The 55,534-nt window shown below is 63.6% G+C and carries 59 protein-coding genes, 2 tRNA genes and 1 riboswitch (2 of these 62 cut by a window edge); of the genes, 18 read left to right on the top strand and 43 right to left on the bottom strand.

What is annotated here, in order from left to right; all coding sequences use genetic code 11:
- The 9 genes from E3T39_RS02070 to gabT form a co-directional block, all read right to left on the bottom strand.
- Window positions 1-916, bottom strand: partial view of an NAD-dependent epimerase/dehydratase family protein gene (locus E3T39_RS02070; RefSeq protein ID WP_134513091.1) — the 5' portion only. The gene continues 107 nt to the left of window position 1, outside the view; the window shows 916 of its 1,023 coding nt (coding positions 1-916); its start codon is at window positions 914-916; its stop codon lies beyond the left edge, outside the window.
- 88 nt (window positions 917-1,004) lie between these two features.
- Complete coding sequence (locus tag E3T39_RS02065; RefSeq protein ID WP_134513090.1) at window positions 1,005-1,553, bottom strand: GNAT family N-acetyltransferase; 549 nt, start codon at window positions 1,551-1,553, stop codon at window positions 1,005-1,007.
- A gap of 46 nt (window positions 1,554-1,599) precedes the next feature.
- Window positions 1,600-1,872, bottom strand: coding sequence for a hypothetical protein (locus tag E3T39_RS02060; protein ID WP_134513089.1), 273 nt, complete (start codon window positions 1,870-1,872; stop codon window positions 1,600-1,602).
- A 60-nt stretch (window positions 1,873-1,932) separates the two neighbouring features.
- Window positions 1,933-2,580: an FMN-dependent NADH-azoreductase gene (locus E3T39_RS02055; protein WP_134513088.1), complete on the bottom strand. Its 648-nt coding sequence runs from the start codon at window positions 2,578-2,580 to the stop codon at window positions 1,933-1,935.
- 172 nt (window positions 2,581-2,752) lie between these two features.
- Complete coding sequence (locus E3T39_RS02050) at window positions 2,753-4,303, bottom strand: APC family permease (protein WP_134513087.1); 1,551 nt, start codon at window positions 4,301-4,303, stop codon at window positions 2,753-2,755.
- A 6-nt stretch (window positions 4,304-4,309) separates the two neighbouring features.
- Window positions 4,310-5,200: a universal stress protein gene (locus tag E3T39_RS02045; RefSeq protein WP_134513086.1), complete on the bottom strand. Its 891-nt coding sequence runs from the start codon at window positions 5,198-5,200 to the stop codon at window positions 4,310-4,312.
- The gene (locus E3T39_RS02040) at window positions 5,197-6,564 is read right to left on the bottom strand and encodes a flavin monoamine oxidase family protein (RefSeq protein ID WP_166784009.1); all 1,368 of its coding nucleotides are present in this window, start codon (window positions 6,562-6,564) and stop codon (window positions 5,197-5,199) included. Before E3T39_RS02040 ends, E3T39_RS02045 begins: the two co-directional genes overlap by 4 nt.
- A gap of 26 nt (window positions 6,565-6,590) precedes the next feature.
- Window positions 6,591-8,087, bottom strand: a complete 1,497-nt coding sequence (locus E3T39_RS02035; protein ID WP_241979458.1) for an NAD-dependent succinate-semialdehyde dehydrogenase — start codon at window positions 8,085-8,087, stop codon at window positions 6,591-6,593.
- Window positions 8,084-9,463 (bottom strand): 4-aminobutyrate--2-oxoglutarate transaminase, encoded by a 1,380-nt coding sequence (gene gabT / locus E3T39_RS02030; RefSeq protein ID WP_134513084.1) that lies wholly within the window; start codon window positions 9,461-9,463, stop codon window positions 8,084-8,086. The genes E3T39_RS02035 and gabT overlap by 4 nt, the downstream gene beginning before the upstream one ends.
- A 139-nt stretch (window positions 9,464-9,602) precedes the next feature.
- Between gabT and E3T39_RS02025 the strand changes: the two genes are divergently transcribed.
- Window positions 9,603-11,162 carry a PucR family transcriptional regulator gene (locus E3T39_RS02025; RefSeq protein WP_134513083.1) on the top strand — a complete coding sequence of 520 codons (1,560 nt, stop codon included), beginning with the start codon at window positions 9,603-9,605 and terminating at the stop codon, window positions 11,160-11,162.
- A gap of 4 nt (window positions 11,163-11,166) precedes the next feature.
- On the opposite strand, the gene E3T39_RS02020 is transcribed toward E3T39_RS02025, so the two are convergent.
- Window positions 11,167-11,844, bottom strand: a complete 678-nt coding sequence (locus E3T39_RS02020) for a DUF8185 domain-containing protein (protein WP_134513276.1) — start codon at window positions 11,842-11,844, stop codon at window positions 11,167-11,169.
- A 68-nt stretch (window positions 11,845-11,912) separates the two neighbouring features.
- Between E3T39_RS02020 and E3T39_RS02015 the strand changes: the two genes are divergently transcribed.
- The gene (locus E3T39_RS02015; protein ID WP_134513082.1) at window positions 11,913-12,788 is read left to right on the top strand and encodes an acyl-CoA thioesterase; all 876 of its coding nucleotides are present in this window, start codon (window positions 11,913-11,915) and stop codon (window positions 12,786-12,788) included.
- Between the two features lie 9 nt (window positions 12,789-12,797).
- On the opposite strand, the gene E3T39_RS02010 is transcribed toward E3T39_RS02015, so the two are convergent.
- Window positions 12,798-13,508 (bottom strand): zf-HC2 domain-containing protein, encoded by a 711-nt coding sequence (locus E3T39_RS02010; protein ID WP_134513081.1) that lies wholly within the window; start codon window positions 13,506-13,508, stop codon window positions 12,798-12,800.
- The gene (locus tag E3T39_RS02005; protein WP_134513080.1) at window positions 13,505-14,014 is read right to left on the bottom strand and encodes a sigma-70 family RNA polymerase sigma factor; all 510 of its coding nucleotides are present in this window, start codon (window positions 14,012-14,014) and stop codon (window positions 13,505-13,507) included. The genes E3T39_RS02010 and E3T39_RS02005 overlap by 4 nt, the downstream gene beginning before the upstream one ends.
- A gap of 110 nt (window positions 14,015-14,124) precedes the next feature.
- On the opposite strand from E3T39_RS02005, the gene E3T39_RS02000 reads away from it, so the two are divergent.
- A complete protein-coding gene (locus E3T39_RS02000; protein WP_134513079.1) occupies window positions 14,125-14,598 on the top strand; it encodes a QcrA and Rieske domain-containing protein in 474 nt (157 codons plus the stop codon).
- A 21-nt stretch (window positions 14,599-14,619) separates the two neighbouring features.
- Here the strand turns inward: E3T39_RS02000 and E3T39_RS01995 are convergent, their stop codons facing one another.
- The 5 genes from E3T39_RS01995 to msrA form a co-directional block, all read right to left on the bottom strand.
- Entirely contained in the window at window positions 14,620-15,084 is a 465-nt protein-coding gene (locus tag E3T39_RS01995) for an acyl-CoA thioesterase (protein WP_134513078.1), read from the bottom strand.
- Between the two features lie 19 nt (window positions 15,085-15,103).
- Window positions 15,104-16,786, bottom strand: coding sequence for an energy-dependent translational throttle protein EttA (ettA, locus tag E3T39_RS01990; RefSeq protein ID WP_134513077.1), 1,683 nt, complete (start codon window positions 16,784-16,786; stop codon window positions 15,104-15,106).
- Window positions 16,787-16,794: 8 nt separating this feature from the next.
- A complete protein-coding gene (locus E3T39_RS01985) occupies window positions 16,795-17,310 on the bottom strand; it encodes a DUF6993 domain-containing protein (RefSeq protein WP_241979457.1) in 516 nt (171 codons plus the stop codon).
- A 64-nt stretch (window positions 17,311-17,374) separates the two neighbouring features.
- Window positions 17,375-17,905 (bottom strand): single-stranded DNA-binding protein, encoded by a 531-nt coding sequence (locus tag E3T39_RS01980; RefSeq protein ID WP_134513076.1) that lies wholly within the window; start codon window positions 17,903-17,905, stop codon window positions 17,375-17,377.
- A 208-nt stretch (window positions 17,906-18,113) separates the two neighbouring features.
- On the bottom strand, window positions 18,114-18,638 hold the full coding sequence (gene msrA, locus E3T39_RS01975) for a peptide-methionine (S)-S-oxide reductase MsrA (protein ID WP_134513075.1): 525 nt from the start codon (window positions 18,636-18,638) through the stop codon (window positions 18,114-18,116).
- A gap of 155 nt (window positions 18,639-18,793) precedes the next feature.
- Here msrA and E3T39_RS01970 point away from each other — a divergent pair, with 155 nt between their 5' ends.
- Window positions 18,794-19,084: a DNA mismatch repair protein gene (locus E3T39_RS01970; protein WP_241979456.1), complete on the top strand. Its 291-nt coding sequence runs from the start codon at window positions 18,794-18,796 to the stop codon at window positions 19,082-19,084.
- An 84-nt stretch (window positions 19,085-19,168) separates the two neighbouring features.
- A complete protein-coding gene (locus tag E3T39_RS01965; RefSeq protein ID WP_134513074.1) occupies window positions 19,169-19,927 on the top strand; it encodes a hypothetical protein in 759 nt (252 codons plus the stop codon).
- 81 nt (window positions 19,928-20,008) lie between these two features.
- Here the strand turns inward: E3T39_RS01965 and nadE are convergent, their stop codons facing one another.
- The 3 genes from nadE to E3T39_RS01950 all read right to left on the bottom strand — a co-directional run bounded on the left by nadE (window position 20,009) and on the right by E3T39_RS01950 (window position 22,313).
- Complete coding sequence (gene nadE / locus E3T39_RS01960; protein ID WP_134513073.1) at window positions 20,009-20,830, bottom strand: ammonia-dependent NAD(+) synthetase; 822 nt, start codon at window positions 20,828-20,830, stop codon at window positions 20,009-20,011.
- A gap of 168 nt (window positions 20,831-20,998) precedes the next feature.
- Complete coding sequence (locus tag E3T39_RS01955) at window positions 20,999-21,517, bottom strand: carbohydrate kinase family protein (RefSeq protein ID WP_134513072.1); 519 nt, start codon at window positions 21,515-21,517, stop codon at window positions 20,999-21,001.
- A 301-nt stretch (window positions 21,518-21,818) separates the two neighbouring features.
- Window positions 21,819-22,313, bottom strand: coding sequence for a hypothetical protein (locus tag E3T39_RS01950; RefSeq protein ID WP_134513071.1), 495 nt, complete (start codon window positions 22,311-22,313; stop codon window positions 21,819-21,821).
- Window positions 22,314-23,389: 1,076 nt separating this feature from the next.
- Here E3T39_RS01950 and E3T39_RS01940 point away from each other — a divergent pair.
- On the top strand, window positions 23,390-24,112 hold the full coding sequence (locus tag E3T39_RS01940) for a hypothetical protein (protein ID WP_134513070.1): 723 nt from the start codon (window positions 23,390-23,392) through the stop codon (window positions 24,110-24,112).
- Between the two features lie 709 nt (window positions 24,113-24,821).
- Here E3T39_RS01940 and E3T39_RS01935 read toward each other — a convergent pair.
- A complete protein-coding gene (locus E3T39_RS01935) occupies window positions 24,822-25,037 on the bottom strand; it encodes a hypothetical protein (protein WP_134513069.1) in 216 nt (71 codons plus the stop codon).
- A gap of 183 nt (window positions 25,038-25,220) precedes the next feature.
- On the opposite strand from E3T39_RS01935, the gene E3T39_RS01930 reads away from it, so the two are divergent.
- Window positions 25,221-26,000 carry a hypothetical protein gene (locus tag E3T39_RS01930; protein WP_134513068.1) on the top strand — a complete coding sequence of 260 codons (780 nt, stop codon included), beginning with the start codon at window positions 25,221-25,223 and terminating at the stop codon, window positions 25,998-26,000.
- Window positions 26,001-26,407: 407 nt separating this feature from the next.
- Here E3T39_RS01930 and E3T39_RS01925 read toward each other — a convergent pair whose 3' ends face one another.
- The 4 genes from E3T39_RS01925 to E3T39_RS01910 form a co-directional block, all read right to left on the bottom strand.
- Entirely contained in the window at window positions 26,408-26,785 is a 378-nt protein-coding gene (locus tag E3T39_RS01925) for a hypothetical protein (protein ID WP_134513067.1), read from the bottom strand.
- An 88-nt stretch (window positions 26,786-26,873) separates the two neighbouring features.
- Complete coding sequence (locus tag E3T39_RS01920; RefSeq protein WP_134513066.1) at window positions 26,874-27,854, bottom strand: helicase-related protein; 981 nt, start codon at window positions 27,852-27,854, stop codon at window positions 26,874-26,876.
- Window positions 27,791-27,973, bottom strand: coding sequence for a hypothetical protein (locus tag E3T39_RS16650; protein ID WP_420898127.1), 183 nt, complete (start codon window positions 27,971-27,973; stop codon window positions 27,791-27,793). The genes E3T39_RS01920 and E3T39_RS16650 overlap by 64 nt, the downstream gene beginning before the upstream one ends.
- A 26-nt stretch (window positions 27,974-27,999) precedes the next feature.
- Window positions 28,000-28,575, bottom strand: coding sequence for a DEAD/DEAH box helicase family protein (locus E3T39_RS01910; protein ID WP_134513065.1), 576 nt, complete (start codon window positions 28,573-28,575; stop codon window positions 28,000-28,002).
- 525 nt (window positions 28,576-29,100) lie between these two features.
- Between E3T39_RS01910 and E3T39_RS01905 the strand changes: the two genes are divergently transcribed.
- The 4 genes from E3T39_RS01905 (at window position 29,101) to E3T39_RS01885 (ending at window position 33,151) form a co-directional block, all read left to right on the top strand.
- Window positions 29,101-29,835: a hypothetical protein gene (locus tag E3T39_RS01905; protein WP_134513064.1), complete on the top strand. Its 735-nt coding sequence runs from the start codon at window positions 29,101-29,103 to the stop codon at window positions 29,833-29,835.
- Window positions 29,836-30,306: 471 nt separating this feature from the next.
- Window positions 30,307-31,875 carry an IS21 family transposase gene (istA, locus tag E3T39_RS01895; protein ID WP_134513062.1) on the top strand — a complete coding sequence of 523 codons (1,569 nt, stop codon included), beginning with the start codon at window positions 30,307-30,309 and terminating at the stop codon, window positions 31,873-31,875.
- Window positions 31,872-32,624 carry an ATP-binding protein gene (locus E3T39_RS01890; protein WP_134513061.1) on the top strand — a complete coding sequence of 251 codons (753 nt, stop codon included), beginning with the start codon at window positions 31,872-31,874 and terminating at the stop codon, window positions 32,622-32,624. The genes istA and E3T39_RS01890 overlap by 4 nt, the downstream gene beginning before the upstream one ends.
- Window positions 32,625-32,953: 329 nt before the next feature.
- Window positions 32,954-33,151, top strand: coding sequence for a hypothetical protein (locus E3T39_RS01885; RefSeq protein WP_134513060.1), 198 nt, complete (start codon window positions 32,954-32,956; stop codon window positions 33,149-33,151).
- On the opposite strand, the gene E3T39_RS01880 is transcribed toward E3T39_RS01885, so the two are convergent.
- The 7 genes from E3T39_RS01880 to E3T39_RS01850 form a co-directional block, all read right to left on the bottom strand.
- Window positions 33,148-34,017: a toll/interleukin-1 receptor domain-containing protein gene (locus tag E3T39_RS01880; RefSeq protein WP_166784008.1), complete on the bottom strand. Its 870-nt coding sequence runs from the start codon at window positions 34,015-34,017 to the stop codon at window positions 33,148-33,150. The genes E3T39_RS01885 and E3T39_RS01880 overlap by 4 nt on opposite strands.
- 75 nt (window positions 34,018-34,092) lie before the next feature.
- Window positions 34,093-34,659 carry a hypothetical protein gene (locus E3T39_RS01875; RefSeq protein ID WP_134513058.1) on the bottom strand — a complete coding sequence of 189 codons (567 nt, stop codon included), beginning with the start codon at window positions 34,657-34,659 and terminating at the stop codon, window positions 34,093-34,095.
- A complete protein-coding gene (locus E3T39_RS01870) occupies window positions 34,646-35,437 on the bottom strand; it encodes a hypothetical protein (protein WP_134513057.1) in 792 nt (263 codons plus the stop codon). The genes E3T39_RS01875 and E3T39_RS01870 overlap by 14 nt, the downstream gene beginning before the upstream one ends.
- A gap of 372 nt (window positions 35,438-35,809) precedes the next feature.
- The gene (locus E3T39_RS01865) at window positions 35,810-36,037 is read right to left on the bottom strand and encodes a hypothetical protein (protein ID WP_134513056.1); all 228 of its coding nucleotides are present in this window, start codon (window positions 36,035-36,037) and stop codon (window positions 35,810-35,812) included.
- A 384-nt stretch (window positions 36,038-36,421) separates the two neighbouring features.
- Window positions 36,422-36,913 (bottom strand): hypothetical protein, encoded by a 492-nt coding sequence (locus E3T39_RS01860; RefSeq protein ID WP_134513055.1) that lies wholly within the window; start codon window positions 36,911-36,913, stop codon window positions 36,422-36,424.
- Between the two features lie 448 nt (window positions 36,914-37,361).
- Window positions 37,362-37,437 (bottom strand) — tRNA-Arg (locus E3T39_RS01855).
- Window positions 37,400-38,638 carry a 3-isopropylmalate dehydrogenase gene (locus tag E3T39_RS01850; RefSeq protein WP_134513272.1) on the bottom strand — a complete coding sequence of 413 codons (1,239 nt, stop codon included), beginning with the start codon at window positions 38,636-38,638 and terminating at the stop codon, window positions 37,400-37,402. The genes E3T39_RS01855 and E3T39_RS01850 overlap by 38 nt, the downstream gene beginning before the upstream one ends.
- Before the next feature lie 144 nt (window positions 38,639-38,782).
- On the opposite strand from E3T39_RS01850, the gene E3T39_RS01845 reads away from it, so the two are divergent.
- Window positions 38,783-40,231: an aldehyde dehydrogenase family protein gene (locus E3T39_RS01845; protein WP_241979455.1), complete on the top strand. Its 1,449-nt coding sequence runs from the start codon at window positions 38,783-38,785 to the stop codon at window positions 40,229-40,231.
- 20 nt (window positions 40,232-40,251) lie between these two features.
- Complete coding sequence (locus tag E3T39_RS01840; protein WP_134513054.1) at window positions 40,252-41,025, top strand: SDR family NAD(P)-dependent oxidoreductase; 774 nt, start codon at window positions 40,252-40,254, stop codon at window positions 41,023-41,025.
- A gap of 12 nt (window positions 41,026-41,037) precedes the next feature.
- Here the strand turns inward: E3T39_RS01840 and E3T39_RS01835 are convergent, their stop codons facing one another.
- The 5 genes from E3T39_RS01835 to E3T39_RS01815 all read right to left on the bottom strand — a co-directional run bounded on the left by E3T39_RS01835 (window position 41,038) and on the right by E3T39_RS01815 (window position 47,669).
- Window positions 41,038-42,471, bottom strand: coding sequence for an amidase (locus E3T39_RS01835; protein ID WP_134513053.1), 1,434 nt, complete (start codon window positions 42,469-42,471; stop codon window positions 41,038-41,040).
- A gap of 34 nt (window positions 42,472-42,505) precedes the next feature.
- Window positions 42,506-44,278, bottom strand: coding sequence for a dipeptide ABC transporter ATP-binding protein (locus E3T39_RS01830; RefSeq protein ID WP_134513052.1), 1,773 nt, complete (start codon window positions 44,276-44,278; stop codon window positions 42,506-42,508).
- A complete protein-coding gene (locus tag E3T39_RS01825) occupies window positions 44,275-45,135 on the bottom strand; it encodes an ABC transporter permease (protein WP_134513051.1) in 861 nt (286 codons plus the stop codon). The genes E3T39_RS01830 and E3T39_RS01825 overlap by 4 nt, the downstream gene beginning before the upstream one ends.
- On the bottom strand, window positions 45,132-46,079 hold the full coding sequence (locus tag E3T39_RS01820; protein WP_134513050.1) for an ABC transporter permease: 948 nt from the start codon (window positions 46,077-46,079) through the stop codon (window positions 45,132-45,134). Before E3T39_RS01820 ends, E3T39_RS01825 begins: the two co-directional genes overlap by 4 nt.
- Window positions 46,080-46,181: 102 nt before the next feature.
- On the bottom strand, window positions 46,182-47,669 hold the full coding sequence (locus E3T39_RS01815) for an ABC transporter substrate-binding protein (RefSeq protein WP_241979454.1): 1,488 nt from the start codon (window positions 47,667-47,669) through the stop codon (window positions 46,182-46,184).
- Between the two features lie 229 nt (window positions 47,670-47,898).
- Here E3T39_RS01815 and E3T39_RS01810 point away from each other — a divergent pair, with 229 nt between their 5' ends.
- Entirely contained in the window at window positions 47,899-48,666 is a 768-nt protein-coding gene (locus E3T39_RS01810) for a FadR/GntR family transcriptional regulator (RefSeq protein ID WP_134513049.1), read from the top strand.
- Window positions 48,667-48,673: 7 nt separating this feature from the next.
- Here E3T39_RS01810 and E3T39_RS01805 read toward each other — a convergent pair whose 3' ends face one another.
- Window positions 48,674-48,892, bottom strand: coding sequence for a thioredoxin domain-containing protein (locus E3T39_RS01805; protein ID WP_241979453.1), 219 nt, complete (start codon window positions 48,890-48,892; stop codon window positions 48,674-48,676).
- A 123-nt stretch (window positions 48,893-49,015) separates the two neighbouring features.
- Here E3T39_RS01805 and orn point away from each other — a divergent pair, with 123 nt between their 5' ends.
- From orn to E3T39_RS01785, 4 genes are all read left to right on the top strand, one after another.
- Complete coding sequence (orn, locus tag E3T39_RS01800) at window positions 49,016-49,690, top strand: oligoribonuclease (protein WP_134513047.1); 675 nt, start codon at window positions 49,016-49,018, stop codon at window positions 49,688-49,690.
- 43 nt (window positions 49,691-49,733) lie between these two features.
- Window positions 49,734-49,809, top strand: a tRNA-His gene (locus E3T39_RS01795).
- A gap of 71 nt (window positions 49,810-49,880) precedes the next feature.
- Complete coding sequence (locus E3T39_RS01790) at window positions 49,881-50,231, top strand: metallopeptidase family protein (protein WP_134513046.1); 351 nt, start codon at window positions 49,881-49,883, stop codon at window positions 50,229-50,231.
- 24 nt (window positions 50,232-50,255) lie between these two features.
- Window positions 50,256-51,551 carry a D-alanyl-D-alanine carboxypeptidase family protein gene (locus E3T39_RS01785; protein WP_134513045.1) on the top strand — a complete coding sequence of 432 codons (1,296 nt, stop codon included), beginning with the start codon at window positions 50,256-50,258 and terminating at the stop codon, window positions 51,549-51,551.
- On the opposite strand, the gene E3T39_RS01780 is transcribed toward E3T39_RS01785, so the two are convergent.
- The 5 genes from E3T39_RS01780 to E3T39_RS01760 are packed head-to-tail and all read right to left on the bottom strand — an operon-like array spanning window position 51,552 to window position 55,399.
- Window positions 51,552-51,815: a hypothetical protein gene (locus E3T39_RS01780; protein ID WP_134513044.1), complete on the bottom strand. Its 264-nt coding sequence runs from the start codon at window positions 51,813-51,815 to the stop codon at window positions 51,552-51,554. It lies immediately after the preceding gene.
- Entirely contained in the window at window positions 51,812-52,423 is a 612-nt protein-coding gene (locus E3T39_RS01775) for an AAA family ATPase (protein WP_241979452.1), read from the bottom strand. The genes E3T39_RS01780 and E3T39_RS01775 overlap by 4 nt, the downstream gene beginning before the upstream one ends.
- On the bottom strand, window positions 52,416-53,210 hold the full coding sequence (locus E3T39_RS01770) for an energy-coupling factor transporter transmembrane component T family protein (RefSeq protein ID WP_134513043.1): 795 nt from the start codon (window positions 53,208-53,210) through the stop codon (window positions 52,416-52,418). Before E3T39_RS01770 ends, E3T39_RS01775 begins: the two co-directional genes overlap by 8 nt.
- Window positions 53,207-54,736 (bottom strand): ABC transporter ATP-binding protein, encoded by a 1,530-nt coding sequence (locus tag E3T39_RS01765; protein ID WP_134513042.1) that lies wholly within the window; start codon window positions 54,734-54,736, stop codon window positions 53,207-53,209. Before E3T39_RS01765 ends, E3T39_RS01770 begins: the two co-directional genes overlap by 4 nt.
- Window positions 54,737-54,739: 3 nt before the next feature.
- Complete coding sequence (locus E3T39_RS01760; RefSeq protein WP_134513041.1) at window positions 54,740-55,399, bottom strand: ECF transporter S component; 660 nt, start codon at window positions 55,397-55,399, stop codon at window positions 54,740-54,742.
- Between the two features lie 32 nt (window positions 55,400-55,431).
- Window positions 55,432-55,534: riboswitch (TPP riboswitch) on the bottom strand; it runs 7 nt beyond the window's last position.

The raw sequence follows: 55,534 nt of genomic DNA, 5'->3' as shown, positions 1-55,534 counted from the left end.
GCTCCCTGCCGAGTCCGCGTGATCGTTCGTCCGCAAGAACATCGTCGAGAATATCCTTTAGGTTTCGCTCGGTTCCGCCAGCGGCGACGAATCGGCTGCGGCTGCGCCTCGCAAAGGCGGAGTCACTACGGGGAAGCCATAAGGGCAGCGAGCGGGGTCCGGCCCAATAGTTGACGTTGTGTTCGATCAGCCAGTCATCGTCGACCGAAATGAGGTTGCCAGTATGACCGGCCACCCGTGCGGCGGCCAGCAGAATCGTGGAGAGATCGCGTTCGCGGCCAACGGCGTTGTAACTGCCAGTGAGGCCGCGATGCGCGGCACCGATTAGCCACGCCGCCAAGTCTCGAACATCGATGAACTGTACGGAACGATCATGGACGTCCGGCACGAGAACGGCTTCGTGTGCGGCCAGGGCGAGTCGCGAGACCCAATAGCCAAAACGGTCGCTCGTGTCACCTGGCCCCGCGATGAGACCCGGTCTCGCGATGAGCAGGCGGTCGCCAACTGCCTCGGCTGTGACGTGCTCGGCGGCGACTTTGGCCTGCGCATAGTCATCAAGGTCGAATGCATCGACAAGGACGGCGTCTTCATCGGCTCCCGGATCAGCGTTACTGGCATACACCGAGACGGAGGAGACCAGCGTCCAATGCTGCGTGCTGCCGGCCAAGGCTTCGAGCGCACCGGTGATGAGGTCAGGCTCGTAGGCGAGCTCGATGATTTCATCCCAGGCGACGCCTGCGACCAGGTCGTAGGCTCCCGGTGTTTGCCGGTCAGATCTAATAAACGTCACACCGCCGGGGGTCGATCCAGACTTACCTCGAGCAAGGCACGTTACGTCCTCGCCAAGGGCAACCAACTGCTCAGCTATCTCGCGACCGAGCCAGCCCGTCCCGCCAAGAATGAGTGTGCGCGTCATAGCGCCCATTCAATCGCACCAGCCACTCAAATGGCGCTGGTTTCGCCCTGAGCGCAGTGAGAAACAGCGGATGCCGCCGCCCCGCCGTTCACAGTCCGGCGGGATCATCCCACTCAAGCGGCGTGGTCGTCCCAGATTCCCAATCACGACGCAAGATCGCATAGGCGACGGAGGCCATCGGGGCGGCGCCGGAGACGGGCCATCCGTCTCGGTAGCAGGCCTCTTGAATGAACCCTGCACGACGGAACGACTTCCGCATGGCGATATTGTCCGATCGAGTGTTTCCTTCAAACCGGCTTGCCTCAGGAATGTGCGTGAATACATAGTTCGTCAAGGCCCTGAGTACCGGGACACCGAGTCCTTGCCCGCGATACTGCGTGGCCAGGCGCAAATCAAAAAGTGGGGCGTTGTCGGCCAGATCGTCCAGCACCGCGTAGCCGACGCGGCCGGCCGTACCGGCATCAATCCAGAAACCCGCATGATCCGGCCCCTCGAAGCGTCCGCCAGCGATCCGTTCCTGAGCGTCCTGCACGGTCAGCCGAGTGCCTACATGAAACGGAAAATCGTTCTCCGTGAGAAAGCGAATCAGTGCGTCCCGGTCCCGCGCGGAACTGATCGGCACCAGAGTGACATCCATTACCCGAGCCTAGCGGTGCCCGTCGAACCGTCCGCCTGCGGCGCCTTCACTTGTAGCGTATTCCTGCGTCCACACCGTGTTCCGTCGTGAAGGCCTTGATCTCCCGCCGGTAGCGCCGCAAATTGAACAGACCGAGGATGACCCAGCCGGCCGCGATCGCAACGTTCAGGATGATGATCATTCGCCGTTCCCCCGATCCAAACGAGGCCGCTACTTGACTGATTGCAAGCAGGGTGCTCACGCCGCCGAACACCAGCCACAACACCGCGGACGTGCGAATACGCTCAATTGCCATTCTCTGCTGAATTTGCGACGACATTGCTGGACTTTACACCGACTCAGCGCCACATTGGTGATCGCCCACTCCAGGCAGCGCGGGTCAGCCGAGGCGACGAGCGGCCTGGGCAGCGGACTCGTGGGCGGCGGCCAGTTCCCGGTGTTGCTTGGCGACCTCGTCAGCGGGGGCGCCGAATCGTTCGCTGAGCGTGCGGGTGGCCACGATTGTCTCGAGCGTCATTCCGAGGGCGTTGGCCAAAATGAGAGTTAGAGCGGGAAGCGCGTGATCGTCAAACTCGGTGGAAGTTCCCGAGTCATAGACCCCGCCTCGAGTCGACACGAGCACGGCCGGGCGACCGGCCAGCGGCTGCTGGGTGGTGGGATCGTCAAACGGAGCAGTCACCGCCGGCAGGTGGATGTAGTCGATCCACGCCTTCAAGGTCGACGGCATCGAGTAGTTGTAGAGCGGAACACCGATCAGCAGCACGTCGGCCGCGACCAATTCCGCGATGAGTTGTAGCTGCAGCGCCTCCTGCTCCGTGCTCGGGCTGGCACCCTTCGGGCGCAGCCGGGGCGGAAAATGTAGCGCGGCATCCGTCAGGTGCGGCAGCGGTTCGCGGTGCAAGTCACGATAAACGACGGTGTGATCTGCGCCGAGACTGCGCCAGGTATCCGCGAAGGTAGCGGTAATCGCGCGCGAACGGGATGTCGTGAGGTCTGCGGACGAATCAAGATGCAACAGTGTGGGCATGCCCACAGCTTAAAGGACTCGAGCCCGCCGCCCTGGAGTTGCCGTACCGGACGCGACGGGCTCGCTGCACCCATTACCGTTCGGGGCACCCCTACCAACGAGTGCCGCGAGCGCTAATGGGTGCCGCGAACCCCGCGGCATCCGCTTTCAATAAGCGGATGCCGCAGCTCGGCTACTCCTCGGGCTCGCCGTAGCGCGGCGCGGCCAGGCTGAGCGTCTCGCCGCGGAAAAACGCCGGGCGCACCCGGGACTGCACGATCATGATGACGACGCCGATCAGCAGAATCGCCATGCCGAGCACGAAGACCAGGCCCAAACCGAAGATCTCGGAGCCGCTGCCGTAGTTCGGATCCATGCTGTCAACGAGGGTCGTGCAGAACAGCACCGAGAGAATGATGCCGCCGATCAGCGGAAACACGAAGGTGAAGAAGGCGTTCCGCACGGTGGCGAACCACTGGCGGCGAAAGTACCAGACGCAGGCGAAAGCGGTCAGGCCGTAGTAGAAGCAGATCATCATGCCGAGGGTCGTGATGGTGTCCCAGAGCACGTCTTCGCTGACGAAGCGCATGATCGTGTAGAAACCGGCAGCTACGACAGCGGAGGCGATGGTGGCATACCCGGGGGTGAAGAATCGCGGGCTCACCTTGGCGTAGGCCGGCGGCAGGGCGCCGTAGTGGCCCATTGCGAGCAGGGTGCGTGCTGGCGACACGAAGGTGGACTGCAACGAAGCGGCCGAGCTGGACAGCACGGCGATGGACATGAGTACGGCGAACGGACCGAGTGCGGGACCGGCGAGGGCGAAGAACACGTTGCCCTGAATCTCCGGGTTGCCGAGCCCAACGCCGACGCCGCCGACGCCGGCAAAGGAGACGGCCGCTATGGCGACGAACAGGTAGAGCACCATGACAATGATCACGGTCAGGGTCGCGGCACGGCCGGGTGTCGACCGGGAGCCCTTCGTCTCTTCCGACATTGTCAGGGTGACGTCCCAGCCCCAGAAGATGAAGATTGACAGGCTCAGTCCGGCAGCGAAGGCCGAGAACGAAGTAACGGCAAAGGGGTTGAACCACGATAGCGAGACGGGTGTCGGGTCGAAGGCCGACCCGTTGACAATGTGCACGAAGGCCATGATGCCAAAGCCCACCAGCACGATCAGCTGAAACCCGACCAGCCAGTACTGCACCTTCTGCGTGGTCTGCATATCCCGGTAGCTGATCCAGGTGGCAATCAGAATGAACAACAGACAGGTGCCGACGTTGATCAGGGGATTGCCGGCGAGCCCCGCGATCTCGGCGCTGTTGCCGAAGATCTGCGAGAGCATTAGGTAGAAGAAGTCGACCGCGATGCCGGCAAGATTACTGAGCACGACGACGGTCGCAGCGATCAGGCCCCAACCGGCCATCCAGCCGATCCACGGACCGAAGGCCCTGGTCGCCCACGTGAAGCTCGTGCCGCTGTCAGGCATGGCCTTGTTCAGTTCGCGGTAGCCGAGGGCCACGAGCAGCATGGGGATGAAACCGGCCACGAAGATCGCCGGCAGTTGCAAACCGACCTCGGCCACGGTCGGGCCGAGGGCCCCGGTGAGCGTGTAGGCCGGGGCGATGCAGGAGATGCCGATGATGACGGCTCCGACCAGCCCGACGGATCCGGCGCTCAGGCCCTTCTTGGAGATGCCTCCCGTGGCTTTCTCAACGGCTGCACTGGCGTTGATTTCTAGTGTCATGCTCTCCTATTTCCCCACCAACTCGGTGACATCAGGTTTCTCGGTGAAATCTCGCGGCACCACAATCAGTGGCACCGGTAATTCGCGCAGCATTTTGGCCGCGATCGAACCCAGAAAAAGTCGATGGGGTTGCGCCAGCCGGCTGGAGCCGACGACGCAGACCTCGGCCGAATGCCAATGCAGGCCGCGCACGGCGTGCTCGATACTGCTGCCGGACGCGACGCTCGCGGTGACCTCGAGCCCGTCCATCAGGTGTTCGGTGGCATAGTCGAGCACAGCCTGGGCGTGGTCGGCGGCCAGTTGAATCGTCTGCCCGTCGGCGCCGGGGCGGTCAATCGCGACGAGGGAGACCAGCCGAAGCGGCGCATCCACCGTGCGGGCCAGGCGGATGCCGGCCGACAGCAGTCCGTCGGCTCCCGGTTTGGTGCCGACCGCGCAGGTGACCCGTTCGATCGGTTCGTCGGTACCCATTACCCGGCTGCCCTCAGGGGCGAGCGCCACGGGCACGTGGGAGGAGTGCAGCAGACCGCCGGCGACGCTGCCGATGGCGAACCGCCCGAGCAGGCCGTGGGTAGCCGCACCGACCACGATCAGGTTCGCCTGCAACCGGGTGGCTGCGGCCAGCAGTCCCTGGGTGAAAGAGTCGGCGTGTTCGAGGTGGGTGTGCACCGAAATACCGGCGGGCACGAGGGTGAGCGCTTCTTCCAGCCAGCCCTCGACCGTTTCGAGCAGGAGCCGGTCATAGCCAGGGTCGGTGGGGGTGAGCGTCGCACGCTCTCCCCCATTGAGCACAAGCACGATGTCAAGTTCGGCACCCGGCGCCCGGGCCAGGCGCACACCGAGGGCGAGGGCATCCGCTCCGGACGGGGTGGCGGTGTAGCCGACCAGAAACCTCACGCGGTAGCCGGAACGCGCAGGGCGATGATCGCCGCTGCGGTGTCGTGCCCGACCCGGATGGCGCCGTCAACGTGCTGGTAGCCCTTGCCGGCCATGTCGCTGCAGGAGAAGGAGATGGGCCCGACTGTGCTGCGCAGTTCGGGGCCGTAGCGGACCAGTCCGCCCATGTCGAAGCTCGCCGCATAGGCACCGCGGGTCCACTCTTCGGAGCCCCAGTCGCTTTCGTAGTACACGACCGGGTGCAACGCCTGCTCACCGTAGTAGTGCGACAGCGACTCGAGGATGCGAGCCTTGCGCTCGTCGGCGGTCAGGGCGAAGACGGCATCCGCTTCTTCATCGGAGACGAAACCCACGAGGGTGCCACGCGGGTCGTTGAAGTTGGTGTTGTCGTAGGCCTCGTGCACCAGTTCGTAGGGGCTGAAGGCAGTGCCGGAGAGATCATCAGCGCGCCAGAACGGCGTCTCGTAGACGGCATGAACCTTGATCACAAAGCCCATGGAGAGGTGCTGGTGCAGCTGCTGCTGCCGGCGCGGCAACGGCGGTACAAAGCTGATCCGACTGATCAGGGGCGGCGGAACAGCCACAATGGCGTGCCGGGCAGACACGGTCATGCCGTCGGCAACAACCGTGACACCCGCGTCGTTCCAAGCCAGAATGCGCACCGGCTGCCCGAGGTAGACGTCGCCGCCGAGCTTCTCAGCCAAGAGCAGCGGCACCTGCTGCAGCCCGCCGATGACGCGCTCGTCGAGAATGAAATCGGAGTCGACCAGGTTGCTGAACGACCCGGCGCTCGCTGCCATGAGCAACGCCTGCAACGCGGAGAACGCGTGCGCGGGTTTGGTGAGCATGGCCCCGGCGATGAACATGCCGATGTTGTCGCGGGCTTCCTGATCGTCGGTCTGCGTCTCCAGCCAGCGACTGAACGATACCTCGTCGAGTTCCTTGGCGAGCGGATGCTCCCACGGCTTGTCCGGGTCGATCTCGGCCACGAGGGCGTCGAGTTTCTCGATCAGACCAACGATCTGCGCCTCGGTACCTTCCGGAACCGGAAAGATCTCGCCGTCAAACCGGCTGACCACGCCGGCACCGTTGATGTAGACGTTCCGCCCGGAACGGTAGCGCGGGTAGGTAGCAAGGCCCAGCTCGGCCAGCGTCTCCTTGAGGGCGTGCTGGTCGGGCGAAACCCACTGACCGCCGATCTCGAGCATGGCGCCCTCGATCTCGTCGGTCCACAGGCGCCCGCCGACGCGGTCGCGCGCTTCAAGAACGGCCACGCTGAGACCGGCTTTGTGCAATGCGGTGGCGGCGGCGAGACCGGATGCCCCGGCGCCGATAATAACGACGTCACGATCAATCGTGGTCATGCTTGCTCCTGTATTGCTGGGTGGGATTAGGACGAGGAAATGAGGGTGTACTTGGTCGAGAGGTATTCGCTGATGCCTTCGAGGCCACCCTCACGGCCGAGACCGGACTGTTTAACACCGCCGAAAGGCGCTGCAGCGTTGGAAACGAGGCCGGTATTCAGCCCCATCATTCCGGTGTCGATACTGTCGATCATACGGTGTCTACGGTCCATATCGGTGGTAAAAACGTAACTGATCAGACCATATTCGGTGTCATTTGCCAATTCAATGGCCTCTTCCTCTGTTTCGAAGGTTCTAATTCCGGCAACCGGGCCGAAAATTTCTTCCCGCACCATGCGACTGTCGGCACTCACACCGGTCAGCACGGTGGGGGCGTAGAACGAGCCGGGGCCGTCGGGGCGGAAGCCCCCGGTGAGCAACGTGGCGCCGCGCGCAAGGGCATCCTGCACGAAGGCATCGACGTTATCGACGGCGGTATCGCTCACGAGCGGCCCGAAGTTCACCCTGGGGTCAATGCCGGGGCCAACCTCCAGGGCGTTCACCCGCTCGGTGAGTCGACGTCCGAATTCCTCGGCGACCGAGGAGTGCACGATGAACCGATTGGCCGCCGTGCAGGCCTGGCCCGTATTGCGAAACTTCGCCAGCATGGCGCCGGTGACGGCCTTCTCGAGATCAGCGTCGGCGAACACGATGAAGGGGGCGTTACCACCGAGTTCCATCGAGGTGCGCAGCACGTTCTGCGCCGCCTGGGCGATCAGGGCACGGCCAACGACGGTCGACCCCGTGAAGCTCAGCTTGCGCAGCCGGGGGTCGGCGATGATCGGGGCTGACACCGCCTGCGACTGGGTCGTCGTGATGACGTTGACGACGCCGGCCGGTACGCCGGCATCCTCCAGCAACTGCACGAACAGCAGGGTGGTCAGCGGGGTCAGTTCGGCCGGCTTCACCACAACCGTGCAGCCCGCGGCGAGCGCCGGAGCAATCTTGCGGGTGGCCATGGCGAGTGGAAAATTCCACGGTGTGATCAGGTAGCAGGGGCCAACCGCTCGGCGGGTGACGACCATCGTGCCCGTACCCTCCGGATTGGCACCGTAGCGACCATTGATGCGCACGGCCTCTTCGCTGAACCAGCGCAGAAACTCGCCGCCGTAGCTGACTTCGCCGTTGGCTTCGGCGATCGGCTTGCCCATCTCGAGCGTCATGAGCGTGGCGAAGTCGTCGCGACGCTCCTGCAGCAGGTCGAAGGCGCGGCGCAGAATCTCGGCGCGCGTGCGGGCCGGGGTTGCCGCCCAAGACTCCGCTGCCGCCACGGCAGCATCGAGCGCACGGGCACCATCAGCAACGGATGCGTTCTGAATCTTCTTGAGCACCCGTCCGTTGGCAGGGTCGGTCACCACGATCGGCTCTCCGGTGCCGTCTACCCACTGCCCGTTGATGTAGAGCTGGTCGGGTACGCGAGCCAGCAGTGCCGCGCTTCGCTCGGTGGTGCACGGGGGCGTCACGCCCTCGATCACGGCGCTCACACTGCCGCCGAATCGGCGACCAGCGCCTCGGCGAGAACCTGCAGGCCCTCAAGCAGCAAGGCGTCGGGAATGCTGAGCGGCGGCAGAAAGCGGATGACGTTGCCGTACGTTCCGCAGCCGAGCAGGATGACGCCCGCTGCGTGGGCGGCGGCGATGACGCGGCCGGTGAGCGCGGCATCCGGCTCCCCCGTGGCAGGATCGACGAGCTCGATGGCCATCATGGCGCCGCGGCCGCGCACCTCGCCGATGCGTGGGTCGGCCGCGGCGAGCACGCCGAGGCGCTCACCCATGAGGGTTCCGATGGCGGCGGCGCGTTCTACCAGGTGGTCGCTCTCATAGGTATCAATCGTGGCGAGCGCCGCAGCGCAGGCGAGCGGGTTGCCGCCGTAGGTACCACCGAGACCGCCGGCCTGTGGCGAATCCATGATGTCGGCCCGCCCGGTGACAGCCGACAACGGCAGACCGCCGGCGATGCCCTTGGCGGTGCAGATCAGGTCGGGCACAATGCCCTCGTGCTCGCAGGCGAACATGTGGCCGGTGCGGGCAAAGCCGGTCTGAATCTCATCGGCGATAAACACGACCTCGTTGGCACGGCACCAGGCCAGCAGCGTACCCAGGAAGCCCGGCGCCGGGACGATGAAACCGCCCTCGCCCTGAATGGGTTCGATGATGACCGCTGCAAGGTTGCTCGCGCCGACCTGTTTCTCGATCTGCGAGATGGCACGGTTCGCGGCTGCCCCACCGTCGAGTCCTCCGTCGCGCAAGGGATACGACATCGGCGCCCGGTACACCTCGGGAGCGAAGGGACCGAAACCGTTCTTGTATGGCTGGTTCTTAGCTGTCAGCCCCATGGTGAGGTTGGTGCGGCCGTGGTAGGCGTGGTCGAAGGCGACAACGGCCTGCTTGCCCGTGAAGTGCCGGGCAATCTTGACGGCGTTCTCCACCGCTTCGGCGCCGGAGTTGAACAGCACGCTGCGCTTCTCGTGGTCCCCGGGAGTGAGTCGGTTCAGGGCCTCGGCTACTGCGATGTAGGAGTCATAGGGCGCCACGGTGAAGCAGGTGTGCGTGAACTGGGCCAGCTGGGCGGCCACGGCCGCAACCACCCGCGGGGCACTGTTGCCGACACCGGTCACGGCGATGCCCGACCCGAGGTCGATCAGGGAGTTGCCGTCGACGTCGACGAGCACTCCTCCGCCGGCGGCTACCACGTAGACGGGCAAGGAGATGCCGACGCCGGCCGAGACCGCCTGGGCCTTGCGTTCGCTCAAGCGTCGCGATTTCGGTCCGGGGATGCTCGTGACCAGCTTGCGTTCCTGAGCCAGCGTGGGGCCGCCGAGCGGGGTGCTGGTGCGGCGAGCAGTGTCTACGACTGTCATAAGAGTTTCCGATCCGAAACGAGGTGCTGCACCGCGGCCACGGCACTCATGCGGCAATGCTAGGCAGAATCCCGGTGCGACGCTCTATTCAGACTGTACAGTTTGACCTAAACTACTCGCCAACCTGTATAAGGCACTGATGCTCCCGAATTTGCGCCTCCTGCTCGCTGATACAAACCTCGGGCTCACCCTCCTCAACGATTCTGGCGAGAACGCGGCCGCACGCCCGGCACCACTCGACCGCACCGTCGAGTGGGTGCACAGCTCCGACCTGGTCGATCCGACACCGTTTCTCTCCGACAACCAGGTACTGCTCACAACCGGTACCCAGTTCGGCAGTGATCCGGCAGCGGATGCCGACTACGTCCCGTACGTGCGGCGCCTGAGTGAACGCGGTATCACCGCCCTCGGTTTCGGCACCGAAGTGGTTCGGAATGGCACGCCGGACGGGCTGATCGCTGCCTGCCGCGCACTCGGCCTGCCACTGTTCGAGGTGCCCTATCGCACCCCGTTCATTGCCGTCGCCCGGGCGGCCGGCGACCTCGTGGCCGAGGATCGGTATGCGCGTGCCACCTGGGCCCTCAAGGCACAGCGTGCCATCGCGCTCGCCGCGCTGCGCCCCGACGGCTTGAGCGCGACCCTCGCTGAACTCTCCACGCAGCTCGGTCACTGGGTTGCCCTGTTCGATGCGAGCGGAACCCTCGACCGGGTCTTTCCCCGCGCCACTCTCTCCGCAGCCCCCGACGCGCTCGCCACCGTGCAGCACGAGGCCCGGCGCCTACTGGCCCGCGGAGCGCGCTCCAGCAGCACCGTTGATGCCGGGGGCGAGACCCTTACCCTGCAGACTCTCGGCGGCCATGACCACCTGCGCGGCGTGCTCGCCCTCGGCGGCCCCCTCGCCCTCGACCAAGCCAGCACCGAAGTTGTCACGAGCGTCATCGCCCTGGCCGGCCTCGCCCTCGAGCAGAACAACGCCCTCGATCGTGCCCAGGGGCTATTGCGCTCCGGGCTCTTGAACACCCTGCTCGTCGGCGATCACACTCTGGTCGACCAGATCTCCCGACAGATGTGGGGTCCCCTCCCGGCTGCCCCGGTGCTCGTCGCCGTCGTCGATGCGCCCGCTCCGCGCCGCGACGCCATCACCGACTACCTGGAACTGCGCGTCGAGGACTCCCCCGGGCAGCTGTTCTTCGCCCGCCAGGACGACACCATCGTGGTGTGTGTCGACCGCACAGCCCACGGCATCCTCTCTGATTTGTGCGCACTCTTTGACCTGCACGCCGGCGTGTCTGAGCCGAGCAGCTACCGCCAACTTCCCCGCGCCCTCGATCAGGCCCAGCAGGCCCTTACCCGGGCTCGAGAGAGCGCACCGGGCGTGACCGAGTTCAGTCTCGTCGCCGGGCAGGGTGTGCTGGCGCTGCTGGCCAGAACGGATGCCCGTGAGGTCGGCCTGGCCACCCTCGCACCCGTGATGGCGCACGATCGGGCGCACTCCACGGAGTTACTGCTCACCCTTCGCGTCTGGCTGCTCTGCAACGGGCATTTCGGCGAGGCCGCCGCCCAACTCGGCGTGCACCGGCACACGGTGCGCACGCGCATTCAGCAGGCGGAGCAGCTGCTCGCGCGCGATTTAGGCTCTTTCCCGGCGCGCGCTGACGTCTGGGCTGCCCTACTCGCGACCGACAGCGCCAATCTGTAGCGGGTCAGGCCTTGAGAGTCCACGGCTTGCGTCGCACCAGAACGTGGCCGCGACTCGTGCTGAGGCGGGTCCATAATCCCGACTCGAACAGGTGCACCGGTTCGTCGTCGGCAAGAAAGCCCAGACTGAAGGCGGCGAAACCGGCCCCCGTCGGTACGAATTCGAGTCCATCGACCTGACGGCCCCAGACCTCAGAACGCACGCGTTCGACGATCAACTCTCCGGTGCCCTCCGGTACGGCGGCGGCAACCTCGTCGATGCCCTCCCTGGCGGCCGCTTCGAGATGCGATGCCGACGTCTGGCCGTGTGGTTCCCAGCCGCCCTTCGGCGGGGAGATGCCGGTCCAGGTCACGGTGTTCACCTCCAGCGGAACGGTCACGATGACCGGCAGGGTGAGGTCACGCGCGGTGGACTCGAGGCGTTTGAGGCGTTCCAGCAGGGACCGCACCGGCACAACCTTGTCGAGGTCGACCGGCTCCGTCAGGGCGAAGGTGCGCAGCCCCAGAACGGTCGGGCTCGCGTCGAGCAGACCGCGCGGATAGAAAATGGCGGTGTACACCGCGAGAACGCCCTCGGACGCCATGAGGCGCACGGAACCGTCGAGGACACGGCCGGAGCGTGAAAGAAACACGATCAAATCGCTGAGGGACTGGGAATCGGTAAGAGTGAATGACTGGCTCATCATCTCCTAAACTACCAAGATACGAAACATCCGCGTGCCGCGGTCGCGAACTTGCCCGAGGAGGCAGCATGCACAAGCCCTTGGAAGGCCTTCTGGCCGTCCTCGATCTAACCGACACCGGTGCCCGCACCAATGAAGACATCTTCACCGGCCCGTCCCAATGGATGCCGCTCGGCCGTGTGTTCGGCGGGCAAGTGCTGGCCCAGTCACTCGTCGCCGCGATGCGTACCGTACCCGACGAACGCCACGTGCACTCCATGCACGGATATTTTCTGCGCCCCGGCGATGTCAACCAGCCGATCACGTTCTCGGTCGAGCGCATTCACGACGGCCGGTCGTTCTCCACCCGCCGCACCCAGTGCTACCAGGACGGCGTGCCGATCCTGTCGATGATCGCCTCTTTCCAGGACGCCGATGAGGGCCTGGAGCACCATATCGAGATGCCAAAGGATATCCCCGACCCGGAGACCCTGCCAACGGCATCCGATTCGCTTGCCCACATCGATCATTCGGTGGCCCGCTACTGGGCGAGCGAGCGCCCCTTCGATATGCGGCATGTTCCCTCACCGATCTACCTCAAGGTGAACGGTGAGCACACCTCCCGGCAAGCCGTGTGGATGAAGACTTTTTCTCCTCTGCCCGACGACCCCGATCTGCACCGCGCCGCCCTGGCCTATGCCAGCGATTACTCGATCATGGAGCCGATCCTGCGTCGGCACGGGGTCGCCTGGTCCTTCCCCGGCCTCAAGGTCGCGAGCCTCGACCATGCCATGTGGTGGCACCGTTTCGGTCGGGTCGACGAATGGCTGCTCTATGTGCAGGATTCACCGAGCGCGCAGGGCGGTCGCGGCCTCGCCACCGGCAGCATTTTCAGCCGCGATGGCATTCTGCTGGCCACTGTTGCGCAGGAGGGCATGCTGCGCGTGCCCATCGTTCTCGAGTAATTCGAGCACCTACCAGGTCGGTTTGGATTCCAGCAGCACTCGCTCGTCGGGCATCCACCGAATGTCAACGCTCGCGATGTCGTTTTCAGCGACGCTCGTCGTTGCGGCAGCGGTGATCGTGGTACCTGGGCCGGCAATCCAACTCGCCACCAGGCTCTCGTCGCCGGCGGTGTCGGTCACGAACAGGGCATAGGGCTGCGGTCCGAAGTCGTTTCCGCTGCGCGCATAGCTGCAACTCGCGTCGATGCGGGTCCCCCAGTCTTCGCCGGTCAGGCGAAACGTCGCGGTGAGCGGGCTCGGAACCACCGCGGTCATGGCTACAGCCGGTTGCCCGGCACTGGTGACTCGTTGGTCCAGCCAGCCAGGCACGACCAGGGCAGCGGATGCTGCAATCGCGGCGGCCGCCACCACGGCGCCCACACCGACCCAGCGTGTTCGCCGCGAGCGCGTCCTGGCAGCCTGCAACAGCCGGGGTAGCAGTTCGGCGGACGGTGACGTACCGGCATCCGCTGCCGCCTGCGACGCCGGGCCGAGCTGCAGGGCCTGGTCCAGCGGAACCAGGGCGAGCAGCCCTGGCAGCCCGGCAAGGTGGGCAACAGCCTGGCCGCAGGCGGCACAGTCATTGAGATGCCGTTCGTAGTCCCGGCGGTCGCCCGGCGAGAGAGCGCCGAGCACATAAGCGCCGTCCCAGTCGTTGAAGAGATCTGCTGGAGTGGTCATCGCTCCGTCACTCCTCGTTCTTGCAGTGCGAGTCGCAGAGCTCGCAGGCCATAGTGCAGCCTGGATTTCACGGTTCCTTCCGGCACGACCAGTTCCCGCGCGGTTTCGGCCACCGACTGTCCCCGATAGTAGGCGCAGACGATGACGGCGCGGTGATCCGATGACAGGTCATTCAAGGCATCGGCAACCAGCCAGGCGTCCAGCAGTGCGTCGGTCTGGTCGTCGGTGGGCACTTCGGGCAGTTGATCGGTCGACACCTCGTGCCGTGCTCTGGCCGAGCGTCGGTCGTCGATCACGAGGTTGCGGGCCACCGTGAACAGCCAGGCCCTGGCCGAAACCTCGGTCTGGTCCAGCAGCCGCGGGCGACGCCAGGCGCGCAACAGCGTCTCCTGCACGACGTCGTCGGCGAAGGCGGTGTCGTGGGTCAGCCGCACGACGTAGCGCCACAGGATAGGCCCGTGTTCGTCGTGGAGGGCCTGCAAGAGTTCGGCGCGCTCATCGGCCATGACCTACCTCCCCTGCTTAACACGGATATTCGGAGAACGTGGTTCAATTACAGCCCGGAATCAGTAAACCGAATCAAACCTACCCGCGAACACGTCTTTCAAGGAGAGTCATGACATCGGAACTCGACCTGTCCCGTCGCAACATGATCCTGGCCGGAGGGAGCACTGCTGCGGCGGTGGCTCTGGCCGCCTGCAGCAGTACCCCGGCTACCAGTACCCCGAGCACCACCACAGAGCCCGCCAACCCTGCCACGACCGATCCGAGTGGCTCGGCCACTGATACCGGCGCAGCGGCAACCGAGGTCGCAAAACTCGCCGATATTCCGGTCGGTGGCGGCATCGCGGCCACACTCGATGGTCAACCGATTCTGCTGGCCCAACCCACGGCCGGTACGGTCGTCGGTTTCAGCGCCATTTGCACCCACAAAGGATGCAAGGTGGAGCCGGCGGCAACCGAATTCGATTGCCCGTGCCACCAATCGCGGTATGACCTCGCCACCGGGGAAGTACTCGGCGGCCCGGCCCCGCGGGCACTCGACAAGGTGACCGTCACTGTCGACGGCGACACGGTCATGGCTGGTTAGCGACCAGCCATCCGGTGCCGCTCAGCGCCGGGCAAACTCGATCGGTGCGGCGAGGTACGGCGTCCACGCCGCGCGTTCGGTGTCGTTGATGCGGCGCGGCCGCTCGCTTGCCGCGTCGACGAGCACGATGGTCGTGGTCGCCCGGGCATACAACAGCTCGGGCGTAACACCTTCCGGGCTGTAGACCTCGTAGCAGACGTCCAGGCTGGCCCCGCCGAGTTTGCCGAGCCACAGGCGCACGTCGAGCGGCTGGCGCAGGTAGGGTACGGGCGCGAGATATTCAATTTCCTGCCGCGCGATGAGCGTCAGTGTGGCCGCTCCCGGGCGACCGTCGAGCACCGCCGCGCCGATCGCCCCGTCGTCTTCGGTCACCCACAACGCCAGGATGCGCGCCTCTTCGAGCAGGCGCAGCATCTCGGCATTGTTGACGTGACCGTAGGCGTCGAGGTCAGACCAGCGCAGGCGAATCGGTACGTGCAGCTTCACAAGTTCTCCGTGGTTCGTCTCAGTCGCGGGTGAGCTTGCGGTAGGCCGAGCGGTGCGGCTTGGCCGCGTCGGGTCCGAGACGCTCGATCTTGTTCTGCTCGTAGGACTCGAAGTTTCCCTCGAACCAATACCAATTGGCCGGGTTGTCGTCGGTGCCTTCATAAGAGAGGATGTGCGTGGCCACCCGGTCGAGGAACCACCGGTCGTGAGTGATCACCACGGCGCAACCGGGAAACTCGAGCAGCGCATTCTCGAGCGAACCGAGGGTTTCGACGTCGAGGTCGTTAGTGGGCTCGTCGAGGAGAAGCAGGTTGCCGCCCTGCTTCAGGGTGAGCGCCAGGTTCAGACGGTTGCGCTCACCACCGGAGAGCACACCGGCTTTCTTCTGCTGGTCCGGACCCTTGAAACCGAAGGTAGACACGTAGGCGCGCGACGGAATCTCGGTCTTGCCGACCTGGATATAGTCCTGGCCATCGGAGACAACCTCCCACAGCGTCTTATTCGGGTCGATGCCGCCACGGTCCTGATCGACGTAGGAAATATCAACCGTTTCGCCGATCTTGAGCTCGCCACCGTCAAGAGGTTCCTGGCCGACAATGGTTTTGAACAGGGTGCTCTTTCCCACACCGTTCGGGCCGATGATTCCCACGATGCCGTTACGGGGCAGAGTGAAGCTGAGGTTCTCGATGAGCATGCGCCCATCGAATCCCTTCTCCAGCTTGGTTGCGTCGATAACCTGGGCGCCGAGGCGCGGGCCGACCGGAATCACGATCTCCTCGAAATCGAGTTTGCGCGTGCTTTCGGCGGCGGTGACCATCTCTTCGTAGCGAGCCAGTCGCGCCTTCGACTTCACCTGGCGGCCCTTGGCGTTGGAGCGCACCCACTCAAGTTCGTCGGCGAGACGGCGCGACAGCTTCGCATCCTTCTTACCCTGCACGAGCAGACGTTCCTGCTTCTTCTCGAGGTAGGTGGAGTAGTTGCCCTCATACGGATACAGGTGTCCGCGGTCGATCTCAGCGATCCACTCGGCCACGTGGTCGAGGAAGTACCGGTCGTGAGTGACGGCGAGCACAGCGCCCGGGTACTTGGCAAGATGCTGTTCGAGCCAGAGCACGCTCTCGGCGTCGAGGTGGTTGGTGGGCTCGTCAAGCAGCAGCAGGTCAGGCTTCTGCAGCAGCAGTTTGGTCAGCGCTACGCGGCGCTTCTCACCACCGGAGAGGTTGGCCACCTCGGAGTCACCCGGCGGAGTGCGGAGGGCGTCCATGGCTTGCTCGAGCTGGGAATCGAGATCCCAGGCATCCGCTGCATCGATGGCTTCCTGCAGTACGCCCATTTCGGCCAGCAGGGTGTCGAAGTCGGCGTCTGGCTCGCCGAGGGCGAGGCTGATCTCGTTGAAGCGGTCGACCTTGGCCTTAATCGGCCCGACACCCTCCTGCACGTTCTCGAGCACGGTCTTGCTCTCGTCGAGCTGCGGCTCCTGCATGAGGATGCCGACGCTGTAGCCAGGGGAAAGTCGCGCCTCGCCATTGCTGGGGGTGTCCAGGCCCGCCATAATCTTCAAAATGGTGGACTTTCCGGCACCGTTCGGGCCGACCACACCGATCTTGGCGCCGGGAAAAAAGGACATGGTGACGTCGTCAAGAATCAGCTTTTCGCCGATCGCCTTGCGAGCGCGGACCATTGAGTAAATAAATTCGGCCATAGTGTTTATCAGTCTATTTGCCGGGTGGACCCAACAAGACACAAACCGGTCGACAAAATGGGCGCAACTACACTGTGGAAGCCGTCGCTGGCCGGTCCAATCTGCCCGATCAAGCATTCACCGGCGATGCGCACCGCGAACTGGATGGAGTCGGCGGCCAGATCGGCCTGGGTTCGATCAAAAGTCACTTCTATTGCGGCTCGGTCGAACCCGCCAGCCACGAGCGCGTCGATATAGGCGCGTCCGCCGGCCGCGGGGTTGGCCTTGGTGACAGCGGCGGCGAGAAAGTTGAAGTACACCAGGTTTTCGGCAGCGGTCCCGTCTGGCGAAAGCGTCGGATCAGGCGCCGGCGTGGCCGAAGGCTCGGGCGTGGCGGAGCTGGACGGTGCCGTGTCGTTAGCTGGGGGTTCTGCTGGGACGCCGGTGCACGCGGTCAGGCTGAGCCCGAGGAGCAGCCCAGCGCTCACCATACCCAACACGAACTGCGGGCGGCGTGCACGCCGTCGCGCTGTTCTCGCGCTCACACCCTGCAATGCTGGTTTCGCCACGCTCACGAACTGCCTCCCCAGTCCACGCACGTGGACGATGCTACGAGTCTAAAGGGGCATAGGCATCCCGATCAGCGTCGGTATCGATCGGCACAAAGCCGTCTTCGGAACGGTCGATATGTGCGGTTTCCGCCTCATACGCGGTGGCCGATTCGGCGGACTCTGCGGACTCCACCGGTTCTGGCCCGGTCTGCTCGGCGGGGGTGTGGGAGGAAGCACCGCTGCGCACCGGCGTCGTGGTGTACCAGGTGAGGTCGTGGCCGAGTGCGTCGGCCAGGATATCGACGTCAATTCCGGATCGTTCGGCGTTGGTCCACCTGCGAATGACCAACCGGCCACTCACGATGACGTGCTGGCCCTTGCTGAGCGACGACGCCGCATTCGTGGCCAACTGGCGAAACGTCGTGACGGAGTACCAGCTGCTCTCGTCCTCAACCCACTCATCTTTCGCGCGGTCACGATGACTCTGGCGAGAGGCCAGTCGAAAGGAGGTAATGGGGGCGCCGTTTTTGCCGACACTGCGGCGGGGGACGGTGCCGATGATTCCGGATACGGTGATGTGGTCGCTCATAGTTTCTCCCGGCACGGTTATCGCGCGAACACGCACGCGTCAGCCGCCGGGCGAACACCCGGGGCACGCGGCCAGGGAACGGCAACTCGTGCCACTCTTTGCCGTTCCCGGGTCGCACACTGCGAGTGTGCCGCCCGGAACGACGCCGCAGCGCAAGCCCGGTGCGATCAGTGGAGAATGACGCAGCCGAACGGCTGTGGAGGAGAAGCTAGCTGACCAGGTACTGCGAGTAAGACTTGCGAATCTTGTTGACCTTGGGCACGGCGACCGCCATGCAATAGCCCTGACCAGGATTCTTGTTAAAGAAGTCCTGGTGGTAGTCCTCGGCCACGTGGTAGTCGCCAAGCGGCTGGATCGTGGTCGTGATGCCGGCACCCCACCATTCGCTGGCCCGATCGCGGGCCGTTTCGAACAGCTGCTTCTGCGCATCGTCGGTGTAGAACATTGCCGACCGGTACTGGGTACCAACGTCGTTGCCCTGCCGATTGAGCTGGGTCGGGTCGTGCAACGTGAAGAACACATCGAGAATGACGCTGGCCGGAATGACATCGGGATCGAAAGTCACCGCGACGGCTTCGGCGTGACCGGTATGACCGGTGCAGACCGCTTCGTAACTCGGGTTGACGGTCGTACCGCCGGTGTACCCCGACACGACCTCGCTCACTCCGCGTAAGACCCGATACACAGCATCGAGACACCAGAAACATCCACCTGCGATCACAAAAGTTTGCACCCCTTCAGTCTAACTCCTCGCTCGCTGCGGGCCTCCGGTCGAACCGGCGCTCACGCCGCCTGTTCGCCCAAAGCGGATGTCGGTGGTCGCCCCTACCCTGAAAAAGACACCAGGGGCCGGCTCTGATACTGCTGAACTATTACGGAGGAGCACGAATGACCACTCTCATCGCACCGATTCTTCGCGCGGCAATTCCGAGCACAGCACGTCTCGAAACGGCACTTCCCGCAACGGTCCTTCCCGCAGTGCGTGACCGCAGCTTCATCCTCGTGCGCGACGGGCTGTGGCGCATTGTCGACCCAGCCGGCGCTGTCATCGGGTATATCGAACACCACGTCGGCGTCGACGGCGCCCGATACAGCGCCCGGCGAATCGTCTTCGCGCTCCGAACCCGAGACCTGGGCGAGTTCTGTCGTGTCGACGATGCGGTGGACTGCTTTCGCTAGTGTCGCACCGCGAAGTGCACTCGCCTGAGGGCACGCCGCGTCTGGTCCCAGAGAACAGGGTTCAGCACGGATAAAATCCTGCACATGGAATGGTGGAATAACTTCGTAGCCTGGTTTACAGACGTCAGCACTCGACCGATGATTTTCACCGCGGTCGTGTTCATCGGCGCGATCGTCATTGCCAGCTTGCTGGCCGCGTTGATCTCGCGTGGGGCCATCAAACGGCTCATTGCCCAGCGCGATCGCGAGATCAAAGTGGCCGCTATCGCGACCCTCGTCGATGCCGCCACCGAGGCATCCGTGTGGAATTCCCTCACCCCACAGGAACAGGTCATGAGCGACCGCGCGGTCGGCCAAGCCGATATTCAGGTACGGCTGCTGCCGATTCGCGGATCGGGAATCGCCGCGAACTGGGCGGCCCATGAACTGTACGAACTCAAGCGCACCTCCGCCACGTTCGGGTACCAGCTGGAACCGGCACTGGTGGAATTTCGTGACCGACTGGTCGAGTGGCAGAACAAGCCCGCCCGCGCACGAAAGATTTTTCAGGGCGATCTTGACCGTTGGAAGTCGCAGAACTCCTCGACCGAGAAGAGCCTGCTCGCGGAGCAGGAAGAGTGGGTGGCCCAGCAACATCACGACCAGTACAACCCGACCGATTCGGCCCCCGCTCCGGTGCGCGCAGCGCCGCTCACGCCAGCGGTCGTTAACCGCACTGCCCCATCTGCGTCGATGGCTTCGGACACTTCGACCGAGACCCAGCGCCTTTTGGATGACGTGAATAAGCTCGAGGTGCGCGGCACCGACCCGCTCACGCGTTCGTCGGAGGCCCCGACCGTGTAGTCGTTTTTCCACTACAACCGGCGAGCCGGTCGGCGCTTTCTCAGCGCTGACCGGCTCGCGTTGTGTTTACCGCGTCGGGGACTAGCGCCACCACTTGTCGAACAGTGACGCCGGTACGCGCCGCTTGTGCTCGGTGCTGAGGTAGCGCGCTTCAATGGCCTCAGCCACTTCGACTTCGACCGACTGGCCCTCGAGGAAGTCGTCGATGTGCTCGTACTGAAGGCCGAGGTTGGCCTCATCGGTCTGGCCGGGAGCGTGATCGAGCAGGTCAGCGGTGGGGTCCTTCAGATAGAGCTGTTCGGGCGCACCCAGCTCCATCAGCAAGGCGCGGCCCTGGCGCTTGGTCAGCCCGGTCAAGGGCAGAATATCGGAGCCGCCGTCGCCGTACTTGGTGAAGAATCCGGTCACAGCTTCGGCCGCGTGGTCGGTTCCGACCACGAGCAGGCCGAGCTGGCCGGCCACCGCATATTGGGCGATCATGCGTGAGCGCGCCTTGACGTTGCCCTTGGTGAAATCCGTCATGGCCACGTCGAGGCTCGCCAAAAACTCGCTCTCGAACCCGTCGACGGCGAGTTCGATGTTGAAGTCAGCCTGCGACGGCGGGCGGATGAATGTTAACGCGAGTTGGGCATCCGCTTCGTCGCGCTGCACCGCGTATGGCAGGCGCACCGCCACGAAGGTGGCCGGATGCCCTTCCTCGGTCAGTTCGTCTACCGCCAGGGCGCAGAGGCGGCCGGCGAGGGTGGAGTCCTGGCCGCCGCTGATGCCGAGTACGAAGCCCTGGGCGCCGGTGCGCTTCAGGTACTCCTTGAGGAATTTCACCCGGCGGCGTACTTCGGCGGCCGGGTCGATAGTGGGTGAGACGTTGAGTTCCGCGATGATTCGCGCCTGTAGTTCTCGCATACTTGAATCTAGCAATCCTCGAGATTTTGCGCGGCGCGCGCGAGCCGAACTCCTAGTCTCTGCGCTGCAGACCTGATGTGGTGACCGGCTGTGTGCGCGCCGGGCAGGAACCGTCGTGGGCACGTCTCAACCTCGAATAGGAGCACCGAAAATGCTTCTCCAGCGGATTTAGCGGATAACGGTCTCGGTGGCGCTGAGAAGGTCAAGCTCTCGTCTGCGTGGCAGGCCCTCCCAATCTCCGTAGGCCAGGCACGCGAACGCCCCTGTTTTTGCGGCGAGCGCGAGGCGTTCGGCTGACGACGATCCCTTTATATACTCCGCCAAATACCCCGCCACGAAAGCGTCCCCGGCACCGACTGAATCCACGGGGGTGATGGGGACGGCATCCTGCTGAAGCGTTTCACCGTTGATCAGTGCCAGCGCACCGCGATGACCCAATTTGATGACCGCTTGCGACGGCCCGAGATCGGTTAGTCTTCGCGAAAGATCTGAGGGGTCCGCGGGGTCGACGGCGATGCCAGCCTCGTCCTCACCAGCAAAGACGATATCCAGCAGGCACCGATCCGGCTCGGCCGAAGCACCGCAGAAGCACTTTTCATTACCTGCAAAGTTCGTCGGTCGCGCCCATAATTGTCCTTGCCAGCTGGGACAAGCCGTATACGACGGTTCGCAAGAATACCCAAACAATTGGTGAGGGGGTTATTGGTTCGTTTTAGGGTCACGAAGCCGCTTTGGGCCTGCCACACAGGGGGGGGCGATAGTCGAGTTCTCTGCGGAGTCCTGCGCCTGTTAGTGCTGGGGTACCTGGACTCGAACCAAGAACAAATGATAGGCGTCGGGGTGGTCGTGCGCACCTGCATATGGGGCAGACTTCCGCGGAATTCCGCGGTACTCATGGAATTTAGTGTACGCGCTGTACGGTGTCATACGAGCTGAATCTGGTCAGATATTGGGGTTTATGGTGCGTTTCTGGTTTCACTCTGGTCGTTCACGCGTCTAGTCGAATCTGGCCCAATTTCTGAAGCCCAATTTGGTCCCGAACGACTTGATGGAAATTATCCAGTTCAAGATCCAGTGCTACGTAGGGTCCCTCGGAATACTCCGATGCCCGCTTAATAGCCCCGGTTTCACATGCTTGGATAACGGCGTGGCTGTGTCTGCGAATCTTCTGCGCAACGGACAAGACTGGCTCGCCTGCCAACAGTGCCAGCCGAGAAGTGTGTTCACGAATGTTCCCTTGCAGGACTTTCAGTCGGGCCAACCCTTCCTGGTCTCGCAACTCCAACCGGTCGCCTGCCTCGTGCATGAATTGGCGAACGATGCCAGAGAAGTCCGAGCTGAGCTCATAAAAGTGAAGGCTCCAGCGATATCGGTTTTCTCGCCTTCCTCGACGGTAATCTGCAAAAAGCGACGGCAGGATGGCAGTTGTAGATCCAACGCATACTGCGCCGACGACAGCCCACACCGAATTCAAATTAATCATTACCGCACATTACCGTCTGCCTACGACCGGCGATGCGCTCAGGCCCGTGTGGCGCCATGTTGCTATTGAGTGTGACCTGTAGCCAGTTGAACCCTCAGTTGCCAGTATTACCCGTGTCTGTCGGCGGAATCCGCTGCACTCGTCCTCTGCTTTCGGGCCAGCGGTCTACCGACTGCATGAATTCGGTAGCATCTGCATGCTCCCGAAACTCTAGGAGATTTCCGACCTTTTCCATCAAGACTTCGCGCACCTCGGCAGGTGAAGCAAAGAAGAATTCTTTACGTAAATTGGCCTGGTTCAAAGCTTGGGCAGCAAAATGCTTGAGCAGTTCGTTCTCTAGGTCACCGCGTCCTCGGAGAAGAACAAAGTGTGGATGTCGAAACGGAACTGAACGGATGCTCCGCTCAGTTCGGCAACTCTGTCGGTTGGTTCGAGCCGACGGGTGTGGCCGATTTTTAGAACGTGAAGTCGTAGGCGGCAACGGCGCGACGCCGCTTGTCGTCGCGCTAGTCCAAAGCGGATGCCGCAGCCCGCTCGGTAAGTCCACCACCGTCGCCGCGTGGCCCGTCCAAGGCATGCTCGGCGGCCACCGCCCTTCCACCGTCCCGGACGCGTCCCTTCCTCGGTGTAGCACCGAGTCAGCGGAGTCGACAGCAGGCGCCTGCCGTCACCAGCGGCGACCGTGCGCAGCAGGTTCTGTACCCGCTGCCGGCACTCATCACACGCATCGACACTGTCACCGCGCCCACCTTTCTCGTCCCTACGAAGGTGCGCTTGCCCTCCAAAAGGATTCGATGGACTCGTTCGGCTCACACGAACCCGTATGGAACCGGGTCTTCGCTATTCCTGCAAGGAGGATTCAGTCCGTGGTCCGGTTCATTGTTCCTGTCCGCAAGCGCCATTTGAGCGCGAACTCAGTATGTTCCGTGCACCCTCCCATAAATCATCGACGGTCTGCGGGAGAGAATGCCCGCATCGCCGGATCGGAGGTCGACTGCGGCGTGTGTTGCGTGGTGACTCGCCGGAGGTCGACCGATACGTTTATGACGTGAATACTTCAATCGGCCAGTCAGATCGTGGATATCGTGACAATTGACCATCTGGACAATGCAAAGGCATTCGCCCTTCTGGGCGAGATGACCTCGACCCGCAATCTTCTGGGCTATGGCGTCAGGGTTCTGCGCGGGGCGCGTTTCTTGGAGACCACACGCGATCCAATCTTGACAATGCTGTCGATCGGTACGGAGAAGCTTCTCAAGTTGACGGTGGGCGCTATTTCACTCGACGAAAAGCGAGCTTGGCCATCGAAAAGTAACATGATGAGTTACGGGCACGGAATAGCGGAGCTATTCGACCATGTAATGGCAGCAGTTCTCGTCCGGACGGAAGATAGCACTGAATACGTCAAAGGACTAGTCGCCGACGTGCTTGCCGACCCTGTCTTGCCCCCTGTACTCGCCACTCTTGACCGCTACGGCAGGTCCGGTCGCTTCTACAACCTGGATATGCTGGCTGACAGCCCCCAGATAGACCCCGACCCGGCGAGGATGTGGGAAGCGGCAGAGCAAGCAACACTCGGCAATCCCGAAATAGCCGAACTCCAACGCATCGCCACTGAAAGACTGACCGACAATGATGCTTGGAATTCTTTCTACGGAGCGGTTCAGGGGCGCACTGCTGACAGCATCGAGCGACTGTGGATCATGATCTCGCGCGTTGGCATTAATCACAGGCTTGGCACGACGGGCGCGACACTTGGGTGGGAAATTGCACCGAACGCGGTCGGGAGACAGGGTTGACGCAAGTGCTTGGGGCGACGCGGTTAGTTGGCGAATGTCCCCGCACGTAGTTAAATCCGTGATCGACTTCACCAACACTCTCCGCGGCAACTACGGACGCCACGACGTTGTGTTATAAACGAATGCCCGCGCACTTGCGGTGTTAATGCCTCGTCCGCCTCGATCTGCAAGAGGCGTGGGGCCACGTTCTCATTCAGCCGTGGGACGTTGGATCTTCGAGATCTCGAAACCAGACAATGCGCAAGCCATCAATGACGGGTGAGAATCCGCACATGAGCATCAAATCAATGGAAGATGCAGGAGTTAGCCCGAATCGAATTGAGATCTGCTCGGCTGTTCACTCCGGCCGGGCGCGCAGGGTTCTGACCAATTCCGGACTCACCTCTTCAGCCAAATAACTGACCTCAACTAGGAATGCAGCCGTCCAGTCGGTGTGTCGTCGCACTGTTTTCACGACGACCATTACCGCGGAGAGGTATCCAGCAAGTTCTGAAATGCCTCGAATTGAGTCAAGTCCCAGAGAAAAGAACTCATGTAGGAGTCCACCGCCAACCCCATCGTTGGGTGATACAACGACCATTGGCGGATCCGAGTAGGCCAATGGCCCAAGTATTTTCTCGAGTTGACCAAGTGTAATTGTCGTGCCTATAAATATACTTGGTGTGCTCAAAGGCGTCTGCGACTCTCTTTCGTTCGAGTCAGATTCGTCCTACCGATTGATGTGTAGTGACACAGCAAGGTCCGACTCTCCACCGTGACGCCAAAGGAGGCCGTTTTCAATACCAGCAGCACCGGACAATAGTGCGGCATCAGCCAAGGCGTCCACAAAAGGCGAGTGCGACTCCCCCTCGACCTGCAGATGCACGAAACGATCTGCATTGTTGGCCCACAATCGGAAGTCAACGTTTACTTTGATATTGGACATATCATTAGCCTAGGTTCCACGGCGACTCGCGGAACACCTATGCATTTTTAATGCCCGCGCAAGGAGAAGCAGTTCGTGGCATCCTCGATATGCACTGGCTGAACTAATTTCCGGTACAGTGTCCCGAATGACACGAGGCACCACCGATTGCAGTGACGCTGATTGATAGAATGGAGTCCCTCATTGTTTCCACAAGTTCAGGTTAGTTCAAAACAAGTCGCCTACTACATGCATCATGCGGAGCACAGCGATTTAAATTCTGGGCAACGACTTGCCGCCAGGAAATACGAAGAATCTTTACAACGCCTAATTGAACGGCGCGACGATATCCTCAAACTTCGACAGCTCATGCCAGTCAGTCTTTTTGGCCACAGCACTCCTAGCCCTAGACAACAAGCCATGTTGTTCCGCCATTCCCTTGACTTCTTCAATGACGTATACGTCACGATTTCTGACCTTGCATCATTCCTAGGGCGGATAGTTGGCCTCTGGCAGGGCGTTCCTGTCAGGTCCAACGATAAATTCATCAAATGGATTGCAACGGCCAAAGACATTCCGTTTGGTGCAGAGATCGCCCCCACGCTTGCGCAAGCTCGGGATTATCGCACCCTGTTGAATCACTCGTCGCAGAATGCAGCCTATGACTGGGGAACTCTCTTCGACCGAGATGCCGATACGACTCGGGTGTATCTCTTCGGTGCGCCCAGCTCCAAGGGAAACATACCTGCCGGTTCCGACATGCGCGATAACGGCTCGAACGAGTGGATGTTTTGCGCTCCTGACGAGCGCAAAGTTACGGATGCACTCTTTGCACCTGCAACTGTCATGACTCTGATCGCAGGGATGCAACCTTTGGATGATGCGCTGTCCACGTGCACGCTAGAAGCGGACGGCGGGGGAAGTGCCCCTTGGATGGCCGCTCAGAGCACCTTGGAAGATGAGCTAGAAAAATATTACAAATAGAGAGTCGCGGATTGTGCCCTCCTTTTTGCACTCCGGTCGCAATCTAAGGGACCCTCCGTCATGTGCTTCTCAACGCCACCATCACGATGCCTCCGCCGTCGCCGCGACCCCGGCCAAGACTCTTACCAATTGCGTTACCTGCGCATCTGAAAACAGCTCGTCCGGGCCCGTGGGAGCGAAATCCGTGAACGGCGCTTATAAAGCAACCGGGTCGGCACCGCACCGCGCTGGGTCAGCTGATCGATGATCAGATTCACGAAAGCAAGCTGATTTCCGGTCAGCGCTGCGTCACCGACGCCTAAGGCCTGCGTCGCCGCCGAACGGTCCATTTCCGCTATCTCCGCCGCCGAGAAGCTTCCGGTCCCCATGAGAATGCGTTCGAGTTCGGTCAGGTCGAGCTCCTTGAGCTAACGCCCCATCCGCAGCTTGTGCAGCACGACCTGGTCCTGATGTTCGCGCAGGAACGCGAGGAGTTTTTCGTGAAAGCGGTCCCGGTCCACGCCCGGTGTCACGATCCGTGGCTCGATCGCCTCGAATTCGCCGAGGGTGTCTTCGAAGTCGGTGTACACGATCGCTTGGTGGGAGCTGTCGAGCAACCGTACGAGTACGCGGAGCCGCAAGCGCCTCAGCTCGAGCAGGCTGAGGGTCACACCATCCCACCACGCGTCGCCAGAGACGGCATCGATCAGTTCGCGGTTGGCCTGCACACCCGGCACGTCGCGCATCTCACCCAGCGCCAGGGCGATCTGTTGAATGCGCCCCCTCGTAGCGGCAAGAGTTGCCACGTAGACCGGGTCAGGGTCGACCGTGCCGAGTTAAGCTCGCAGGGCGAGTAGATCGAAGCGTTTTGCATCTTCATCGGTGTCCTCGACGTCAACCGCAGACGGCAGATTCGACAGGCTCTCTGCCGCGTCCTCGGGGTCGGCCGTCGACCGTCGACCCAGCGTTCCATACGGAGGTTTCTGCGAATCGCTCTACATTGCGCAAATGCCGACGTACGAGAAAGTTGTTGCGGTTCATGCCGGCGACGACGCCGTGTAGCCTTCCAGTCCGTGACGCGCGCAAAACCGCCTCGGCCGGACTCGGCGCACCCAGCCGGTCGATGGTGGCCAGCAGACCGACCCTGCCCTTAAAGACGCGCTGCCGCAGCGGCTGAGTTGCCGTCGACCCGCTCTCCGGAAAGTCCTGGTTACAGAAGTCGATGTTGCCACAGACGTCGAAAATCTTGAAGTTTTCCTTATCCGCGCCCGGTCCGTACAGGTCGGGTCGACGGCGTGTGCCGCGTCCGATCATCTGCCAGTACTTGGTCTTGGAGAACACCGGCTTGAAGAAGACCAGGTTCACGACCTCGGGCACGTCGATGCCGGTGTCGAGCACGTCGACCGAGATCGCGATGTGCGGCGACTTCTCAGCGGCGGAAAACTTTTCGATCAGGTCTTGCGAGTGCTCGACTTTGTAGGTGATCACCCGGGCGAAATTGCCCAGATACTCCGGGTAATTCAAGTCGAACCGTTCCGCGATGAACTCCGCGTGGGCGCTATTCTTCGCAAACACGATGGTCTTGCCGAGGCGGTCACCGCCGGCCACTTTGAGTCCCTCGTTCATGAGCACTTCGAGCACCGTGTCGACGGTGTCGGCGTTGAACAGCCTTTTATATACGGCCGCAGCGTCGATCTCGTCGGGAACGAGCCCGTCTTCCCAGTCCAAGAGGTCCCACTGGTCTTTCTCTGCCTGGCTCAGATCGACATAGCGGATGCCGCAGGTCATGAAACCGAGAGAAATCGGCCGGCCTATGGGCGGCACCAGATATTTGTCGGCGATCGCCTGCCCGAGATCGTACGAGTCAGCCGGCACCCGTCTTCAAGGTTGAACAGACCGTAGGTGTTGTGGTCGACTTCGTCTTTCGGCGTGGCCGTGAGCCCCACCAGCAGCGAGTCGAAGTACTCAAAGATCTCGCCGTACTTCTGGTACACCGACCGGTGCGCCTCGTCGGACTCGATCAGATCGAAATATCCGGGCCGAACCGCCGCAGCGCATCCGAGCCTTCATTGATCAGTCCCATGATCGCGCCGTAGGTGGAGATGTACACACGCGCGTTGTCGTCCTTCTCGTTCAGCAGGTTGATCGCCGTCGTGCCCGGGAGAAACTGTTTGAACGCATTCGTCGCCTGGCGCACCAACGCGATGCGATCCGCGAGAAACAGCACCCGCTTGGCCCAGTTCGCGCGCATCAGCAAATCTGCGAGCGCAATCACCGTGTGCGTCTTACCGCTGCCCGTGGCCATCACCAGCAGGGCCTTGCGCTCGCGCCGGGACTCGAAGCTCTCCGCGATCTTCGTGATCGCCTGCACCTGGTAGGCCCGGCCGGCAATGTCAGCGTTGATGTCGGAGGTCACCAGCGCCCGCCGTGACGACCGCCGCTGGATCAGCAGCGCCAGCTGGTCCCTGGTGTAGAACCCAGCGACCTGGCGGGCCGGATACTGCTGGTCGTCCCGCATCCATTGATCGAAGCCGTTGGTGTAGAAGATCACCGGGCGCTGCCCGAACTGCTGCTCGAGTGCATCCGCGTAGAGCACGGCCTGCTGCTGGCCGGCGGTCGAGGTGCCCGTTAGACGATCGTCCTACGGGACGCGATTCGACCAAGAGGATGCCTTGGCGCTAGTCCTCAGCGAATCGCGCGGAGAGGGGGCGCGGTCTAGACCCCGCCCCCTCCTGAGCTACCAGGGCTCGATTGTGATGGTGATTCCAGATACAGTCATTTTGACAGTGATGCGGAAGCCTGTATTCATCGGGTCCTCCCTTCTCTTCGAGATCCCCCCCTTTGGTCTTGGCGGACGAGGGAGCATCTGGCTCTGAGAACAGAGTCGCCTAGAAACACCCGAACAGCAACTGAAGCAGCCCACGGGCTAACCGGAGGGTATCGGCACCTTGGGCAGGGTCGGAGACCGTTTTCCTGGGGCATTACGACGGCCTCACCGCAGACAGAATGCGATTCCAGCGGTATCTTAAAAGGAAGTATCTCTGGTACCCCAAGTATCCCCATGTACCCCCGGACCCCACGTCTCTCCGCTGAGGTCGTCAACTTCTTCCTTGGAGCACCCATGTACGTCCCCTCAGAAGCCCTCGTGGCACTCGCACGCGCGACCGACAGGTCTAAGCGCGTCAGCAGCGTCAACTTCCCAATCACCTACGTCAAGCGAGGCGACATCACGCCGACCGCTGCGTGGCTCGTGCAATCGCACGAGCTGCGCCTAAAGATGCACATGACGCTCGTAATGCAGGCGGCGAAGGCTCCATACACGCTTCCAGATCGGCCAACCCAATCCTTGGCGCGCTGGCTCAACCTGCCGCCAGATACCGGTCCGCGTCGAGCAAACGACGCGAAGAAGTGGCTACAGGAGAAGAAGCTCATCACTTCGACTCTCCTACCCGACGGCAAGGCTGGCCTTCTCTTGCTCCACCCCGACGGCTCAGGCGACGGCTGGGAGGGCAACGGCGCTCGATGGGTCGGTGTGCCGTTTACCCTGTGGACGAACGCTTGGATACTCCGCCTCAGCGGAAGAGCCATCGCCGTACTAATGGCCCTTCTCGAACTCAACGGCGGCTCCAAGCATCCCGATGGGGAGTGGATGGATGGCCACCGCAAGAAGCAATACGGTCTCTCAGATGACACCTGGACGAGCGCGACCCGGGAACTAGAGCATTTCGGGCTCCTTCGGACGACAGACGGCTACTGGGGAGACGACGACTACGAGATTCGTAAACGCAAGCGGTATTTCCTCATCCGCGAAGCACTCGACATAGCACCCGATTGGACCATGCCGGACGCCCCATGACGCTTTGACATGTCCGATAGCCGTTCCCCTTGCGGCGAAGCAGCGGCAAATGTTAGGTGCCCGCATTCCCAGGATCGGGCGCTCCCGATCTGGCTGTGGGGCGAGAGCTGCACGAAGGGCGGGAAGAATGTCGTATTGCTCAGCGGCGCGTAGGCGAACCATCCGAAGCTCGCTTGGCCGCTCGGCACCAAAAGGAGAACGAGTCCGATGACGGCTGCCACAGCGCCGAGGACGACCATGGATGCACTCACCCAGCCCGAGCGGTTTGATCTGAAACCTTCGCGTTGCCCAGGTTGTATTTCGCCCATGTTGAATATTCGCTCTCCTGGGGGCCAGCGCTATTGACCTTCGGGGCCACTGACCCAAGCGGTGCGTAGCGTCTTCGGGGGCCGTCGAATATTTCCGTTAGGGGCCATCTGCTTAGCTCCTTCCGCTGCGTGTATTGGCGCGCAGCGGAAGGAGTAATTAGCAATGGTACGAAGGATCAAAGCGAAACGAGTGCTCGAACTCCGCGCCGAGGGCATGACCGGGCGCGCGATCGCACTCGCGGAGGGCCTGTCGCGCAAGAGTGTGCTGGCGGTGTTTGACGCCGCCGACAAGGCCGGCGTCGGCCGTGACGGTCACGTTGGCCGCAGCGATGCTGAGGTGTATGCGTTGCTGTTCCCGGGTCGCGGCGAGCATGAAAGTGTATTCGTGCAGGCCGACTGGGAAGGGGTGCACAAAGAGCTCGCCAAGGTCGGGGTGACGCTGAAGCTGCTCCATGGCGAGTACGTCAACGGGTGCGCTGTGAAGAAGCAGCCGTCGATGGGTTACGACCGATTTTGTAAGGCATATGCAGCGCATACGTTTATCACGGGAGCGGCGTCCCGGGTCGGTCATAAGGCTGGGCAGACGATCGAAGTCGACTGGTCGGGGCCGACGATGCAGCTCATCGACCCGGTGATGGGAGAGACGTCTCGGGTGTATTTGTTCGTGGCGTGTCTGCCGTTTTCGAGGTATGCGTTCGTCGAGCCGGCTCTGGATATGCGCCAAGACACCTGGCTGCTGGCCAATGTGGGGATGTTTGAGTGGTTCGGCGGATCGGTTCCCCGGATCGTGCCCGACAACCTCAAGACCGGGGTGATCAAGCACCCGCGCGAGGGCGAGATCGTGTTGAACGACGCTTACCGGGAGCTCGCTGCGCATTACTCAGCGGCGGTGCTCCCTGGCAGAATTCGTCGCCCGAAGGACAAAGCCAGCGTCGAGAACACGGTCTCTCACGTGGCCACCTGGGTGATCGCTGGCCTGCGCAATCGAAGCTTCGGAACCCTCTCCGAGTTGCGGGTCGCGATCCGGGAGCGCATGGATGCCTATAACCGGGAACCGTTCCAGAAACGCGCTGGCTCCCGACTCAGCGTGTTCCAAGCCAAGGAGAAGGCACTGCTGCGGCCGCTGCCGTCGGCTCCCTACGAGATCAGCAGGTGGGTCATGGGGCGCCGGGTTCAAAAGAACGGGCATGTGGTCTGGGAGAAGAATTTCTACTCCGCCCCCTACGCGCACATCGGGCAGGGCGTCGATCTGCGCATCACCACCCAAGTACTGGAGATTTATCGCAATCACGAGCGCCTCACCAGCCATCTCTTGTTCCCGGAGCATGTCATCAACGAATACCGGACCAACGATGCCGACCAACCTCAGGGCGAGAAGTATCGCGAGTGGGACGCCGTCAGGATCCGGGCCTGGGCGACGCGCATCGGCCCGAACATGGTGACCGTGGTCAACAGGATCTTCGAGGCGGTGCCCGTGGAGGAGCAGGGCTTCGATGCCGCTCTGGCAGCGCTGCGGCTGAGCCGCCGCTACTCCAGCGAGAGAGTTGAAAAAGCGTGCCAGATCGCCCTCGAAGGCCGTGTCCGGTCACCCCGATATGCGCACTTGCGGCCGATCCTAGAGACCGGACAAGACAAAGCAAGCACCCGCAGGATCCCGCGCTTCGAACCGACCGAACCTGAATCTGGCGGATATGTCCGCGGCGCCGACTACTACGCCGGAGGCGCACGATGAGCCGGATCGATATCGAGACCAAACGCAAGCTCCGTGAGATGGGCGTGGCCACCCTGCTGGACGCGTTCGACGCCCAAGACGACACCCTGACCCTCGGCTTGGCGTTCGAGGAAAAAATCAAACTTGCCGTCGATGACGCCCATGCTTCCTTCACCCAAACCAAGGTCGAGGGGCTAATTCGGCGGGCGAACTTGCGATATCCGAACGCTGACCTGCGGCGGCTGGACCTGGTCGAGGAACGCGGCCTTGACCGGTCTGTGATCGCTAGACTCGGCACGTGCTCGTTCATCGACCGGCAGCAGAACGTCGTGTTCCAGGGCTTCACCGGGTCGGGGAAGTCGTATCTGGGGTGCGCGTTAGCGAAGGCCGCGTGCCTGCACCGGGTGCGGGCGCACTACATTCGGATGCCGGAGCTCGAAGAGGCCTGGCAGCTGGCCCGCGATAAACCCGCCGGGACGACAAAGTTTCTGAACAAGTACACCGCGTTCACGCTCCTCGTGATCGATGAATGGCTCCTCGACGAACCCGACGAGAGCACCCGCAGCATGCTCTTGGAACTCCTCGAGCGACGCTACGACCAAGCGTCAACGGTGTTCTGCACCCAATACGCCCAACGAGATTGGCACCAGCGCCTCGGTTCCGGGGTCCACCCAGACGCGATCATGGACCGCATCGTGCACAACACCATCTGGGTCGAGACCGGCGGCCACAACATGCGAGAACACACCGCCAGCCTGGTCGCGGTCTAAACCTGTCGCGCTGGTCGAGGGTCACTGGCCCCCGACCGCGCGGCAGCCCGGCAGCCCGGCAGCCCCCGGCAATACCAGCGGCCCCCGGCAATACCAGCGGCCCCCGAAGGCAAAATTGGACGGCCCCCAAACCCTCAAATACTCAGCCTCTCCGACTTTCTCCATAACGACGCGCTCAGGCTGCCGCTGCCGTTGCCGTTGCCGTTGCCGTTGCCGTTGCCGTTGCCGTTGCCGTTGCCGTTGCCGTTGCCGTTGCCGTTGCCGTTGAGGCTGCCTTACCTGCCGAATTGGTGGGTGGCGCCGCTGCCGAGGTATGGGCCGCACTCAGCATGGACAGCAAGCGTGCCGTGCTGACCGCTCTGGTCACAGTGACCATCCTGCCCATCGGCAGCGGCAAGTCGTTCGACCCGGACACGGTACAGGTGCGCTGGAGGGGCGAGATCAGGCGGCGAGCGCCGCTTCGGTTCCTTGCAGACACCGGCTTTTCCCTCGCAAGCAACGGGTCTGAGGAATCCCCTCCGACTTAGAACGGATCGGGCTGGGTGGGCTGAGCTGGTGGCCAAGCCTGACCGTGGCTTCGGTAATACGGCGTAAGGGCCTGTCCGACGACACCAGCACGACCGACCTGATCATTGGAGTGATATATCTCGGCGAGTTTCGTCCATTGGTGAGTGGTCAATGTGTCTATCGTCGCGAGGCGGCGAGCGGTGGCCCCGGCATCGATGTAGTTTTGCGAAGCGCTCAGCGCGGCGAGAAGCCCCTCTACGATCTGGTCGGAGAATTCGGGGATCCTGCTAACCCAACCGAGTATGAGGGCCGCCACTTGGCGGGCGCTCAAGTCGTTCCCCTGCGGCCATTGGGTGCGACCGATGAACCCCGCCGGATCAACTGGGTATCGGATCACGTATCTAGGAACGCCGCGTCCAAGCGCCCAGCCGACTTCCTGCTGGCACCAGGGGCTCGTGAGGAACTCGGGATGAACGAGGGCAACGAACGCCTGCATGGTCCGAAGGCCGCTCTCGATCTGGTCCTGCCAGGGCTGCTCGTACTCCATCGTGTCGTGCGCCACGAACGCATGGATCCCCGACACCGCTAGCTCGTCGGCTACCTGTCCGATGAATTGTTTGTGATGGGCAGAGTGAGAGAGAAATACTCGCACGTATCCACTACTCCAGATCGATGATTCTGCGTCTTCAATCTGCCCCTGCGCCACTGCGGGCTCGACGCCCGTGATGATGGAAAAGATCTCCAGCAGGTCAGCATCGGCAGCATTCTTGATGCTGTCCTCGAAGGCGAAGTTTTCGTTGTTGTATCCGCCGAGTGGCTCGCAGCCGTACTCGATCAGTAGCAAATTGACTCGACGGTAGTCCCAGTCTTTGTCGTTATCGAGCACTTCGACTATCTGGCTCTTGAGGCTGAAACGTTCGCGGCGAGAGAGGGGCACTCTACGATCGTATCGGCACGATTTTCAGTCCCAGTCGATCATCGCGCCACTTATGACGTTATTGATCAGCCGTTCGATAAAAATCACGACTTCCTCGCGACCCACCGTGTAGCCAGTCGGATGACCACACCGATTACGGGTCTTCAACGCATCGTCCAGGACGCTCCGCGCGTTCTTATTGAATACGCCCGCGTCTTCGCACAGCTGAATGAAGTTGCCGTCGTTTAGATGCAACAAATCGTTCTTCTTGCTTATCCTCCGGTACCCGCTCGACTTCTCGAAACGCTTCAAGTTCTCTGCCTGCATCAGCTTGAAACCCAACTGATGCCCGTCGATGACCGAGTACAAATGCTCGATCGTCGCGGCCCAAACCATTAGAACTGCGCCTCGATACGCGTTGGCCTCGTAGCAGTTGATCGCCTCTTCCAGGTACTGCCGGTAGTTGGCTGGAGCGCGCCGCGCCGCGTCGCGGAGCGAGTGAAGGGCCTGTGCGGGTGCTTGGTGAGCGATGTCAGAAACGGGGAGTCTGTACGCCTGCTGGAACTTCCTCAGCCGATCGAGGTCGGGTGCCCAATCCTCAAGCAGCATCATCTGCAATGTGCTTGTCGAGGACGTACCGGGCCATGTTCTTGAAGATCTCGCGGACGGTGTCGGCCGTCGCGTCCGCAGCGATGTGAATCTCGACGTTGATGTGAACGCTGGGACTAGTCGCGACCGTAACCGTTGGCGGCGCGGCGGGAACGGGCAGGCTCTGCGTGGCTATGGTTACGGGTGCAACGGGCATTGCAGGCTCGGGAGTCGCCGGCGTCTCGGGCGTATCGACTGCATCAACGTCCAGCGTCGCTTCGTCTTCGGTGGGAGGAGCGCCGTTCACGAGCAAGTCCACCGCGGCGAGATCGAACGTCGTGCGTGTCTCCTTACCGCTACGGCCAACGAGGAATGTTCCAAGACCTGCACCCCCAATGACGCGGCCAAACGTGACGGCACCGTCCTTGAGAGTGGACCCTTTCAGCCCGCCGAGCGAGTCCGAGTGAGACGATTCCCAGTACTGGCCGACTTCGGCCGCAGTCGCCTCGGCGCGCTTGCCATAGTGGACCCACTCCAGAGTCGCGCTGTAGAGCTCTACCGAGCTGATCACTTCCCGCAGAGCTGCGCCCGGGTCAGTATTGAAGAGACGACCTCGGTCTGTCGCGCGAAGGTTCCCGCCGTCGCGGACGATGAGGCCGAACTCGACCATCGCACCCAACTTGCGGTCGTCCTGGGACCCGAGCGCCTTCTCAACCTTCGTGCTCTCGACCCATCCGACCTGCTTGTTTAGATAACCCAGTAGCTTCTGAATGTCCTCGACCGAAGTCTTGATTGGCACCATGTGATTTCCCCTTTGAACAGCGTAATCGAACCATATCGTCAAGATCGAGTCCATCAGTCCAGGACGGCGAGACGAAACTCGCGAAAGGCCGGGAAGTCCACGGGCTGTGTTGGAACGCCCAAGCCCGCGCCGGGGATGTACTTGGACATGGGGTGCTTGATCTGTTAGGTGCAGCTCACCGCAGATTTCTTGGCGAGGTCGACGCTCGAGACACACTTCTGCACCCTGGCGACGGTGTTAGCCGACCACACCGCGGCGGTCCCCGTAGTGAGACCCCTTGGCGCTGCGCCCCGCACAAGTTGACAAGGAGTCAGGCTGCCGCAATGACGCCCGGGATGATGAGGACGGTGAAGACCAGCCCCAGGAGCGCGGTCAACGACGCGTTCCACCGGAGAGTCCTACCCCACGAATCGAGGACGTGAGTCCGATCTTGTGCTCGTGGAAAGCGGGCAAAGACAACGTATGACCGACGAACGCAACGAGTGCCACACCCATTCCGAAGAACCCGAATCTGGTGACCAACTCGTCAACGCTGCCAATGGACGGCCAGAAGGCCAGTAGGGGCGTGAGGGAGAGTAGCAGTGCACCAAAAAGCGTCATACGGCAGAGGCCATCGGGTTGCTCCCCTACGAGGTGCGTTGGGCGGGTGGTTCGCGTGTCAGGTGGCGAGCGGCGCTTCGGTTTCCTTGGCGCGGTTGATGGCACCGAGGCGCTTCTGCACCTTCGCGACGGTGTTAGCGGACCACGGCGTGCCCGTCGCGGTGCACCGCCCCGCGACCCGCTGCCGCGTTGGGTTGGCTGGCGTACCGTGCGGGCAGGCAGATGGCCATTTGGCCGCTCAGCGAGCGCTCACAGCCGCCCATGCCGACACGCCCAACCCCTGCCAGCCGGGGCGCTGCCGCGCCGCGACAGAGACTGTGCAGAGTCGAAGCGAACGGGGAGTACGAAACTTCTGACTGGGTGGAACCGCACCGTACTGGGGTCCTAGCTTCGCTCCTTTGGAGTAGCGCGCTCCTTGAGTCCCATGGCGTAACTAATCTCGTCGTCAAGGATGTCCTCAATCGCCGCAAACTCCTGAATCAGCGTGTCCAAGCCCCCAGTTTTCCAGGTAGCGAACTCCACCGAGGGCGGGTCGTTCTTCGAGAGGTTCCGCTTTATAGAGGCCCAGCCAGAGTGTTCGTCAGGAAGGCCGCCGAGATCGAGGAAGATGCCGTGCACTACCTTGTGCCGGAGGACCTGGGCCCGCCGCAAGCGGTTTGCTAACTCCTCGCCAGCGACACTCTCCAAAGCCGCAGCCAGTTGCTCACCTGTCGCCGCCCAGCCCTTGACGGGCTTGTTCGGATCATCGCTTTTCAAGTAACCGCTGAGCTGTACGAGTTCACCGGCGAGATCCTCTACCCATGCCGCCGTCATCACCACGACACCCACTGCGCGAATCAATTCCGGCGCGTAGGCCTTTTCAATCCAAGTCAACATATACCCAATCCCACCACATCACGACGACAACAACGCGGGACAGTTGAGTGAAGTCACGTTTCCGATTGTGGGTAGGTTAGCCTGCCTCATCCGACACCGAAAGATGGTCTGCAAGGTGCACACGCGCCTACTCGCCGCCTGAGCCCCGGCAGTCTGTACCCGTGCGCGAAACCCAGTGCGACCTCCTTCGATTGAGATATCGTTCCGACTATGGACCCACAGGTAATGGCACTTGCCGGAGTCGTCGTCGGCGCTACCCTAACTGGCGGATTCAATACCGGTACGTTTCACGCTTGCGGTGGCATCCGCTTAAATCTGTACTGGAGTCGGTGCCGGCCCGATCGGCTCCCCGCCGAGTTCTGCAGTCGCTCGGAGGGTATGGCTAACGTATTGGCTGTAGTGGCTACTGCGAGCGTGGGGCAGATTGCCTTGCATCCCGGTGTTTATGTGGTGCCCCCGGTAGGAATCGAACCTACGACAATCGGATTAGAAGGCCGGTGCTCTATCCACTGAGCTACGGGGGCGGGACTGTTCAAGGTTACAGGCCGCCGGCCGTGATCCGGTGCCGTCAGCAGGTGCGGCGAGTTCATCCGCTCGGCGCAGTGCAGCAAGGTCGTCCATGACGGAGTGACCGGGGACGACGGGCACGGGCGCACCGCTCTGCACAAGCCTCGCGATCTCGCGGCCTAATTCCTCGGTCGAAAGCCCCATCGCGGGTCCGGCCATCGCCGGCAACTGGGCCAGAATGTGCACGGCGGCCGCTTCAATGGCTCGAGCCGCGTCGGTCTCGCCGAGGTGGGCCAGGCACATAGCAGTCGAGAGCACCGCCCCGATCGGGTTGGCCCAGCCCCGGCCAGCGATGTCGGGAGCAGAGCCGTGGATGGCCTCGAACATGCTCGGGCCAGAACCGTCGAGGTTTAGGTTGGCGCTCGCGGCGACTCCGAGACCACCCTGGATGGCCGCTCCCAGGTCAGTGATGATGTCGCCGAAGAGGTTGTCGGTCACGATCACGTTAAAGCGTTCCGGAGTCGTCGGCAGGTAGAAACACAGGGCGTCGACGTGCACGTAGTCCACCGGAACGGCCGGGAAACGCGCACTCACGTCGTCGACCGTCGACTGCCAGAGGGTGCCTGCTTCGATCAGGATGTTCTTCTTGTGGCACAGGGTCAGGGTTCCGCCGCGTCGTTCGGCGAGACGAAACGCGAACTCGACCACCCGCTCCACGCCCATGCGGGTATTGACCGATTCCTGCACGGCGACCGCGTGCGGTGTACCGGCATGCACCGTCGATCCCCGCCCGACGTAGGATCCCTCGGTGTTCTCCCGAACGATGACAATGTCGCAACGTTCCGGCGTGAGGCCGGCGATGGGCGTGGTCACGCCGGGATACAACTTGACCGGTCGCAGGTTCACCGCCTGCTGAAAGCTGCGTCGCATCTCGAGAATAAAGCCTCGTTCCAGAATGCCCGGCGCGACGGCCGGGTCACCCATCGCACCGAACAGAATGGCGTCGTGGTTTCGAAGCTGGGCCTGAAGGGCGGGCGTCCAGAGTTCGCCGGTGGCCAGGTAGTGCCGGGCACCGGCTGAAATCTGGGTGAGTTCGGCGCGAAAACCGAATGCCGATTGCGCTGCGCCGAGCACCTCGAGTGAGGCATCGATAACCTCGGGGCCGATTCCGTCACCGCGGATCACGGCCAGCCGGTGAACTCTCGCTGTGCTCGTCATTGGCTCTCCCTCATGAATGGATGAGTGCCGCTACAGATGATTGACCTGATGATCGCCACTCGATACTCTAGTTAGGTTACTGGTCAGACCAGTAGAAATGCCAGCATCTCTTGGTAGCAGCACCTCTCAACAGAAGGCAGCCCCGTGATTCCGTTTCCGATCCCCTACCCGGCCGGGCTCCCCATCGGCGAGCGCTGGCTGGACTGCTCCGAGCAGCAGGAGATCGTGTTTCCCTTCGACGGCTCCCCCGTCGCGTCAGCCCCGGTCGGCACGGGGGCGCAGGCCGTGCTCGCGGTGGACGCGGCAGCTTCGGTACGCGCGGAACTGGCCGGGCTGAGCGCGGGCATCCGTCGTGCCCTGCTCATCGGCATTCACGACGCCCTCGCCGAGCGAACCGGCGAATTCGAGCAGCTGCTCGTGCTGGAGACCGGCAAGCCGCTCGTGGACTGCCGCACCGAGGTCGCTCGCGCCCTCACCACCTGGTCGGCGAGCGCCGAGGAGGTCGCCCACCTGCACGGTGAAACCGTTCCGCTCGACCTGCAGCCCAGCGGTGTGGGAATGATTGGCTACTGGACGCGACGGCCGGCCGGAATCGTTGTGGGCATTACCGGCTTCAACTACCCCTTTTTGCTGGCCAGCCACAAGCTCGCTCCCGCTCTTGCGGCGGGTTGTCCGATCATCATCAAACCGGCCCCGAACACCCCTCTGACCACACTGTGGGTGGTCGACCTCATTCGCGGGGTGCTGCGCGACCACGGAGTGTCGACCGCTGCCGTTCAACTCGTCACTGGCGGAATCGCCGTCGGCGAAGCGCTGGTGCGCGATCCGCGGGTGGCTGTCGTTTCATTCACCGGCTCTGCCGCCGTCGGACACCAGATTGCCCGCGACGCCGCCCCACGCAAGGTCGTGCTCGAACTCGGCGCCAACACCGCACTGATCGTGGCGTGCGACGCCGACGTGGAGAAGGCGGTCGACGCGGTGATTCGCGGCGGCTTCTATGCCAACGGTCAGGCCTGCATCTCGGTGCAGCGCATTCTGGTGCACGATTCGATCGCCGACGAATTCGAGCGGATGCTGCTCGCCCGCCTCCCCGAGGTGCTCGTCGGTGACCCCCGCGACGAGAGCACGCGCGTAGCGCCGGTCATCAACGAGGCCGGGGCCGAGCGCATCCTGGCCTGGATCACCGCCGCCCGGGCAAGCGGGGCCCGGGTACTGGCCGGCGGCCACCGGATCGGCCGCAGCATCGCCCCGACCGTGCTGACGGATGTTCCGTACGAGGCATTGGCCTGGTGCGAGGAGATCTTTGGACCGGTCGTCGTGCTGCAGCGCATCTCCGACCTGGGTTCAGCCATCGAGCTGGTCAACCGCTCACGCTACGGTCTGCAGGCCGCCATCTTCACCGGTTCACTGCAACGCGCCTTTCGCGCCATCAACGAGCTGGATGTCGGCGGCGTCGTGGTCAACGAGATTCCCGGCTTTCGCTCCGACATCATGCCCTACGGCGGCGTCAAGGACTCCGGCACCGGCCGGGAAGGGCCGCGGTTCGCCATCGAAGAGTTCACCGTGACCCGCATGGCCATGATCCGCCCGTGACTCATTCAGAAGGAAATACCGTGGACTACACCCAACTGTTCCAGTTCTCCGGTCGCCGCGTGCTTGTGATCGGGGCCGGCAGCGGCATCGGCCGGGAGAGTGCCCTGGCCCTGCACGCCCACGGCGCCACGGTCATCTGCGCCGACCGGGATGCCCCGAGCGCTGCGGCCACCGCGGCGCAGCTCGGTGCCGGAGCCAGCTCGCTGCAACTCGACGTTCTCGACCAGGACGCCGTGCGTGCCGTTGCCCGCGACCTGACCGATCTGACCGCTCTCGTCTTCACGGCCGCCACCAATGTGCGCAAGCGCATCGCGGACTACACGCTCGACGAGTTCGATCGCGTCGTGAATCTCAACCTTCGCGCCGCCTTCGTACTCATCCAGGCTTTCGCGCCGAACATGGCGGCCAACGGCTGCGGCAGCATCATCGGCTTCGCGTCGATTCGGGCGGTCACGGTCGAGCCCGGCCAGGGGGTCTACGCCGCAACCAAGGCCGGACTGGTGCAACTGTTGCGCACGGCCGCCGCCGAATACGGGCCGGCCGGGGTACGGGTGAACGCTATCTCCCCCGGCGTTGTCGAAACCCCGTTGACGGCCCAGATCAAGAACGATCCCGAATGGTACAACGCCTATGCCGCCAAGAGCGCGCTCGGCCGTTGGTCGACACCGAGCGAACTCGCCGGTGCCGTGGTCTACCTCGCCTCGGACGCGTCCCGGTTCGTCACCGGCTCGGTGCTCACCGTCGACGGTGGCTGGACGGCCGTCGACGGCCGGTTCGACCCGCCGAACTCCTAGCCACCGAGGCGGTCAGCGCGCCAGCTGGCCCACGGTGTGAAAGGGCCAGACCGGCTCGGCCTGTGCTGGCCGCGCCTGCTCGTACCAGTGCGTGGCGCGCATCACGGTGAGGTCTTCAAAGCGGCGACCGGCGATGTGCAGCCCGATCGGACGTCCGTCGGCGGTGAACCCGCAGTTCACCGAGCTGGCTGGCTGCTCCGAAAAGTTGTACGGCGCGGTGAACGCGATGTGATCAAGCGAGGTGGCCGGGTCGTTGGTCGGCATCGGCCATTCCGCCGGAAACGCTGCGACCGGCGACACCGGCGACAGCACCACATCGTAGGGGGCGGTCGTCGCGACGGTCGCCTTACGCAGGTCCTGAATACTCTGATAGCAGCGCAGCACCTCGGTGCCCGACACCCCCGACCCGGCCAGCACCCAGTCCCGAATGAAGTCCAGCACCATCGCCTGCCTGGCCGGTTCGAGCACCTCATAGTCGGCGAGGGAGCGCACCCGCAGGAACAGGTCCAGGTCGGCGAGGTATTTCTCTGTCATCGGAGGGGCGATCTCTTCGACGATCGCGCCTCCCGCCGCAAAGAGTTCCACCGCCCGCAGAACGGATGCCGCCACCTCCGGGTCGGTCGCGAGGCCTGCCCCGCCCGCGAGGTGAAAGCCTACTTTCAATCCAGCCACGCCCGATTCGCCGCAGTGCACGTCGGTCCAATCCAGGTTCTGCTCGCCGAGGCCGGTGTAGTCGCGCGAGTCTGGCCGGGTGAGCACTCCCAGGAACAGGGCCGCGTCATCCACTGTTCTGGTGAGTGGTCCGGCGACCCGGCCCATGTAGGGCGGGTCGACGGCGACGCGGCCGAAACTCGGCTTCAACGTGACGAGCCCGAGCCAGGTGGCCGGCAGCCTCAGCGAGCCGCCGATGTCCGAGCCGACGTGCAGCGGACCGATTCCGGCGGCGGCAGCAGCGCCAGCGCCGGCGCTCGACCCGCCGACCGTCCAGGCCGGGTTCCACGGGCTGCGGGTCACGCCGTGCAGGCTCGAGACGCCGGACGAGAGCATGCCGTAGTCGGGCATCACCGTGACACCGAAGATGACACCGCCGGCCTCCCGGATGCGCGCGGCGCTCGGTCCGTCCATGGTCGCGACCGGTGCATCGAACTTGGCGGCGGTGCCGGACGGCTGACTGAAGCCGCGCACGGCGACGTTTTCCTTGATGCTCGTCGGCACGCCGTCGATCGTTCCGAGCGGAGTTCCGGCCGCCCAGCGATGTTCACTCGCGGCGGCCGCGGCGAGCGCCCCGACCCGGTCGAGACCCCAGAAGCAGTTCAGCTCGGGCTGCAGGCGCTCGGCCCGCTCGAGCACCGCGACCGTCACCTCGACCGGTGAGAGGTCGCCGCTGCGGTAGCGTGCGACGAGTTCGGTCGCCGGCAGGCTTTCGATGGGCGCGATCTCGGTCATGGTGCCTCTTCCAATGGGTCAGGTGGTGCGGATTTTAGGAGGTGACGCGTCGGGCGAGCTCGTGCATCGACGGTGTCGCGCTGACCAGTTGCTGCGTGTACGGGTGCAGGGGGCGGTCGTAGACGCTGGCGGTGGGCCCGCACTCGACGATGCGTCCGTCGGAGATGACGGCGACGGTGTCGCAGAGGTGACGGATGACGCCGAGGTCGTGGGAGACGAACACGAGGGTGAGCTGGTATTCGTCGACCAGATCGGCGAGCAGGTTGAGCACCTGGGCCCGCACCGACACGTCGAGGGCGCTGACCGCTTCGTCCGCCACGAGCACGCGCGGCCGCGTGATGAGCGCTCGTGCAATGGAGATGCGCTGGCGTTGGCCGCCGGAGAACTGGTGCGGATGCCGGTGCATCACGTCGGCGTCGAGCCCGACCGCGGCGAGCTGGGCTTCGACCCGGGCCAGGGCCTCGGCACGGCTGACCTGGCGCAGGGGTTCGGCGACGATATCGCGCACTCTCATGCGCGGATCCAGCGACCCCATCGGGTCCTGGAAGACGATCTGCACCTGGCTGCGAAAGTTGCGCAGTTGCCGTTCCGAGGCACCATCGATGGACTGGCCGAGCACGTTGACCGTGCCGCTGGAAGGCTGGTCGAGGGCGCAGAGGATGCGCATGAGGGTGGATTTGCCGGAGCCGGACTCGCCCACGATGCCGAACCGCTGACCCTCGGCCACGTCGAACGACACCTCCCGCAGTCCGTGCACGATCGGGGCCGGGGCGAACAGTCCGCCGCCGCGCCGCCGATACTGCCGGCTGAGGCCGCGCACCGAGATGGCGGGTGCCCCGGTGGCCTCGTTGAAGATGACCGGTGGGCCGTCGGGTTCGAGGCGCTGGTGGGCGGCGCGGTGCGGCGGCACCGTCAGCGCTGCTGCGGCATCCGCTTGAATCGGGCCGGGCGAGGATTGTGCCGCGCCCGGGGTGCTGATGACGGGCATCGACATGGTGTGCAGCCGGCCACGGTCGTCGACCGAGGAGAGATCGGAGGCCGCGATGAGTTTCTGGGTATACGGATGCTGCGGCGCGGTCAACACGCGACCGACCGGTCCGTCTTCAACGATGTCGCCCTGATACATGACGAGCACCCGTTGGCACACCTCGGCGACCACCGCGATGTCGTGCGTGATCAGCAGCAGCGCGGTGCCGCGGTCGGTGACCAGGTTGCCGATGAGTTTGAGTACCTCGGCCTGCACGGTGACGTCGAGGGCCGTGGTGGGTTCGTCGCAGAGCAGCAGCTGCGGGTCGTTGGCCATGGCCATCGCGAGCATGACGCGCTGGCGTTGCCCGCCGGAAAGCTGGTGCGGAAACGCCAGGGCCGTCTCAGCGGGGTTCGGCAGTTTTACCTGGGCCAGCAGTTCGACGGCGCGTTGACGAGCCTGCCGCCGTCCGCGGTCAGGGTGGTGCACGGTCATGATCTCGGCCACCTGCGCTCCGACCCGCATGAGCGGGTTCAGGGCGGTCATCGGCTCCTGGAACACCATCGCCATGGTGTTGCCGCGCAGCTGGTTGAGGCGACGTTCACCGGCAGTGAGCAGGTCAGCGTCAGCTCCGTTGAGGCTCACGGTGCCGGTGGCCGTGAGGGTCTCCGGCAGCAGTCCCATCACGGAGGTCGCGGTGAGCGATTTTCCCGACCCGGATTCCCCGATCAGGCCGACCCGTTCGCCGGCGGCGATGTCGAAGCTGATGCCGTGCAGCAGCTCGGTGAAGGGGGAACCGACCCGCAGGTCTTTCACGCTGAGGGTGGGCTTCTCGGTCATCGATTCACCTGCATTCTGGGGTCGAAGCGATCGCGGAGGCCATCACCGAGCAGGTTGAAACCGAGTACCGCGACGGCGATGGCGATTCCCGGCCAGACGATGAGCAGCGGCTCGATGAACAGGTAGCCCTGGGCGTCCTGCAGCATGCGCCCCCAGGACGGTGTGGGTGGCGGTGTTCCAAGTCCCAGATAGGACAGTGCGGCCTCGGCGAGCACCGCGATGCCGAACGACACCGAGGCCTGCACGATGAGCATGCCACTGATGTTGGGCAGCACGTGCCGCAGGCCGATAAAGAGGCCGCTCTTGCCCGAGGCGCGAGCCGCCTGCAGGTATTCGCGGCTCATGATTTGCATGGTGCCGCTGCGGGCGATGAGGGCGAACGCGGGTGCCGTGCCGATACCGAGCGCGACCATGGCCGTGACCGTGCCCGCGCCGAAGATGGCACCGAAAATGATCGCGAGCAGCAGGGCGGGAAAGGCGAGGGAGATGTCGTTGCCGCGCATCATGAACTGGTCGAGACGGCCCGGATTCATGCCGGCCACGATGCCGAACGGCACGCCGAGAACCGCGGCGATCCCGACCGCGACGGTGCCAACGAGCAGTGAGATCTGGGCACCGCGCAGGATGGAACTGAACACATCACGCCCGAAACTATCGGTGCCGAGCAGATGTTCCGCGCCAGGCGGCAGAAGGATGGAATCCGAGAAGACCCCTTCCGGGTCGAACGGTGTCCAGAACACGGACACGACGGCCGCCAACAGCACGAGGCCGATGAGCACGAGGCCGGCCCAGAGCGTGGCGCCGCCGCCGTGACCGGCCGGACGGCGGGTCACGGTCTCGGATTTGATCGCGGTCATGCGGCGCTCCGGAGTCGGGGGTCGATCAGCGTGAAGGCGAGGTCGACCAGAAAGTTCAGGGCCAGCACGAATACGACGAGCACGAGCACGATGCCCTGCACGGCCGGGAGGTCACGCAGGGCCACCTTGTCGAGCAGCAGACTGCCGAGGCCGGGAATGCTGAAGACCCGCTCGATCACGACGGCGCCGACCAGCAGGGTGGCGATTTGCAGGCCCAGCACGGTCATCACCGGCACGGCGGCGTTGCGCAGTCCGTGCCGGAACAGGGCCCGCCCGGCGCCGAGGCCCTTGGCCCGTGCGGTGCGGATGAAGTCTTCCCGCATGACTTCCAACACCGAGGAGCGCACATACCGGCTGAGCACGGCGCCCTGCACGCTGCCAAGGGCGATCGCGGGCAGAATCAGGTGTTCAAGGAATTCTTTGAAGTTCTCGCCCGGGTCGACCCAGCCGCCCGCCGGAAGCCAGCGGAACGTCACGGCGAAGACCGTGACGAGCAGCATCCCGGCCAAAAATCCGGGTACGGCCACGCCGATCTGGCTGATGCCAGACAGGATGGCGCCGTCGGGCTTTCGCTGCCTGACCGCGGTCAGGATTCCGAACGGAATCGCGAAGAGCAGAGCCAGCACGACGCTGGTGAGCACGAGGATCACCGTGATGCCGAGGGCATCCGTTATTTCGGGGCCGATCGCCTGGCGGCTCACGGTGGAGGTACCGAAATCGCCGATGAGCACGCGCCCAAACCAGTCCAGGTAGCGCACGACCGCGGGGCGGTCGAGTCCCATGGCCGTGGCCTGCGCGGCGACATCCGCTTCGGTCGCCTGCACGCCCAAGGCGATCCGTGCGGCGTTGCCGGGCAAAATAGACAGCATCAGGAATGTCACGATTGAGGCCACGACGACCGTGGTGGCAAACACGCCCATGCGACGCAGAACCACAAGAACCATAACGGGACTTTCCTCTGACTAATTCACGGTTGGCCAGACACTGAACAAGTGTCGGACCATGCGCTCGAACAACCACCGTACGCGTACCGGCTGCAACGAGCCCTATCGTGCGATGGTCGACAGATCCAGGGCGAGGCTCGGTGTGTTCTTCGGAACCCCGAGCAGATCGGCGTCGGCGAGGGAGATGGCCGGCTGCAGGTAGAGCCAGTCGGCGGCGGCTTCCTCGGCCATGGTCGTCGTGGCCTCCTTCATCAGTTCGACGTAGGTGGTCGCGTCGGCGGCATCCGCTTCGGCGAATTTGGCCATCACCGCGGGCGAGTCGTAGCCCGCGTAGTAGGTGGGGGCGGCGAAGGCGTTCACGTCGCGCGGCTCGCTGTGCATGATGAGCGACATGTCGTAGTCGTGGCTGGAGAAGACGTCGTCGAGCCAGACCGCCGGAAATTCGAGCACCGTCACGTCGGCGGTGATGCCCACCTTGGCGAGCTGATCCTTGACCACCTGGGCGCCAGCCACGGCGTAGGGCAGGTTGGGAATCTTGAAGGCGACGGTCAGATCACTGACTCCGGCCTCGGCCAGGAGTTCGGTGGCCTGGTCGGGGTCGTACGGGTAGAGATCGGCCAGGCTCTCGTCGTACCAGGGGTCGGTCGGCGGCACCATGGAACCGATCAGCAGACCGTAGCCGCTGTTCGCCGTGTCCATGACCGCCTGGCGGTCGATGGCGTACATGACCGCCTGCCGCACTCGAACGTCGCTGAAAGCATCGCTGGCATTGTTCATCGACAGCGTGACCTCACCGGTACTGGCGCCTTCGAGCACCTGGAAGTCGGTGTTGGACTTGAACTGGTCGACCAGCTGGAACTGGGAAATGCCCGAGATGAGGTTGATGTCGCCGCTCAGCAGCGCGTTGGTCTGCGCGGTCGCGTCGGTGAAATAGCGCAGCGTCACGTCGGTCATGTACGGGACCTCGCCCCAATAGTCGGCGTTGGCGGCGAGTACGAGGCTGTCACCGGTTTTGAACGAGCTGACCGTGTACGGCCCGGTACCGACCGGAGCGGTGGCGAGGTCGGCCAGGGCTGATTCGGTGAACATGGTGCCGACCGGACCGCTCATGTTGAACAGCCAGCTGTTGCTCGGCTTCGACAGGATGATGCGCGCCTCGGTATCGCTGACCACCTCAATGCTGGCGATCGGGTCGAGGTACGCGGGTCCGTTGGCGGTCCAGTTGTCCTTGACACGTTCGAGGCTGAACTTGACGCTCTCCGCTGTGAACGGCGAACCGTCGGAGAAGGTCACGCCGTCGTGCAGCAGAAAGTCATAGACCAACCCGTCGTCGCTGACCGTCCACGACTCGGCGAGCAGGGGAATGATGGTTCCGTCGTTGTCGAGTTTCACCAGCCCCTCGTAGACGTTGTAGAGGAGGGCCTGCGGAATGGCCGCACCGGCGGTGGTGGTGTAGTCGAGGTTGCCGGGAGTGGCCAGCAGACCAACGGTCAACGACGTGTCCGGCTCCCCCTCGGCGGTCGTCGACCCGCTGGAACAACCGACCAGCGCCATGGACGCGACCATGATCGTGGCAATGCTGGCGAACATGCTTCGCCGGGTGTGTGCCCTCATTAGAACGTGCCCCTCTGGTTCGGCTGGCCTAACGCAGGTCGGCCGGAAATAATGCGAGAAATACTGCGGAAATCTACTGTCCATACCGGTGACACACATGGTCAGACCAGTACACTCTGTACCAAAGTCAGCTTTACATGTTGATCTCAGATCGTCAAGATCGACCCCGATATTGACACTGGGTCGCAACCTCGAGGGAGTGCAGATGACCCACACAGCCGCATTTACCGCCGTCAAAACAGTCAAGGCCTACGAACGCGTCGTCGAGCAGATCGAGGGCGCCATCAGCAGACGGGAGCTGCGTCCCGGCGACCGCCTGCCCAGCGAGCGCGAGTTGATGCTGACTTTCGAAGTGAGCCGGTCGACCATTCGTGAGGCCTTGCGCGTTCTCGAAAGCACCGGGCTGGTACGCTCGCGCCCCGGCGACCCGCGCGGGCCCGAGGTTCTGCAGGCCTCGCCGGCCATCCTGGCGAAAACGGTCAACCGTTTGGTACGCCTGGAAACCATCGCCCTGTCGGAACTCGTAGAGTTTCGCATCATGCTCGAAGGCGCCGCCTGCACCCTGGCTGCCCAACGCCGCACCGAGGTGCAGCTCAACGAGATGTGTTCGGCCATCGACGCGATGCAGGCGGAAGTGGCCCACGGACCGGTCGCGTTCAGCCAAGCGGATGTCGCCTTCCACGTAAGCGTGTGGGCGGCCAGCCAGAATCAGCTCCTGCAGATCTGCGGGGAGGCCACCCGCGGCGCCCTCATCGACATGGTCAGCGACGAACTCGATCGAGCACCCGACTCCCAGGCCAGGATGGAACTCTCGCTTGCCCACGATCGTGAGATTCTGGCCGCGATCTCGGCGGGAGACGGAGCGACCGCCGGACGACTGGCCCGGTCCTTCGTCATCGAATACTACGGCGACATCATTTCGCCGGAGAGCCGGGCAGCACTCGGCAACGTTGCGTACGAAGCCCCGGTGTAGAGCCCGCTCAGAGTGCTTTGGCTGCGGCGACGAGAACCTGGGACAGGGTCGGAACGCCGGCTGCACGAAAGACCTCGGTGCCGGCGCCATTGGTGATGATGACCGTGGGAGTGTTGCGAATGAGCAGCGCCTCGGCTTGCTCCGGCTCACCGGCGACATCGATTTCGCGCACGGTCGCACCGGGAACCAGTCGTTTCGCTTCGGCGAGCACCGCCCGCGTTTGCATGCACGGTTCGCAGAATGACGACGAATACAGTGTGAATTCCATCAGGGCCTCGCAGGTCGCGCGTTGAGTTCGGTAGCGTCCAAGTTTACAGGCCGTGTCGCAGGCCACCGGTAGACTCGGGGCATGACGAACAGCACGACTGGTGAAGCACCGACGACCGCCCCCGCAAACTCCCCGACGTCGAAGAGTCCCGATCGATTGGTCTGGATCGACTGCGAAATGACCGGGCTTGACCTGGACCGCGACGAGCTCGTCGAGATTGCCGTCGTTATCACCGACTACGACCTCAATGTGCTCGATCCCGGGCTAGACATCATCATCAAGCCCAACGACTCGGCCCTCGAGAACATGGGCGACTTCGTGCGCAACATGCACACCTCCTCTGGCCTCATCACCGAGATCCCGAACGGCGTCAGCGCCGCCGAGGCCGAGTTTCAGGTTCTCGAATACGTGTTGAAATTCATCCCGGCCGAGCAGAAGGCTCCGCTCGCCGGAAACTCCATCGGTACCGACCGGGCCTTCCTCACCCGCTACATGCCGCGCCTCGACAATCAGCTGCACTACCGTAACGTCGACGTGTCGTCGATCAAAGAATTGGCCCGACGCTGGTACCCGCGGGTATATTTCAACGCCCCAGCCAAGGACGGCGGCCACCGCGCCCTCGCCGACATTCTCGAATCGATTCGAGAGCTCGCCTACTACCGCCAGACAGTGTTCGTGGCCGACCCCGGTCCGACCAGCGACGAGGCCAAATTGCACGCCGCCGAAGTTGTGCACTTATTCGCCTCCGAGGTGTAATAGGATTGCTGAGTTGCCCCGCGTTGTAGACGTGGGACGCATGGTGGGTATAGCTCAGTTGGCAGAGCGCCTGGTTGTGGTCCAGGAGGTCGCGGGTTCAATCCCCGTTACTCACCCCAATGAAACACCGCGAGTTCGGCCTTAGGCCATTGCTGTGTTGGTGAAAGCAGGCCGCGATGTTAGAAGCCGCATGTTAGAACTCGACGCCTCCGAATTCGAGCGTCTCGTGGTTGACGAGCTTGATCTGCTGCCCGACGACATGGTCGACGGACTGGACAACGTAATCTTCGTGGTCGAAGATCGTCCCGAAGATGGCACCCTCGACATTCTGGGCCTGTATGACGGGGTCGCGCTTACCGAACGTGGTCAGTACGGCTTTGGCGAGATGCCAGATCGCATTGTGCTGTACCGGGAACCGTTGCTGGCGATCTGTGAAACCCTTGACGACCTGCACGATGAAATTCACATCACCCTGGTTCATGAAATCGCCCATTTCTACGGCATAGATGACGACAGGCTGCACGAACTCGGCTGGGGCTAGCCTCCAGCGGTCTACCCTTGGGACATGAGTTCCTTCCGTCCCGGCCGTTTCGTCGGCATTTTGGTCGGAACGGTGGTCATCCTCGGCCTCGGCGTCTACGGCCCCGCCACTTTGCTTGGCCCCCTTCCGCGCGTCACCGCGACCACCGTCATCCCTGACTCGACAACCACAGCGCCCACTCCCCCAGTTCTGTCCGCCAACGGCGCCAGCGCCATCACCGTGCTCGCTGCGACGACCAGTGACGCATCCGGTACGACCTCCACCGGCACGGATTCAACCGGCACGGCGGTCCCCGAGCCCATCGCGGTCGCCGGAACGGCCGACGCGCTCCCCATGGCATCCATTGCCAAAGTCGTGACCGCCCTGGTCGTTCTTGATGAGAAACCGATTGTGGCCGGCGAGAGCGGCCCGGTAGTGACGCTCACGGCGGCCGATTTTCAGAGCTACCTCGACTACGACAAGGCCGGTGCCCGATCAGTCACTGTGTTCGCTGATGAACAGTGGACCGAACTCGAGTTGTTGCAGGGCTTACTGCTCGGATCGAGCAACAACCACGCCGATAGTGTGGCCCGCTGGGCGTTCGGGTCGGTCGACGCCTACGTGGTCGCCGCCAACGCCTGGCTGGAGCGCAACGGGCTCGCCGATTCCGCCGTCGTCGACGCGACCGGGCTGCACGATGCCAGCGCCGGCACCGCCACCGATCTGGCCCGCCTGGCCGGCCTCGCCGCAAGCGACCCGATCGTGTCGGCCATGCTGCAGAGTCCCGCATCCGCTTTGGCGGACCGCCGCGGTGTGCAGAACACCACGTCTTATCTGCCCGAGGAAGGCATTACGGGCATTTCACGTAGCTACACGGATGCGGCCGGGGTCTGTTTTCTATTCACCGCCGAGATCAGTGACGGCGCCTCAAGCTTCACGTTCTCGGGTGCCTACATTGGCGAACCGTCCTATGATGCGCTCACGGCAGATCTGACCGCCCTCATGGCGAGCGCGCGGGCCGGAGTTGGCCCGTTACCTGTCCTGGCCGCCGGTGACGCATACGCGACGTTTGAATCCGCGTGGGGTGATGAGGCCTCGGCCGTGGTCGGCGTCTCTCGCACGCGCTATGCCTGGCAGGCGGCTAGCCCGGAGGCCGCAACGGTCACGCTCGAGGACTTCGCCACGGCCCGCACCGGCGCGAACATCGGCCAGGTGCGGCTCACCGTCGCCGGGGAGAAGCTCTCGGCCGCCTTGAAACTCGACCAGGCCATCAACGACCCTGGACTGGGCTGGCGGCTGCTCCATCCGGTCGCGATGATCTCGGCGTTACTCGACCAGTAACTAAATCGGATCGACCTCGGCGTCGACCGGATCGCTCTCGCCCTCGTCGAAGGAGTAGCGCACGCGGAGTTGCCCGCTCACGTCTCGTTGGTCAACCTCGTCGTACCAGAACACCGATTCCAGTCCGGCGACGGCGGCCACCATGCTGATGCGTGCAACGTGTTTGCCGCGCACGAGGGCCCGGGAATCGATCTGACCCTCGAGCGGGCCATCAATGAACTCGGCGATGTACAGGGTCGGGGTTGCGCTGTCAGTATTGCTCATGGCAGACAATCTAGTCCCCTACGGTCCGAGCTGCCCGCCCGTAGACGGACGGTTGCGCGAGGTTCAGGCGACTCCTGTTCGAGATAGGTCGCCCATTCCTGCTGCCACTGGTCCCAGTGGGTGCGAAACGCTTCTCCGTCGCGATCGAGCGCACGTTGTTTGCGTAGAGCGTCGTCGGCCGCGAGCCAGACCCGCACGTGGCTGAGCCGTTCGTGCGCGGCCGCGAGAGTTCCGCAACCCTCCACGATGAGGGGGCGCGCCGCGTCAAGCGGATTCCACTCCGCCGCCTGACTCGCAGTCCAGTCGTAGCGCTGCCACGACGCTGGCAGGCCCAAGTGCCGTGGCTGGAGAACGTGGCGGCGCAGATGGCAGACGGCAGCGTCGAGGCCGTCCCAACCGGGATAGATGTCGTCCATCCGCACCAGTTGCGGCCTAAGCGGGCCAGGCCAGTGCTTTCTGAGCGCGTCGGCGAGGGTGCTCTTGCCCGCACCGCTGGGGCCGTCGATGAGTACCACGGGGTTCGGACCGGCAGCGGCCACGGCCTGCAGTATTGGTGCCAGCAAGACCATATCGTCGTGTGCGGCCGGCCCTGTATCGGTGTCAGGCAAGAATGAAGCTCCAGGTCTCGGCCCAGACTGCGACGCCGATGGCGATACCGGCAATGGCGAATCCGATGCCGACCAAGACCGCGTCGGCCGCTCGGACCCGCGACGGTCTGGCCCAGGTGCGGGGCTCGTCGCTGCCGAATCCGCGCGCCTCCATGGCCGTAGCGAGTTTACTGCCCCGACGCACCGAAATGACGAGCAGGGAAAAGGCCGGGCCGAAGAACCGGCGGGCGGCGCCGCGCGGTCCACCACCATCGCCGACCCCGCGGGCCCGACGGGCCAGCGTGAGCGAGTGCCAGTCTTCGATGAACATACCGACGAGTCGCAGGCCAGCCAGGCCGCCGAGCACAAATCGCGCGGGCAGGCGCAGCACCTGGGCGAGGCCGTCGGCGAGGTCCGTCGGATCCGTTGTGGCGAGCAGTACGATGCCGGGCAGACCGATGGCGAGTACCCGCAGCCCGATGGCCAGGCCGAGCTGGGTTGAGCCTTCGGTCACGGAGATGAATCCGAACTGCCACAGCAGCGCGCCGGAGTCTTCGCCATAGAGCACCGTCGTGACCGCAGCCATTGGGGCCGCGATCCAGACCGGCGCGGTTCGCAGCAAAAATTGTCGGGCACTCAGACCGCACCAGAGCAAAAGCCCGGCCTCGAGCAGCAGGGCAACCCCCGCCGAGACCCAGTCGATCGAAAGCAGGAGCGCACAACTCACGATCAGGGCAACGGCGAGCTTGGCGACCGGGTTGAGTCGGGCGACAACGCTCGGGCGGATCGTCGGGGTCAGCAGGCTCACAGCGCTCCCGCCCCGAGCCGGATCGGGTCAGGCGTGCCGAGCCGGTATTCCTCGTCGGCAAGGGCGCTGACGAACTGGGCGTCGTGGGTGACCGCGACGAGCGCGGTACCCTCATCGAGCAGCTCGGCCAGCAGGGTCACGAGTTCCTGCCAGGTACGGGAATCCTGGCCGAAGGTCGGCTCATCGAGCACGAGCAGGCGGGGACGGGTCGCGAGAACGGTGGCGACGGACATCCGCCTCTTCTCGCCGCCCGACAGGGTGAACGGGTTGGCGTCAGCGAGATGGTCAAGTCGCAGCCGGTGCATCAGCTCGTCGACGCGGCTGGTCTGTTCAGCCGCGCTGAGCCCGAGGGCATGCGGGCCGATCAGTAGGTCGGCCCGCACCGTCGCGGCCAGGAATTGATGTTCCGGGTCTTGAAAAACGGTTCCAATGCGGGTCAGCAGCTGCTGGGAACGCCAGCGGTGCGGCTCGGAAGCGATACCGGCCGCAAATTTGTCGCTCGCCTGCAGCGTTCCCCCCGCCGGCTTCAGCAATCCGGCCAGCGTGAGGGCGAGAGTGGATTTTCCAGCGCCGTTGGGGCCGGTCACAACGGTGGCGGTGCCTGCCCGTAGATTGAGGGTGATGCCAGCGGCGACAACGGATGCCGCGCGCCGGCCAAACGGAACGCGACCGACCGCGAGTCCCTCGGCCCGCAGCAGGGTCTCTGCCGGGGCAATCGGAGAGCGCGTCGGAAATCGGGGGGGCAGGGCGGGTACCCAGACGCCGGCCGTGGCCAACCGTTCGCCCTGCCTCGACAGGATTTCGCGGGTGGGACCGTCGGCCAGCACACCCCCGGCCGGGTCGAGCACGATGACGCGGTCGACGACGTCCTGCCAGACCTCGACCCGATGCTCGATGACCACAAAGGTGGCCCCGGATCGATCGAGGGAGCGCACAACGGCGTCGCGCACCTCGATGACACCATCGGGGTCGAGGTTCGCGGTCGGTTCGTCGAGCAGCAGCAGCCCCGGCCGCATGGCGAGCACGCCGGCCAGAGCCAGACGCTGCTTCTGCCCGCCGCTCAGGCTCGAGGTGGGGTGGTCGAGGGGCAGGTTCAGGCCGACCTCGGTAAGAGCCTGCCGCACCCGCGGCCAAATCTCGGCGCGCGGAACGGCGAGGTTCTCGCAGCCAAACGCGACATCGTCTCCGACCCTGGCCAGCACGACCTGAGAGTCCGGATCCTGTAGTACGAGTCCGACCCTCCCGCGCGCCTCGGCCGCGCGGCGGCCGTCGATGAGCAGGCTGCCGGTCTCGTCGCCGTCTTCGGCATCGCCAAGCACACCGGCCAGCGCGTGCACCAGGGTGCTCTTGCCGGCACCGCTGGCACCGAGCAGCAAAACCCGCTCACCGGGCTCGATCTGCAGGTCAAGCCCGGACACCGCCTGGTTGTGGCGCCCGGCGTGGCGCCAGCCCCAGCCACTGGCTCGAATCTGCACGGCCCGAATCTGCGCATCGTGACCGGCAGGGAACGGCGGGGTGTGCAACATCCGCTAGCTGATCGCGGCGGAGGGTGCTCGCGACCCTTCCCGACCGGCAGCAAACCGGCTCAGCGCACCGGTGCGGGCCAGGCCGCGCACGGCCAGCCAGGACAGCAGGCCGGCCAGCACGGTGCCGGACACGACAGCGGATACGAAATAGACGGCCTTGTAGCCGAAATCCAGTGCCGCATAGCTCGTGAAGGTCGTGTCGAGGAAACCTACTGCCGCGCCGGCGCCCGCGCCAGCGAGCAGGGCGACGCCGAGCCGCCAGTTGGTATACAGGAACAGCGCGAGAATAATCTCGGCGCCCAGGCCCTCGACGACGCCCCAGATGAGCGTGGAGAATCCCCACTGGGTGCCGATCAGCATCGACACGACGGCGGCGACGACCTCGGTGTACACGGCCGCGCCGGGCTTGCGGATGATGAGGCCGCCGAGTACTCCGGCGAACAGCCAGCCACCGGCCAGGAGACCTTCGAGGCCGGGCGTGAACGCGAGGATGGCGCTGAGCGGGGACCAGGCCAGGCCCCAGGCCCAGAAGATCACCCCGCTCGCGACGCCGATGACACTCGCGACGACGATGTCGACCACGCGCCAGCGAAAGTTGCGCGGCTTCTTCGCCGTCGAAGCCGGGCGAATGGACTGATTGAGTGAAGTCGTTGTAGCGTGCACTGTTCGTGCCCTTTCCGTAGGTGAATACAGGGCACGGGATCGAGAAGCCTCCCTGCGCTGGCATGATCCAGATCAGGTTCGACGGTCGAAGCTTGGTCAGCTTCCTCTCAGCCCGGTGTACCGGACTCCCGTGAT

It is taken from the genome of Cryobacterium suzukii (assembly GCF_004403185.1).
GTDB classification, from domain to species: Bacteria; Actinomycetota; Actinomycetes; order Actinomycetales; family Microbacteriaceae; genus Cryobacterium; species Cryobacterium suzukii.
Note: the sequence above shows the minus strand (reverse complement) of the source record. Positions and strands in the feature narration are given on the sequence as shown.

Coding starts and splice junctions, on each gene's coding strand:
- E3T39_RS02065 (WP_134513090.1), bottom strand. CDS start 1,553: ATGGATGTCACTCTGGTGCCGATCAGTTCCGCGCGGGACCGGGACGCA.
- E3T39_RS02060 (WP_134513089.1), bottom strand. CDS start 1,872: ATGTCGTCGCAAATTCAGCAGAGAATGGCAATTGAGCGTATTCGCACG.
- E3T39_RS02055 (WP_134513088.1), bottom strand. CDS start 2,580: ATGCCCACACTGTTGCATCTTGATTCGTCCGCAGACCTCACGACATCC.
- E3T39_RS02050 (WP_134513087.1), bottom strand. CDS start 4,303: ATGACACTAGAAATCAACGCCAGTGCAGCCGTTGAGAAAGCCACGGGA.
- E3T39_RS02040 (WP_166784009.1), bottom strand. CDS start 6,564: ATGACCACGATTGATCGTGACGTCGTTATTATCGGCGCCGGGGCATCC.
- gabT (WP_134513084.1), bottom strand. CDS start 9,463: ATGACAGTCGTAGACACTGCTCGCCGCACCAGCACCCCGCTCGGCGGC.
- E3T39_RS02025 (WP_134513083.1), top strand. CDS start 9,603: ATGCTCCCGAATTTGCGCCTCCTGCTCGCTGATACAAACCTCGGGCTC.
- E3T39_RS02020 (WP_134513276.1), bottom strand. CDS start 11,844: ATGAGCCAGTCATTCACTCTTACCGATTCCCAGTCCCTCAGCGATTTG.
- E3T39_RS02015 (WP_134513082.1), top strand. CDS start 11,913: ATGCACAAGCCCTTGGAAGGCCTTCTGGCCGTCCTCGATCTAACCGAC.
- E3T39_RS02010 (WP_134513081.1), bottom strand. CDS start 13,508: ATGACCACTCCAGCAGATCTCTTCAACGACTGGGACGGCGCTTATGTG.
- E3T39_RS02005 (WP_134513080.1), bottom strand. CDS start 14,014: ATGGCCGATGAGCGCGCCGAACTCTTGCAGGCCCTCCACGACGAACAC.
- E3T39_RS02000 (WP_134513079.1), top strand. CDS start 14,125: ATGACATCGGAACTCGACCTGTCCCGTCGCAACATGATCCTGGCCGGA.
- ettA (WP_134513077.1), bottom strand. CDS start 16,786: ATGGCCGAATTTATTTACTCAATGGTCCGCGCTCGCAAGGCGATCGGC.
- E3T39_RS01980 (WP_134513076.1), bottom strand. CDS start 17,905: ATGAGCGACCACATCACCGTATCCGGAATCATCGGCACCGTCCCCCGC.
- E3T39_RS01970 (WP_241979456.1), top strand. CDS start 18,794: ATGACCACTCTCATCGCACCGATTCTTCGCGCGGCAATTCCGAGCACA.
- E3T39_RS01965 (WP_134513074.1), top strand. CDS start 19,169: ATGGAATGGTGGAATAACTTCGTAGCCTGGTTTACAGACGTCAGCACT.
- nadE (WP_134513073.1), bottom strand. CDS start 20,830: ATGCGAGAACTACAGGCGCGAATCATCGCGGAACTCAACGTCTCACCC.
- E3T39_RS01950 (WP_134513071.1), bottom strand. CDS start 22,313: ATGATTAATTTGAATTCGGTGTGGGCTGTCGTCGGCGCAGTATGCGTT.
- E3T39_RS01935 (WP_134513069.1), bottom strand. CDS start 25,037: ATGTCCAATATCAAAGTAAACGTTGACTTCCGATTGTGGGCCAACAAT.
- E3T39_RS01905 (WP_134513064.1), top strand. CDS start 29,101: ATGTACGTCCCCTCAGAAGCCCTCGTGGCACTCGCACGCGCGACCGAC.
- istA (WP_134513062.1), top strand. CDS start 30,307: ATGGTACGAAGGATCAAAGCGAAACGAGTGCTCGAACTCCGCGCCGAG.
- E3T39_RS01890 (WP_134513061.1), top strand. CDS start 31,872: ATGAGCCGGATCGATATCGAGACCAAACGCAAGCTCCGTGAGATGGGC.
- E3T39_RS01885 (WP_134513060.1), top strand. CDS start 32,954: ATGGACAGCAAGCGTGCCGTGCTGACCGCTCTGGTCACAGTGACCATC.
- E3T39_RS01875 (WP_134513058.1), bottom strand. CDS start 34,659: ATGATGCTGCTTGAGGATTGGGCACCCGACCTCGATCGGCTGAGGAAG.
- E3T39_RS01870 (WP_134513057.1), bottom strand. CDS start 35,437: ATGGTGCCAATCAAGACTTCGGTCGAGGACATTCAGAAGCTACTGGGT.
- E3T39_RS01865 (WP_134513056.1), bottom strand. CDS start 36,037: ATGACGCTTTTTGGTGCACTGCTACTCTCCCTCACGCCCCTACTGGCC.
- E3T39_RS01860 (WP_134513055.1), bottom strand. CDS start 36,913: ATGTTGACTTGGATTGAAAAGGCCTACGCGCCGGAATTGATTCGCGCA.
- E3T39_RS01850 (WP_134513272.1), bottom strand. CDS start 38,638: ATGACGAGCACAGCGAGAGTTCACCGGCTGGCCGTGATCCGCGGTGAC.
- E3T39_RS01835 (WP_134513053.1), bottom strand. CDS start 42,471: ATGACCGAGATCGCGCCCATCGAAAGCCTGCCGGCGACCGAACTCGTC.
- E3T39_RS01830 (WP_134513052.1), bottom strand. CDS start 44,278: ATGACCGAGAAGCCCACCCTCAGCGTGAAAGACCTGCGGGTCGGTTCC.
- E3T39_RS01825 (WP_134513051.1), bottom strand. CDS start 45,135: ATGACCGCGATCAAATCCGAGACCGTGACCCGCCGTCCGGCCGGTCAC.
- E3T39_RS01820 (WP_134513050.1), bottom strand. CDS start 46,079: ATGGTTCTTGTGGTTCTGCGTCGCATGGGCGTGTTTGCCACCACGGTC.
- E3T39_RS01815 (WP_241979454.1), bottom strand. CDS start 47,669: ATGTTCGCCAGCATTGCCACGATCATGGTCGCGTCCATGGCGCTGGTC.
- E3T39_RS01810 (WP_134513049.1), top strand. CDS start 47,899: ATGACCCACACAGCCGCATTTACCGCCGTCAAAACAGTCAAGGCCTAC.
- E3T39_RS01805 (WP_241979453.1), bottom strand. CDS start 48,892: ATGCAAACGCGGGCGGTGCTCGCCGAAGCGAAACGACTGGTTCCCGGT.
- orn (WP_134513047.1), top strand. CDS start 49,016: ATGACGAACAGCACGACTGGTGAAGCACCGACGACCGCCCCCGCAAAC.
- E3T39_RS01790 (WP_134513046.1), top strand. CDS start 49,881: ATGTTAGAACTCGACGCCTCCGAATTCGAGCGTCTCGTGGTTGACGAG.
- E3T39_RS01785 (WP_134513045.1), top strand. CDS start 50,256: ATGAGTTCCTTCCGTCCCGGCCGTTTCGTCGGCATTTTGGTCGGAACG.
- E3T39_RS01780 (WP_134513044.1), bottom strand. CDS start 51,815: ATGAGCAATACTGACAGCGCAACCCCGACCCTGTACATCGCCGAGTTC.
- E3T39_RS01765 (WP_134513042.1), bottom strand. CDS start 54,736: ATGTTGCACACCCCGCCGTTCCCTGCCGGTCACGATGCGCAGATTCGG.